Genomic DNA, 57671 nt, shown 5'->3' on the forward strand with positions numbered 1-57671 from the left:
CTGCGCATCACCGCCGAGGCGCGCAACCTGGAAGCGATGCTGCAGTACCACCAGCGCCTGGAAGCCAGTGCCGAGCTCAGCGATGTGTCGTTGCTCAACCACGAGGTACTGGCCGCGCAGCCCGAGCACCCGGTGCGCTTCACCCTTACCGCCACTTGGGAGACCGGCCATGCGCGCCCGTGAGTCGCTGAACAGCCTGATCCTCCAGGAGCGCCTGCGTCGCGTCGGCCCGGTCGGCCTGGCGGCGGTTGCGGTGGGTTTGCTGGCCGTGGGGGTGCTGTGCGCCGGGGTATTGCCGCAATGGCAGAACCTGCGCGAGCTGCGCGCCACTGAAGCGGACGCCAGCGTGCAGCTCGAGCGGGTCAGGCGTGGCGAGCTGAAAATCGCCGTCAAACCCGAGCAGCAGGCCCTCGATAGCCTGCGCCAGCAACTGCCCGGGCAGCCCCAGGCCAGCGCGCTGATCGAGCGCCTGTACCAGCTGGCCAGCGCCGAGCATATCAGCCTGGCGCGTGGCGAATATGCCCTGGGCGTCGATCCCAGGACGCAGCTGGCGCGCTACCAGATCGTGCTGCCGGTACGCGGCAGCTATCCGCAGATTCGCGGCTTCCTCAAGGGCCTGCTCAAGCAGCTGCCGACCCTGGTGCTGGAAGACCTTGAACTGCAACGCAAACGCATTGGCGACAGCGAGCTCAACGCCCGCCTGCGCATGACCCTTTACCTGTCGAGGTCGTGATGAACACACAACGTGCAGCGATCTGGGCAGGCTTTCTCGGCGTGAGTGCAGCGCTGGCCTGGGCGCCTGGGCATTGGTTCGGCCAGGAAGACGGCGTCGTCCCCTTCGCGGGCTCGCCCGCTCCCACAGGACCTGTGGGCGCTGCCGAGCCTGTGGGAGCGGGCGCGTCGGGGCGCCGAACCGCCGCGAAAGGGCCGGAACAGGCCTCAAGAGATCTGTTCCCGACCCAGCAATGGACCAGGCCCCAGGCCCTGGCCACGGTCACCGAACAACCCGTGAACGCTGCCCCGGTCGCACCCGCAGCGCCAACCGCGCCGGACCTGCCATTCCAGTTCATCGGCCGCATGGGCGAGCGCGACGACCTGCAGATCTTCCTGCAGAGCGGCGAAAAACTCTACGTCGTGCGCCAGGGCGACGTGATCGAAGACACCTACCGCCTGGATCGGGTATCGGCTAGCGAGCTGCACCTGGTCTACCTGCCTTTGCATCAGTCGCAGACTTTGTCTGTAGGGAGCGCACCATGAAGTCGTCAAAGCTGTGCAAACCGGCTCCGTTCCTGCTTGTAGCGCTGTGCGTGGCGATTGCCGGCTGCGGCTCCAGCGCGGTACGCAAAGACAGCGAACAGCTGATGAAGGAGGGCCAGTACGAAGCCGGCATCGCCAGCCTGGAAGAAGCCCTGCGCGAGGACCCGCGTGACACCGAGCTGAACATCGCCCTGGCCCACAGCCGGCAGGCCGCGGTCGAGGCGCTGCTGACCCAGGCCGATGCCGACCGCATCCGCCATGACTTCGCCGGCGCCCGCATGGGCTATGGCCGGGTGCTGACCCTGGAGCCGAACAACCGCCGCGCCCAGGAAGGCACCCGCCAGCTGGAGCTGATCCGCACCCTCGACGAGCGCGTGGCGCTCGGCCAGGCGGCGCTGCGCCAGGGTGACCTGTTCGGCGCCGAGCGCTACATGCGCGAAGTGCTGCGCCTGGACCCGCAGAACCAGAAGGGCGTGGCCCTGCGCAGCGACATCGAGAACGTCCAGGCACGCACCGCACAACCGTTCCCGCAGCTGCGCAGCAAGCTGGAGCGGCCGGTGACCCTGGAGTTTCGCGATGCCAACCTGAAGACCATCTTCGAAGTGCTGTCCCAGGTTGCCGGCATCAACTTCATCTTCGACAAGGACATGCGCCCGGACATGAAGGCCACCATCTTCGTGCGCGAGTTGCGCATCGAGGACGCCGTGGCGCTGCTGCTGGAACAGAACCAGCTGCGGCAGAAGATCGTCAATGAAAACACCTTGATGATCTACCCCGATTCGCCGCAGAAGACCAAGGACTACCAGGAACTGGTCATGCGTACCTTCTACCTGACCAGCATCGATGCCAACACCGCGTTGAACATGGTCAAGACCATGCTCAAGACCCGCGACGTGTTCGTCGACGAACGCCTCAACACCCTGACCATGCGCGACACCCCCGATGCCGTGCGCATGGCCGAAAAGCTGCTGCAGTCGCAGGACCAGTCCAACCCCGAAGTGGTACTGGAAGTGGAGGTGATGGAGGTGGCCACCTCGCGCATCCTCGACCTCGGCCTGCAATGGCCCAACACCTTCGGCGTGCTGAGCTCCGACGGCCAGCCGGTGAGCGTGCTCGACCAGCTCAAGGGCATCGACTCCAGCCGCATCAGCATCGCGCCGGCGCCGCAGGCCAAGATCAACGCCCAGGACAAGGACATCAACACCTTGGCCAGCCCGGTGATCCGCGTCAGCAACCGTGAGCAGGCGCGCATCCACATCGGCCAGCGGGTACCGATCATCAGCGCCACCTCGGTGCCCTCGACCCAGGGCCCGGTGATTACCGAAAGCGTCACCTACCTGGACGTGGGTCTTAAGCTTGAAGTGCAGCCCACCGTGCACCTGAACAACGAAGTGGCGATCAAGGTGGCCCTGGAGGTGAGCAACGCCACCCCGCTGGAAGCCACGCGTCAGGGCACCATTCCGGTTCAGGTCGACACCCGCAACGCCCAGACCACCCTGCGCCTGCACGATGGTGAAACCCAGGTGCTGGCCGGCCTGGTGCGCAACGACCACAACGCCAGTGGCAACAAGATCCCCGGCCTTGGCGACATCCCCGGCCTGGGCCGGTTGTTCGGTAGCAACAAGGACGACATGAGCAAGTCGGAGCTGGTGCTGGCGATCACCCCGCGCATCGTGCGCAACCTGCCATACCAGAGCCCGTCAGACATGGAGTTCGCTACCGGCACCGAGTCGGCCATGCAGGTGCGGCAGATGGCGCCGCTGCCGCCAGCAGATGTACCAGGCAATGCCCCGACCAACGATGCACCGGTTCTGGACAGCCAGATGGCGGTCGCCCCGGCCAAAGGGAGCCCGCGGCCATGATCGCGCAGCGCCGCATGCAGGGCTTCAGCCTGATCGAGGTGGTGCTGACCCTGGCACTGCTCGGTCTGCTTGCCAGCATGGCCGCGCCGCTGACCGAAACCGTGGTGCGCCGCGGCAAGGAACAGCAGCTGCGCGAGGCGCTGTACCAGATTCGCGACGCCATCGACGCCTACAAGCGAGCGTTCGATGCCGGCTACATCGAAAAGCGCCTGGACGCCAGTGGCTACCCGCCGAACCTGCAGGTGCTGGTCGATGGCGTGCGTGATGTGCGCAGTGCCAAGGGCGCCAAGTTCTACTTCCTGCGGCGCATCCCACACGACCCGCTGGTGGCGGCCAAAGGGGAGGACGAAGGCGGGTGGGGATTGCGCGCCTACGACAGCAGCCCCGACAACCCGCGTGAAGGCGAAGACGTGTTCGACGTGTATTCCAAGGCCCGCGGCAAAGGCCTCAACAACATCCCCTACGGGCAATGGTGATAGCCATGAAACGCCGCCAAGGCTTCACCCTGATTGAACTGCTGGTGGTGCTGGCGATCATCGCCACGCTGATGACCATCGCCATGCCGCGCTACTTCAACAGCCTGGAGAGCTCCCGCGAAGCCACCCTGCGCCAGAGCCTGGCGGTGTTGCGCGAAGCGCTGGACCACTACTACGGCGACACCGGCCACTACCCGGACTCGCTGGAGCAGCTGGTGGAACAGCGTTACCTGCGCAACACCCCGATCGACCCGATCACCGAACGCAGCGATGCCTGGCAGCTGCTGCCACCACCCGAAGGCGTGGCCGGCGGCGTAGCCGATATCAAGAGTGGTGCCACAGGGAGGGCGCGCGATGGCAGCCTGTACGCGGAATGGTAAGGCCAACGGTGGCTTCACCTACCTCGGTGTGTTGCTGCTGATTGCGGTCAGCAGCGTGGCCCTGGCCGCTACCGGTACGCTCTGGGCCAGTGCTGCCCAGCGTGACCGCGAACGCCAGCTGTTGTGGGTGGGCAGCCAGTATGCCCAGGCCCTGCGCAGCTACTACCGCGCCTCGCCAGGCCTGGCCCAGTATCCGCAGGAGCTGGCCGACCTGTTGCAGGACAACCGCTTCCCGCAGGCCAGGCGGCACATTCGCCGGCTGTACCCCGACCCCATCACCAACAGTGACGAATGGGGCCTGCTGCGTTCGATCGATGGCCGCATCACCGGTGTGCACAGCCGTTCCGACGCCACCCCGTTCAAGCGCAGTGGCTTCAGCGCCGAGTGGAGTGGTTTCGAAGGGCTGGAGCACTACAGCGACTGGCAGTTCGTCGCCGAGCAGGCCTTTACCGAAAGTGCCGGTGGCGTGCAGACCCATGCCGGCCCGGGAGACACGCCATGAGCCGCCTGGCCGTGCACTGCCTGGGCCTGCTGCTGGTGGCAGTGCTGGCCACTTCGGCCAAGGCCGAGGACGAGATGCAGGGCTTCATCGTCGACAACACCATCTCGCACATCGGCCACGACTTTTACTACTACTTCGCCGATCGCCTGCGCGCCACCAGCCGCCTGGACTTCAACCTGGTGGTGCGCGAACGCCCGGATGCCCGCTGGGGCAGCCTGGTCACCGTGGAATTCGAGCGTGAGGTGGTGTACCGCCGCTTCCTGCCACCGAACACCACCGAGCTCAAGGACGAGGCCGTTGCAGCAGCCGACCTGGTCAAGCAGCAAATCATTCAACGCAAGTTGCAACGCCTGCTGCAGGACACCACCGATCTGGAGAGGGACGAGCTATGAAGCACCGCATACCTTGTTGCATCGCCGCTTGCCTGTTGGCCGGCGCATGGGCCGCTCAGGCTACCGAGCTGGTGTACACCCCGATCAACCCGGCCTTTGGCGGCAACCCGCTCAATGGCACCTGGCTGCTGAACAACGCCCAGGCGCAGAACGACTACGACGACCCAGACCTCAAGGACCGTGCCTCGGCCTTTACCGGCACCACGGCCCTTGAGCGCTTCAGTAACCAGCTGGAGTCGCGGATGTTGTCGCAGTTGCTGGACAACATCAGTAACGGCAACACCGGCAGCATGGCGACCGATGCGTTTCTCATCGACGTCATCGACGATTCCGGGGCCTTGAGTATCAAGGTCACCGATCGCGCCACAGGAGAAATTTCGATCATTGAGGTCAGTGGCCTGAACCCCTGAGGGGGGAAGGCTTTTCGTTGGGGAGTGAACACCATGAAACGTCTGCTGAGCACGCTGCTGATCCTCACCGCCCTGGGTTTGCACGGTTGTGGCCTGCGCGAACCGATGCCCGCCGAACAGGATTCGGAAACCCCGACCTTGACCCCCCGGGCCTCGACCTACTACGACCTGATCAACATGCCACGGCCCAAGGGCCGGTTGATGGCGGTGGTGTACGGCTTCCGCGACCAGACCGGGCAGTACAAGCCGACCCCGGCCAGCTCGTTCTCGACCAGCGTCACCCAAGGCGCGGCCAGCATGCTGATGGACGCCCTGAACGCCAGTGGCTGGTTCGTGGTACTGGAGCGTGAAGGCCTGCAGAACCTGCTGACCGAGCGCAAGATCATCCGTGCTTCGCAGAAAAAGCCCGACGTGCCGGAAAACATCATGGGCGAGCTGCCGCCGCTGCAGGCCGCCAACCTGATGCTGGAGGGCGGCATCATCGCCTACGACACCAACGTGCGCAGCGGTGGGGAAGGCGCCCGCTACTTAGGGATAGACATCTCCCGCGAGTACCGGGTCGACCAGGTGACCGTGAACCTGCGCGCGGTGGACGTGCGCACCGGGCAGGTGCTGGCCAACGTGATGACCAGCAAGACCATCTACTCGGTCGGGCGCAGTGCCGGGGTGTTCAAGTTCATCGAGTTCAAGAAACTGCTGGAGGCTGAGGTGGGGTACACCACCAACGAGCCGGCGCAGCTGTGCGTGCTGTCGGCGATCGAGGCGGCGGTGGGGCACTTGCTGGTACAGGGGATCGAGCGGCGGCTGTGGCAGGTGGCGGGAGATGCGGGGGAGGGGCAGGCTACGGTGGACAAGTATTTGAGCCAGAATCAGCGGCCGTAAAAGAGGCTCATGAAGGCAGCCGCCACCTCAGAATTTGCGCTGAGGTGGCGGCTGGCTTGCTAATAAGTAAGCGCCTGTTTTACTGGCCGCGGATATTTTGGTTCACCCAGTAGGAAAATCCCGCTGATATGTTTCTCATGTCTGCATAATTGTATTCGATTGGCATAGAGTTTGTAATCTTTGTTATACCTAGGTTTGTGTATCTGCTATATATCAAGGCCTGTCGAAAAATAGCGATTTTCTTCGCGCTCTCGCTACGGTAAGCGTTGAACTCAGCCGTATTCTTCAAGCTTAGGTCCACGGCCTCATCTAGTGAGAGAGTCAATGTTGAAGAGATTCGGGGCCTAGAAGCCCTGGGCAGGTTTTCAAAGATCTGCTTCGCCAAGACTCTGTCGCCGTTTCCTGGGTTAATAGGGTACTCCGCCAAGCTTGATTGTGGCGGTGCAGGAGAGGCGGAGGACGTTTTTGGCGAGCCCTGCACAGTGATGGGAGATCTAGAACGGCTACGTTCCTGTGTAAACTCAAAAACGCTGCCCCAGTCAGGCGTAGAAACTGGCGACGCAAGGGGGCGGCGAGTAGTTACAGGACTCAAGGGCGGAGTATTCAGTCGGGAGGGAGACCTGCCTCGAACATGGCCAGAGGGGTCTATAAAATTTATGGGGTCGTTGTGGCAGTAGACATAAGCGTTAATGCCGCCTGCCCCGAATGAAGCTGCTTGTCACACCGTGCACGTAGCGCAGTGGGCGTTCGTGCTGCCAGATCGTGAACAGTACCGGCTTGTCCAGCAACTGACCGAAGTCAACTTCATCTTCGTGACTGATCAGCTCCAGCTTCAACTGGAATGGTGTGCTGATGGCTTCGTCGAGTTCGAATGAAATCACCTCGAATTGAAGGTCGCCAGCCAAGGGTTGGAAGCTGAAACGCAGATCAGATTGTCGGTACATGGTGTGTTTTCCTTGTTAAGAACTGCTCCGGTATCAGCCGTAGTCTTGGTGCAGAGAGGGCCTGGGGTAAGGTTGATGGCGAGGGCGGACTTGCAGGGTAGGCGGACTGCGGCGGGATTTAAATAAACAGAGTGTCGGTGTTGTTGGTTGTAATTAGGAACTTTCTGAAACTTGTAACTTAGTGTTTTTTAATTGTTGGGTTGGCTTTTAAGCCGTCTTCGCGACCATGGAGTTAAGAACAAGTTGTGCGCTGTTTCTGCAGAAGCGGCCTGGTGCCCGGTTGATTCGTTTTATGGTGGCCAAGCCAGCGCAGTATCTGTCGAATTTCAAGTGCGACGCCGCCCCTGTGGAAGCGGGTTTACCTACGAATGGGCCGGCGCAGGGTGTCTGGCTGGCGCCTGGGTTTTGTTGAAATCAAGCTGCAGCCGTGATTTAGCTTAAGGGCCCGCTTCGCGGGTAAACCCGCTCCCACAGGTACCGCGTCAATTCGCAGCTAGCGCAGTACCTGTGGGAGCGGGCGTGCCCGCGAAACAGGCGACGCGATGGGTGGCACCGGCTTTGCCGGTGTTCGCGGGCATGCCCGCTCCCACAAAGATGGCGCAAGCTTGCAGATCTTGAGCAAGGCGGTGCTCCTGCGTATCCCTTTACGTAAACGTAACCATATGCCACCTTCTACCGCAGCCTGATGACGGCCAGGGATTTCTCCCGCACACTGCGGAAAATTCCCAAGCCCGTTCCCCGCCACCTTGCGGGGCACAGCCGGAGTAGAAAATGGCGCGACAACTCATAACAAACGCCCACGACCCGCTGCACGATTCCCGCCAGGCCCGTCTGAAACTGGCCAGTGAAGGCGAGCTGCCGCTGGGCATGCTGCGCGAGGAGATCGACGCCTCCTGGCGCCGCAGCCTGGGCCATGGCCTGGACTGCCTGCAAGGCGAGCAAGTCGGCCTGGGCCTGGAACAGGGCCATGACCTGCGCGTGCTGCTGGAGCGCAACCGCCTGCTGGTCGACGCCGTTACTCCCGAACTGGACTACCTGGTGGCGCGCCAGGGCAAGGCCGGCATCGTCATCCTCGGCGATGCCCAGGCCAACGTGCTGGCCATCGAAGGGCAGAAGCACGTGCTGCAACGCGAAGGCCTGCGCGACCTGCACCCGGGCAGCTGCTGGAGCGAATCGTTGCGTGGCACCAACGCCATCGGCACTGCCGTAGTAGAAGGCCGGCCGACCTTGATCAACTGCGGCGAACACTACCTCGACCGCCTCAGCCCGTTCTCCTGCACCTCGGTACCCCTGCGCGACCCGCGTGGCGAGGTGATCGGTGTGCTCGACATCACCCGCGAAGGGGTAATGGCGCAACCACAAGACAGCCTGTCGACGCTCATGCTGGCGGCCGGCAACATCGAAAGCCGGATGTTTGGCTTGTGCCACCCGGAGCAATTGGTGTTGGCCTTCCATAGCCGCCCGCAATACCTCAACAGCGCCTGGCATGGCCTGCTGGCGCTGAGCCTGGACGGCGAAGTGCTGGCGGCCAACGACAGTGCCTGCCAGTTGTTGCAGGTGCCGCGCCATGAGCTGTTGGGCCGGCGCAGCAGCGATTTGCTGGGGGAGCGTTCACCGGCCTTCATCGCACGCCTGTGGCAGGGTGGGGTGAGCAGCGTGCAAACGGCCAAAGGCGAGTTCTACTTCCGCGCCCTGCAGCTGCCGCGCCATGGCCGGGTCAACGGCGGCACGCCGGTCAGCAAGCCGACGCTGAGCAAGCAGTCGCCTGCACTTGATGCTCTGGCTGGTGGCGACCCACGGCTCGCACGCAACCTGCGTATGGCCCGCCAAGGGTTGGGTAATGGCTTACCGGTGTTGTTGCTGGGTGAGACGGGCACCGGTAAAGAAGTGGTTGCCCGGGCCTTGCACCAGGCCAGCCCGCGAGCCGACAAACCGTTCGTGGCAGTCAACTGCGCCGCAATCCCTGAAGGCCTGATCGAATCCGAACTGTTCGGTTACCGCGAGGGCGCCTTTACCGGCTCGCGCCGGGGCGGCATGGTCGGGCGACTGATGCAGGCCCATGGCGGCACGCTGTTCCTCGATGAGATCGGCGACATGCCGCTGGCCCTGCAGGCGCGCCTGCTGCGCGTATTGCAGGAGCGGCGGGTGGCCCCGTTGGGTGCAGGGGAAGAACAGGACATCGACGTGGCGCTGATCTGCGCCACCCACCGCGACCTCAAGCGCCTGGTGCAGGAGCAGCACTTCCGCGAAGACCTGTACTACCGGGTCAACGGCGTATCGCTGCGTCTGCCGGCATTACGCGAGCGCGATGACCTGGCGGCGATCATCCAGGGCCTGCTGGACAAGTCCGAAGCCAGGGGCGTGACCCTTGACCCGGCCCTGACTGCGCTGCTCGAAGGCTTCGACTGGCCGGGCAACATCCGCCAGCTGGAAATGGTCGTACGCACGGCGCTGGCCATGCGCGAAGAAGGCGAACAGGTGCTGACCCTCGACCACCTCACCGACTGCCTGCTGGACGAACTGGCCAACAGCACGGCGCCCTCCGGCAGCCTCAAGGACAACGAACTGGAGCAGATCCGCAGCGCTCTGGCACGCCATCAGGGCAACGTGTCCGCGGCGGCGGAGGCACTGGGCATCAGCCGGGCGACGCTGTACCGCAAGCTCAAACAGTTGCGCGGCTGACATGGGCGGCCTGTTCGCCCGGCTGGTGGAATCCAGCGACCCTGTACTCATGCGCCAGGCGTTGGCCTGGCTGTATGGTTTCGTGCGCCCCCATCGACGTGCCATCGGCCTGTTGCTCGGTTTGTCGCTGGGTGCCTCGTTGCTGGCGCTGGCGCAACCCTGGCTGGTCAAGACCCTGATCGACGAGGGGCTGCTGGCCAAGGATTACCACACCCTCTGGCACATGGCGGCGATCATGATCGGTGCGGGCCTGCTGGGTACCGTGCTGGCCGGGGTCAACCGCTACCTGCATACACGGTTGTCGGGGCGAATCCTGTTTGCCCTGCGCGATGACCTTTACCGCCACCTGCAGCAGTTGTCGCCGACGTTCTACGGACGGCGGCGCATTGGCGACATTCTTTCGCGGCTGGACGGCGATGTGGCGGAGATCCAGCGCTTTGCCGTGGACTCGCTGTTCTCGGCGGTTTCGGCGGTGATCGGCCTGGTTGGCGCGGTGGCGTTGATGCTGATGCTGTCGTGGCAGCTATCGCTGCTGCTGGCGCTGCTGGTGCCGATCGAAGTGCTGTGGCTGCGCTGGATGCGGCGCAAGGTGGAGCGCGAAGTGCGCAACCTGCGCGAACGCTCGGCGGATGTGTCGTCGTTCCTGGTCGAGACCCTGCCAGCGATGAAGTTCATCCAGGCGGCCGGCCAGCAAGGCCGCGAGGCGGGCCGCCTGGACCAGCTGGGCCAGGGCTACATGCGCCAGTTGCTGAAAGTGCAGGTGACCGAATTCTTCACCCAGGCCATCCCTGGCACGCTGACTTCCTGGTGCCGCGCCTGCGCGTTCCTGGTCGGCGGCTGGTGGGTGATCCAGGGCACTTGGCAGTTGGGCGCGCTGATCGCGTTTTCCACCTACATGGGCATGGCGGTGGGCCCGGTACAAAGCCTGCTGGGGTTGTACGTGGCGGTGCAGCGCATGGCCGTGAGCCTGGGGCGGGTGATGGAACTGAAGCAGGAGGTGGTTGCCGTGCATCAGGCGGGCAACCCGCAGCCTATACCCGATGGCCCGGGCGAATTGCGCCTGGAGGCGCTGAGCTTTGCCCATGAGGGGCGCCAGGGCGCAGTGCTGAACAACGTGCAGGTGTGCGTGCCGGGTGGCCTCAAGGTAGCCATCAGCGGTGCCTCGGGGGTGGGCAAGTCGACCCTGATCGACCTGCTGCAGCGCTTTTATGACCCGGACGCCGGGCGCATTTTGCTGGATGGCACAGACCTTCGCGAACTGGACCTGGCCGCGCTGCGTCGGCGCATTGCGGTGGTCAGCCAGGACATCGTGCTGTTCCGCGGCACCCTGGCGCAGAACCTGGCCTACGGCGTGCCTGAGGCCAGCCGTGAGGAGCTGGAGCGGGTGGTGCGCCTGGCGCGCCTGGACAACCTGGTCGACAGCCTGCCGCTGGGACTGGATGGCCTGCTGGGCGAGCGTGGCCAGCAGCTGTCCGGCGGGCAGAAACAACGCATTGCCATCGCCCGTGCGGTGCTGCAGGCCCCGGCGATCCTGGTGCTGGACGAGGCCACATCGGCGGTGGACGAAGCCACCGAGCGCGAAGTGATCGCGGCCATTGACCAGCTGTTCGCCGGCCGCACGCGCATTCTGATCAGCCACCGCGCTTCGACCTTGGCCGATGCCGACCTGCACCTGTACTTGCATGAGGGCCAGTTGCAGGTGCTGCCGCATGAGGCAACCCAGCATGGACACTGACGTGCGCATTGGCGTCATCGACAGTGGCTGCTCGCTAGAGCAGGCCAGCGGCTTGCTCGCCGCCCGCCGTTTCTGGCTGGAAGGTGGCCATTTGCGTGAAGGAGATATGCTGCCTGACCAGCTGGGGCATGGCAGTGCGGTGCTTGCCGGTGTGCAACGTGAGGCCGGGGCGGTGCCGGTACTGATGGCCCAGGTGTTCAGCGCCCAGGCCAGTACCAGCGCCTTGCAGGTGGCAGCTGCCTTGCTGTGGCTGGTGGAGGCGGGCGCTACGCTGGTCAACCTCAGCCTTGGCCTGCAACAGGACCGGCCGGTGCTGCACCAGGCCTGTGCCGAAGCGCTGGCCGCCGGTGTGCTGTTGTGCGCTTCCAGCCCGGCGCAGGGTGGGCCGGTATTCCCGGCCAGCTACCCCGGGATCATCCGGGTTACCGGCGATGCCCGCTGTACACCGGGCCAATGGTCGTGGCTGGGTACTCGGCAAGCGGATTTTGGCGGTTACGTGGGCGAGGGCGGCAGGGCGGGGGCGAGCCTCGGCTGTGCGGCCTTGAGCGGCAGGATTGCAGCCTTGCTGCGTGCTCAACCGTGCATGAACCGCCAGCAGGTACATGACTGGTTGCGTGACCATGCGGCCTTCACTGGCCCCGAGCGACGAGGAGCCGGCCATGCCTGAACCGCGCATTGTGGTGCTGGGCGCCGGCCCTGCCGGTGCAGCTACTGCTGTTGGCCTGCGTCGGCTGGGATACGCCGTAACGGTGGTGTCGGATTGGCGCCGCTTTGCGGCAGTCGAAGGGGTATCCCAGCGGGTGCTGGACGGCTTGCGTCACGCAGGCCTTGGCGGGGCCTTGAGCCAGGCGGCCATGCCGGCCACCAGACAGGTACGCTGGAACGGCCAACACCTGCAAATGAACCAGGAATTTTTGCTGGACCGGCAACGGTTTGACCGGGCGTTGCGGGGCGACCTTCAACGCGCGGGCGTGAGCGTGGTCGAGGGGCGGGTGCGCGAGGTCGCTCACGAGGGTGGTCATCGTGTTCGTCTGGAGGATGGGCAGGTGCTGGAGGCCGACTTCCTGGTCGAGGCCCGAGGCCGCCAGGCTCCATTGGCGGCAGACCGCCTTCGTGGGCCGGAGACGGTCAGCCTGCTCAATGTCTGGCAGGGCAGTCCCGGGGCACCAGCATCAGCGGTGGAAAGCCTTGCGGATGGCTGGGCGTGGATGGCGCGGCTGGAAGATGGTCGCTGCTACTGGCAGGTCACCCTGGACGCTGCTGGGTTGCCGGGCAAGGCCGGGTTGGCGGATTACTGTGCGGCCCGGCGTGGCCGCAGCACGCTGGTGGCCGAGCTGTTCGATCAGCAGGCACTGGCGCCAGCACAGGTGCATGCACGTAGCAGCACCGCGATCCTGGCCGGTGAGTGCGTCGGGCAGGACTGGATACGGGTGGGTGATGCCGCGATGGCGGTTGATCCGCTGTCGGGCAACGGGATTTTCCAGTCGCTGTCTTCGGCGTTGCAGGCGCCGGTGGTGATCAATACGTTGCTGCGCAGGCCTGAGCGGGCAGAGCTGGCGCGGCAGTTTCACCAGCAGCGGGTCGAGCAGCTGTTCTTGCGCTTTGCCCGGATTGGGCGGGATTTCTACGGGCAGGAGCAGAGTCGGGCGGGGCAGCCGTTCTGGGATCAGCGCCAGGGCTGGCCGGATGCGCAGCCAATGCACCTGGCCGCTGACTGGCACGCAGTACGGGTAGAGCGGCGGCCTGTACTGCGTGATGGGCTGGTGGATGAGGCCGAGGTGGTGGTGACGGCGGACCAGCCGTTGGGAGTGTGGCATTTGCAGGGGGTGGAGTTGGCGCCGGTGGTGCGTGAAGTGCGTAGTGGCAGGTCGGTTGAGGCAGTATTGTCAGGCTTGGCGGGTAAACAGCAGATGATGGTGCGGCGTTGGCTGTTGGAGCAGGGGCTGGTTTGAGATCGCCGGGGCCGCTGTGCGGCCCATCGCCGGCAAGCCAGCTCCCACAGGGATAGCGCCAGCCTTTGGAAATCATTCAACACAAAATCTCCCACAGGAAGTGCAAGCTCGCTGACCCGCATCAGCTTCAAGCCTTATGCAATACCTGTGGGAGCTGGCTTGCCGGCGATAGGGCCTTCAGATCAGAAGAAGGTCCCGACGATTAATTGCATATAGGTCCCGGTGTCCGTCCCCCCCAATTGCGTACCACCATTCGCCGCACTGCGCTCCGGCTTGTAGAATCCCACCACCGGGCTGATCAGCAGGTGATCATTGACCATCCACTCCACATAAAGGTCCAGCTCCCGCCCGCCCAGATTACCCCGGTCGGTATCCAGCGTATCGAAGTCGAAGTACAGCGCGCCGACACTCAGGTTATCCCGTGGCTTGCCCTTCAGCGCCACGTGGTGCACCTGGCTGTTTCTGTTGAACGGCCCGGCATAGTTGGCCGCCACTTCACCCTGGAACCAGGTGCCATAACCCCGGCTCAAGCCATAGAACAGCGGGTCGAAGTCTTCGGAAAAGCGGCTGTAACGGTAGGTGGCGGTCGGTGTCCAGGGCAGCGTGGAGAAGGTCCAGTTGCCCTCCAGGTACCAGGCGTTCTCGCGCCCGCCGGTGCGGTCCTGGGTCACGTATTCGGCGGCCAGTTCCAGGTCTTTCACGCCCAGGTTGCCGCGCCCGCGCAGGCTGGCGGTGTCCATGCCGTCGCGGTGCTCCAGGCCCATGATCTGCGCGTAGCGCTGGTCCACGTCGAGGCCGCGGATCCAGCTCAGGCCCACGGTGCCGGCATCGGCGACGTGTTCCACGTTGGCCACTGCCAGCGAAGTGTCGGCCTGGTAGTGGTTGTCGGACTTCAGCCACATCAGGTCGCTGCGCCAGCCCTGTTTGCCGCCCAGGCGCAGCACCGCCGTGCGGTCGAAGGCCTTGCGCGCGGCAAGGTAGTAGGCGCCGCCGCGGTCGAAGTTGGCGCCCAGGTCGACCTTGCCCAGGTTGACCGGGTCGCCCTGGATCAGGAAACCGTCACCCAGGGTCACCACCTGACGCCCACCGGAAATGTCCACGCCGTCTTCGCCCAGGGCCGGGAACAGGTTGGCCGAGCGCCAGCCGAGGTACAGGTCTTCGATGGCGGTGCGGCGCTCATCGCCCAGGGTAAGCCCGGCGGCATCGCCATCGTCCCAGGTGGCGGAGCTGAGCAGGTTGAAGGCGCCGTACAGTGCGCCGCTGTCGGCCAGCGCCTGGCTGCCGCTGAGGCCGTACTTGACGTAGCCCTCCTGCCAGGCGCTGCTGCCGGGCTTGCGGTTGCCGGCCAGGTTGTAGCTCTCGTCGCTGTGGAAGGTGCCGAACAGGGCTTCGAGGTCGGCGTTGAGGGTGGTGTCGTCGTGGTTGTACAGCTCGTAGGCCTGGGTGACCGGGGCGGCGAACAGCAGGGCCAATGTGCAGGCGAGTTTGTGCCTCATGGTGTGCTCCATGGTTATTGTTGTTTTTGGGTTGTCTGTACCGGCCTTTTCGCGGGTGAACCCGCTCCCACAGGGATCCCACGATGTTCAGACCTGTGGTGATCCTGTGGGAGCGGGTTCACCCGCGAAAGGGCCGGTACAGGCTGAAGATCAGAGCTTGATCAACACCGACTTGAGCTCGGTGTAATGCTCGATGGCAGCTGCCCCCATTTCACGGCCGACGCCGGACATCTTGTAGCCGCCAAACGGCAAGGCAGGGTCGAGGGCGCTGTGGCAGTTGACCCACACCGACCCCGACTTGATGCGCGGAATCATCCGGTGCACGGCGGACAGGTCGTTGGACCAGATACTCGCACCCAGGCCGTAGGGGTTGTCGTTGGCCATGCCGATCACTTCGTCGATGTCATCGAACGGCATGGCCACCAGCACCGGCCCGAAGATTTCTTCCTGTACCAGGCGGTGGCGCTGGTCGACATCGACGATCACGGTCGGCTTGACGAAGTAGCCTGGCCCGAAGCCCTCGCCACCACAGGCGATGGTCGCGCCAAGCTCGCGGCCAAGCTCGATGTAGCCGGTGACGCGGTCCTGCTGCTTGGCCGAGATCAGCGGGCCCATCTGCACCGCCGGGTCCAGCCCGCTACCCAGCTTCATGCCATTGGCGATGCCGGCGATGTCGGCCACCACATTGTCGAAATGCTTGCGGTGCACATACAGCCGCGAGCCGGCGCAGCACACCTGGCCCTGGTTGAAGAAGATTGCCGTGGCTGCGCCGGCGGCGGCTTCCTGCAGGTTGGCGTCGGGCATGACGATGGTTGGCGACTTGCCGCCGAGCTCCAGGGTGACGCGGGTCATGTTGTCCATGGCCGCCTTGCCGATCAGCTTGCCGACTTCGGTGGAGCCGGTGAAGGTCAGTTTGTCCACGCCGGGGTGGCGGCTAAGCGCGCCGCCGGCGTTCAGGCCGGTGCCGGTTACGACGTTGAACACGCCAGCAGGGTAGCCGGCTTCGTCGACCAACTCAGCCAGCTTGAGCACGCTCAGCGGTGTTTCGTCGGCGGGCTTGAGCACGACGGTGCAACCGGTAGCCAGGGCCGGGCCGAGCTTCCAGCAGGCGAGCAGCAACGGGAAGTTCCAGGCGACGATGGCGCCGACCACGCCCACTGCCTCGCGCCGTACGAAACCATGGAACTGGTCGTTGGGCATCAACGGCATCGACGCCTCGACGGTGCTACCCTCGATCTTGGTGGCCCAGCCGGCCATGTAGCGCAGGAAGTCGATGGCCAGTTGCACGTCCATTACCTGGGCCACGGCGGCACTCTTGCCATTGTTCAGGCATTCAAGTTCGGCCAGCTGGCGGGCGTCGCGCTCCATCAGGTCGGCCAGGCGCCACAGCAAGTTCTGGCGTTCTCGCGGGCGCAGGCGGCTCCATGGCGAATCATCGAAGGCCTGGCGGGCGGCGCGCACCGCGCGGTCGACATCCTCGGCCTCGGCGGCGGGCACTTCACCCAGCACCTCGCCAGTGGCCGGGTTGCGGAACGACAGGGTGCGACCGCTGGCGGCGTCCTGCCAGTCGGCGCCGATGCGCATCTTCAGCTTGCGTTCGAGAAAGGCGCGGGTGGCGGGCAGGATGGGCAGTTCGGAAAGCATGGGGCGGTGCCTCTTGTCATTGGATGTGACAGGCATAGGCGCAATGGGCGTGCCAAGGTCGGTAGATGGCCGCAAACCTTTGAACGGGTTGGGTTTTGTCCTGGTGCGAGGTTGGGAATGCAGGCCTGCGCTGTTGCACATTGAGACGGTGTGAGACGGTGGTGAAACAGTGGCTGTTCCGGCCTCTTCGCGGGCTTGCCCGCTCCCACAGGTACAACGCTGGGCCTTGGGGCGGCGCAATTCCTGTGGGAGCGGGCAAGCCCGCGGAGGCCTGTGCAGCAGGCCCTGTCTCAGGATGAAACACCCTGTCGCGAAATGGCACGCTGCAATTGGCCATACCGGCTGCTGGCCAAGGCCCGAAAACAGGCTAAAAGGTTGAAAGGAAACGCTTTTACAGCACCTGGCACAGTTCCTGTATCGCAACCGTCACATGCACACCTGCTGTACCAAAGCGTGCGAAAACGATAAGAACAACAACCGTGGAGGTCTGACCTTGAAGACGACTCGACTCCGGCGGCATGCGGGCAAACTGGCGCTGGTCGCCGCCGCGCTGCTGAGCACCCAGGCCATGGCGGCCGAGCAGGGCCCGAGCCTGTTGCAGAACAAGTGCATGGGGTGCCATATCCCTGAAGGCAACGACACCTATAGCCGTATCAGCCACCAGCGTAAAACGCCGGAAGGATGGCTGATGAGCATCGCCCGCATGCAGGTGATGCACGGCCTGCAGATCAGCGATGACGACCGTCGCACGCTGGTCAAGTACCTGGCCGACAAGCAGGGCCTGGCGCCTGGCGAGACCGATGGCGTGCGCTACGCCATGGAGCGCCGGCTCAACACTGTCGAGCACTTCGACACCCAGCTCAGTGAAACCTGTGGCCGGTGCCACTCCGGTGCCCGTGTTGCCTTGCAACGGCGCCCGGCCAAGGAGTGGGAACACCTGGTCAACTTCCACCTCGGCCAATGGCCGTCCCTTGAATACCAGGCCCAGGCGCGTGACCGCGACTGGCTGCCGATTGCGCTCCAGCAAGTAGTACCCGAGCTGGCCAAGCGTTACCCGATGGAAAACGCGGCCTGGGCCGAATGGCAGAATGCCAAGCCCAAGGCTGACGCACTTTCCGGGCAGTGGGCCTTCAGCGGCCACATGCTGGCCAAGGGTGATGTGCGCGGGGTAATGAGCGTTGCCGCCGACGAGGACGATACTTTCAAGGTCGAGGTCAAGGGCGCTTACGCTGACGGCACGCCGTTCAACGGCAGCGGCTCGGCAATCCTCTACAACGGCTATGAATGGCGCGGCAACGTCAAGGTTGGCGACGCCAACCTGCGTCAGGTGTTCGCCGCGCTGGATGGCGAAATGAAAGGCCGCATGTTCGAGGCCGAACACGATGAGCGTGGCCTGGACTTCACCGCTGTGAAGGAGGGCAAGGCGCACTTGCTGGCGGTACAACCGGCGTTCATCAAGGCCGGCGCCGAGAGCGAAATCACCTTGGTCGGCAGCGGCCTGACTGGCAAGCCAGACCTGGGCGCTGGCGTGGAAGTGACCGAAGTGCTGGAGCAGACCCCAACCCTGGTACGGGTCAAGGCCCGGGCTGCGGCAGATGCCAAGCCTGGCCAGCGTGAGGTCGCGGTGGGTGGGCTCAAAGGTGTCAACCTGGCGGTCTACGACAAGGTCGACGAAGTGAAGGTAGTACCGGCGTTCTCCATTGCCCGCATTGGCGAGAACGGCGCTTCGGTGCCGAAGGTGCAGGGCCGTTTCGAGGCCGAGGCCTGGGGTAAAGACGCCAACGGCCAGCCGCTACGCATCGGCTACCTGCCGGCCAGCTGGAAGGTCGAGCCGTTCAACGAGCGGGCGGTCGAGGATGAAGACGTCAAGTTCGCCGGGCAGATGCAGGCCGATGGCGTGTTCGTGCCGGGCGGTGCCGGGCCTAACCCCGAGCGCAAGATGATGACCAACAACGCCGGTAACCTGAAGGTCATCGCCACTCTGGCCGACGGCGGCCAGACCGGCGAAGGACACATGATCGTCACCGTACAGCGCTGGAACAACCCGCCGCTGCCGTAACGGCAGGGCGCAACGGTTTTCCAACGGATCGATTATCGGGAGGTCGCCATGGGCGTACTACTGAACCTGGTCGAACGCAACCTGCATGAAGTGCAGGTCGATGCCGACCGCATGCTGTTCCATATACCCAGCAGTTCGCTGTTTGCCACCGATGCGGTGACCGGCAGCATCATCGACGCCTTGCGCCAGCAAGGCTGCTCGGCCGAGGAGCTGATGCAGCGCCTTGGCCAGCAGTTTGCGGGCGACGATATCCAGGACACCCTGCGCGAGCTGATCGCGCTGGAGCTGGTCAGCGACGGCTCGCCGCTGACCCCGGAAATCGCCCTCAAGCAGGTCGAGCGCACCGCGCTGAACACCGTGGTGCTCAACGTCAACACTGGCTGCAACCTCAGCTGCACCTATTGCTACAAGGAAGACCTGGACAAGCCTTCCGCCGGCAAGAAGATGAGCACTGACACTGCCGAAGCCTCGGTAGAGATGCTGCTCAAGGAATCGCCCAACGAGGAACGCTACAGCGTGGTGTTCTTCGGTGGCGAGCCGCTGTCCAACCGGCCGTTGATCGAGCACATGGTGGCCTACTGCGAGCGGCGTTTCGCCGAGGCGGGCAAGCAGGTGGAGTTCATCATGACCACCAACGCCACCTTGCTTACCGAAGAGATCATCGACTGGCTCAACGCCCACCGCTTCGGCCTGTCGATCAGCATCGACGGCCCCAAGACCGTGCACGACCGCAACCGCATCACCGTGGGCGGGCAGGGCACCTATGACGTGGTGCGGCGCAAGGCGGACCTGCTGCTGTCGCGCTACACCAGCCGCCCGGTGGGCGCGCGGGTCACGCTGACCCGTGGCATCACCGACGTCGAGACCATCTGGAACCACCTGTTCAACGAACTGGGCTTCGCCGAAGTCGGCTTCGCCCCGGTCACCTCGGGTGACATGGCTGACTTCAATCTCACCGGCGAAGAGCTGGTGCAGGTGTTCGCCAACATGAAGGCGCTGGGTCGCAAATACCTGGAGGCGGCGCTGGATCACCGCAACATCGGCTTCTCCAACCTGCACCAGCTGATCACCGACATCCACGAAGGCCACAAGAAGGCCCTGCCGTGCGGTGCCGGCTTGAAGATGCTGGCGGTGGACCACGAGGGCGAGCTGAACCTGTGCCACCGCTTTACCGGCTCCAGCCTGCCGACCTTCGGCAATGTGCATCAGGGCGTGAAGCAGGCACAGCTCAACGACTTCCTGTCGCAGCGCCTGGACCGCAGCAACACCGGCTGCGACAGCTGCCGCATCCGCAACCTGTGCTCCGGCGGCTGCTACCACGAAAGCTACGCCCGCTACGGCGACCCGCAGCACCCGACCTACCACTATTGCGAACTGATGCGCGACTGGGTCGACTTCGGCATCGAAGTCTACAGCCGCATCATGGCCGCCAACCCGGCCTTCATCGATCGCTACATCACCCCGCGGAAGGCGCACTGACATGAAGCACTTGAAGCCCCTGAACAACAAGGCGCGCATCCTCGAACAGGCCGCCGCCGAAGACCGCGTCGAAGAGGTCATGGCCATGAGCGCAGTGGCAGGTTGCACCGCCACCACCGACCCGGGCTGGGAAGTGGACGCCTTTGGTGGCGTGAGCTCGCTGTGCCAGCCGATGGAGGCCGACCTGTATGGCTGCTCCGACCCTTGCTGGTGGCCGGCCCAGGTGCCGGACATGATGAGCACCTACCAGGACTGGAACGCCCAGGCGAGCAACTCCGCCGAAGACTGGCGCAACCTCGGCACCGTGTTCCCGAAAGACAAGTGACCGGCCCAACAAGAATGACAAGGGGAAACCGCATGAAAGCTGGACGCTGCGCGTCACTCGCGCTCACCATCGCCGCCACGGCCTGTGCCGGGCTGGTACAGGCCGCCGACACCGGGCCGGCGTTGAAGGCTGGCCACGAATACATGATCGTGACCAACTACCCGAACAACCTGCACGTGGTCGATGTGGCCAGTGACACGGTGTACAAGAGCTGCGTCATGCCCGACAAGTTCGGCCCCGGCACCGCGATGATGGCGCCGGACAACCGCACCGCCTACGTGCTCAACAACCACTACGGCGACATCTACGGCATCGACCTGGACACCTGTAGCAACACCTTCCACGCCAACCTGTCCAGCGTGCCGGGTGAGGTGGGCCGGTCGATGTACTCGTTCGCCATCAGCCCGGACGGCAAGGAGGTGTACGCCACGGTCAACCCGACCCAGCGCCTGAACGACCACTATGTGGTCAAGCCACCTCGGCTGGAAGTGTTCAACACCGCCGATGGCCTGGAGGCCAAGCCGGTACGTACCTTCCCGATGCCGCGCCAGGTGTACCTGATGCGTGCGGCGGACGATGGCAGCCTGTACGTCGCCGGGCCGGACATCTACAAGATGGACGTGAACACCGGCAAGTACACGGTGGCCTTGCCGCTGCGCAACTGGAACCGCAAAGGCTACAGCGCCCCGGACGTACTGTACTTCTGGCCGCACCAGAGCCCGCGCCACGAGTTCTCGATGCTCTATACCATTGCCAGGTTCAAGGACGACAAGCAGGACCCGGCCACCGCCGAGCTGCTGTATGGCTACCTGAGTGTCGACCTCAAGACCGGCAAGACCCACACCCAGGAATTCGCCGACCTGACCGAGCTGTACTTCACCGGGCTGGTTTCGCCGAAAGACCCGAACCAGATCTACGGCGTGCTCAACCGCCTGGCCAAGTACGACCTCAAGCAGCGCAAGCTGATCAAGGCGGCGAACCTGGACCACACTTACTACTGCGTGGCCTTCGACAAGAAGGGCGACAAGTTGTACCTGGGTGGCACCTTCAACGACCTGGCGGTGTTCAACCCGGATACGCTGGAGAAGGTGAAGAACATCAAGTTGCCGGGTGGCGATATGTCCACCACCACGCCCCAGGTGTTCATCCGTTAAACCGGTGCTGGCTTCTTCGCGGGCTTGCCCGCTCCCACAGGGAATTCACAGACCTTGAAACCTGTGTGGTACCTGTGGGAGCGGGCGAGCCCGCGAAGAGGCCGGCACAGACAACACAAGAACAACAAGAGACCGCTCATGCCCCAGCCAAGCTACTCCCAGGGCAATCAGGACAAACCCCTGCTTACCCAGTGCATTGGCGACGCCTTCGACACTACCGTCGCCCGCTTCCCCGACCGCGAAGCCCTGATAGTCCGCCACCAGGCCCAGCGCTACACCTGGCGGCAACTGGCCGAAGCCGTCGACCAGCATGCCCGTGCGCTGATGGCCCTGGGCGTGCAGCCCGGTGACCGCCTCGGCATCTGGGCCCCTAACTGTGCAGAGTGGTGCATCACCCAGTTCGCCAGCGCCAAGGTCGGCGCGATCCTGGTCAACATCAACCCGGCCTACCGTTCCAGCGAACTGGACTACGCCCTCGGCCAGTCCGGCTGCCGTTGGGTGATCTGCGCCGACGCGTTCAAGACCTCCGACTACCACGCCATGCTGCTGGGCCTGGTCCCGGGCCTGGCAGCCGGGCAGCCGGGTGCGCTGATCTGCGAACGCTTCCCCGAACTGCGCGGTGTGGTCAGCCTGGCCGCCGCGCCACCGCCGGGCTTTCTAGCCTGGCACGACCTGCAGGCCCGTGCCGCGGCCGTCAGCCGCGAAGCCCTGGCCGAGCGCCAGGCACAACTGCGTTGCGACGACCCGATCAATATCCAGTACACCTCGGGCACCACCGGTTTTCCGAAAGGCGCCACCCTCAGCCACAGCAACATCCTCAACAACGGCTACATGGTCGGTGAAAGCCTGGGCCTGACCGAGCATGACCGGTTGGTGGTACCGGTGCCGCTGTACCACTGCTTTGGCATGGTCATGGCCAACCTTGGCTGCATGACTCACGGCAGCGCCCTGATTTACCCCAACGACGCCTTCGACCCACTGGCCACCCTGCGCGCGGTCGCGGAAGAGCGGGCCACTGCGTTGTATGGTGTGCCGACCATGTTCATCGCCGAACTGGACCACCCCCAGCGTGGCGAGTTCGACCTGTCGAGCCTGCGCACCGGGATCATGGCCGGCGCTACCTGCCCGATCGAAGTGATGCGCCGGGTGATCGGCGAAATGCACATGGCCGAGGTGCAGATTGCCTACGGCATGACCGAAACCAGCCCGGTGTCGCTGCAGACCGGCGCCAGCGACGACCTGGAGCGCCGCGTGACCAGCGTCGGGCGTACCCAGCCGCGGTTGGAAAGCAAGGTTATCGATGCTGACGGCAACACTGTGCCGCGAGGCGAGATCGGCGAGCTGTGCACGCGCGGTTACAGCGTGATGCTGGGCTACTGGAACAACCCCAAGGCCACGGCTGAAAGCATCGATGAAGAAGGCTGGATGCACACCGGCGACCTGGCGGTGATGGACGAGCAGGGCTATGTGCGTATTGTCGGGCGCAGCAAGGACATGATCATTCGTGGCGGCGAGAACATCTACCCGCGTGAGCTTGAGGAGTTTTTCTTCACCCACCCGGCGGTGGCCGATGTGCAGGTGATTGGCGTGCCGTGCAGCAAGTACGGCGAAGAGATCGTGGCCTGGGTGCGGCTGCACCCGGGGCATACGGCCAGCGAAGAGGAACTGCGCGAGTGGGCGAAGGCGCGGATCGCGCACTTCAAGGTGCCAAGGTACTTCCGCTTTGTCGATGAGTTCCCGATGACAGTGACCGGCAAGGTGCAGAAGTTCCGCATGCGCGAGATCAGTGTCGAAGAACTGTCTGCCGGATGATGTGTTGCCTGTGCCGGCCTCTTCGCGGGCACGCCCGCTCCTACAGGACATTCACTGCCCGTCAGACTTGTGATGTACCTGTGGGAGCGGGCATGCCCGCGAAGAGGCCAGTACAGGCACTAGATGATCTCAGCCTTGCAACAGCTCCGGGCTGTTGAAGTTGCTCAACCTGCGGTCATCGTTGGCACATTCCAGCCCCTGCACCGCTTCACGCAGCAGGGCCTTCTGCAAACTCCGCTCACCCGCCGCCCAGGCCTGCTCCAGCACCGGCAACACCCGGGCTGGCAGCACGCTGAACATCGGTTGCCAGTACCCACCCTGGCGCACCATGGCCGCACTGTCACTGGTCACTGCCAGCCTTAGCAGGCCCTCGATCAACCCTCGGTCAACCAGCGGTGCATCACAGGCCAGCAGCACCACCCATTCATGCCGCGCCACCTTGAGCCCGGCAATCACCCCCGCCAATGGCCCGGGGAAGTCAGCCTCGGCATCGCCCACCAACTGGTCGGCATACGCACGGTAGGCTTGCTGGTTACGGTTGCAGGAAATCACCAGGTCGTCAGTCAGCGGGCGCACTACCCGATGCACATGGGCAACCAGCGGTTCGCCCTGCCAGTCGATCAGGCCCTTGTCCCGGCCACCCATGCGCTGGCCACGGCCACCGGCGAGAATCAGGGCTGAGCTGGCGGGCAAGGGGCTGATCATGTGTGCAGTTCCAGGCAGGGGAAGAACGCAACCCTCCCACGGCCTGCAACCATTGTCCAGCAAGCCAGCGTCGGAGTTGAACCGACCTGACATTTTTGCCAGTTGTGCCGATCGCGCGTACTCCCCTTCAATACAGTTGCAGCCTCGGCATTGCGACGGTGTCAGGGGCCATGACAAGGAGAAGAAACTTGAACAAATCGCAACTGGTAGCGGACGTGGCGCAACGCGCTGACTTGAGCAAGGTAATGGCACAAAAGGTGGTCGATGCCTTTATCGACGCCGTCAAGGCATCGCTGGTAGCGCGCGAGGATGTGACTCTGGTGGGTTTTGGCACCTTTAAAACTGCAGAAAGGACAGCGCGGGTCGGGAGAAACCCGCAAACTGGCAAAGAGCTGAAGATTGCTGCGGCAATCAACGCCAAGTTCAGCGCCGGCAAAAATTTGAAGGACGCCGTCAAACTCAGCGGGCAAGCCGACCAGAGAGCCAAATCGCGCAAGTGACAGAAAAGTGGCCGGAGACTAATGCCAGTCAGTCAAGCCTACTGGGGCTGCTTCGCAGCCCATCGCCGGCAAGCCAGCTCCCACTCCGACGGCATCGAACTTAAGCCATGCGCCGTACTTGTGGGAGCCTGGCTTGCCAGCGATGGGCCGCAACGCGGCCCCGGATTGCTTGATTGACTGGCATCAGGCTGGAGTCCTCTCGCCAGTGGTTTCGGCTTTGCCATTGCCCGCCAACCGCATCACCACCACGAAGAACACCGGCACGAACACCACCGCCAGGGTGGCGCTGAGCATGCCGCCGATTACCCCGGTGCCGATCGCCTGCTGGCTGGCCGAGCTGGCGCCGCTGGCGATGGCCAGTGGCACCACACCGAGGATGAACGCCAGCGAGGTCATCACGATTGGCCGCAGGCGCAGGCGCGCGGCCTGCACGGCGGCGTCGGCAGCATCCACGCCCTGGTCGACCAGGCTCTTGGCGAACTCGATGATCAGGATGGCGTTCTTCGCCGACAGGCCGATCAGGGTGATCAGGCCGACCTTGAAGAACACGTCGTTGGGCATGCCGCGCAGGGTCACCGCCAGCACCGCACCGAGCACGCCCAGCGGTACTACCAGCAGTACTGCAGTGGGGATCGACCAGCTTTCGTACAGCGCTGCCAGGCACAGGAACACCACCAGCAACGACAGCGCCATCAGCATCGGTGCCTGGCTGCCGGAGAGCCTTTCCTGCAGCGACAGGCCGGTCCACTCCAGGCCAGTGCCGGCCGGCAGCCGAGCTACCAGTCGTTCGATTTCGGCCATGGCTTCGCCCGAACTGTAGCCGGCTGCCGGCTCGCCGGAAATGGACACCGCCGGGTAACCGTTGTAGCGGGTCAGCTGCACCGGGCCGCTGACCCACCTGGCCTGGACGAAGGCGCCCAGTGGCACCATCTTGCCGCTGTCGTTGCGCACGTGGATCTTCAGCAGGTCTTCGACCTGGCTGCGCTGGTCGCCTTCGGCCTGCACCACCACCCGCTGCATACGGCCCTGGTTGGGGAAGTCGTTGACGTAGCTCGAGCCTACGGCCACGTCCAGCACCGTACCGATATCGGCAAACGACACACCAAGGGCGTTAGCCTGGCGGCGGTCGATTTCCAGCTGCACCTGCGGGCTTTCCGCCAGCGAGGCTTCGCGCACGTTGGTCAGCACTTTGCTCTTGCCGGCATTGGCCAGCAGTTCGTCGCGGGCGGCCATCAGTTCGGCGTGGCCCATGCCGCCGCGGTCCTGCAGGCGGAACTCAAAGCCGGTCGACTCGCCAAGGCCATCGATCGGCGGCGGCAGCACGGCGTAAGCCACGGCGTCCTTGAGCCGGGTGAAGGCCATGGTCGCGCGGTCGGCGATCGACTGGGCGCTGTCGTCGGCGCCGCGTTCGGACCAGTCCTTGAGCGTGGTGAAGGCCAGCGCCGCGTTCTGCCCGCTGCCGGAGAAGCTGAAGCCCAGGATCAAGGTGGTGTTGCCCACGCCCGGTTCTTCGGCGTTGTGCCCCTCGATCTGTGCCGCCACCTGTTCGGTACGCATGCGGCTGGCGCCTGGCGGCAGCTGAATGTCGGTGATGGTGTAGCCCTGGTCTTCGGTAGGCAGGAACGCCGTGGGCAGTTGGCTGAAGCCATAGCCCAGCACCGCCAGCAGCACCGCATATACCAGCAGGTAACGGCCGCTGCGCTTGAGCGCCTGCACCACCCAGCGCTGGTAGCCATTGCTCATGCCCTCGAAGCGGCGGTTGAACCAGCCGAAGAAGCCCTTGCGTTCGTGGTGCTCGCCCTTGGCCACCGGCTTGAGCAGGGTGGCACACAGCGCCGGGGTCAGGCTGAGGGCCAGGAACGCCGAGAACAGGATCGACACGGCCATCGACAGCGAGAACTGCTGGTAGATCACCCCCACCGAGCCTTGCATGAAGGCCATCGGCAGGAACACCGCCACCAGCACCAGGGTGATGCCGACGATTGCGCCGCTGATCTGGCCCATGGCCTTGCGCGTGGCCTCCTTGGGCGGCAGGCCTTCCTCGGCCATGATCCGCTCGACGTTTTCCACCACCACGATGGCATCGTCGACCAGGATGCCGATGGCCAGCACCATGCCGAACAGGGTCAGTACGTTGACCGAAAAGCCCATGGCCAGCATCACGGCGAAGGTGCCCATCAGCGCCACCGGCACCACCAGCGTCGGGATCAGGGTATAGCGCAGGTTCTGCAGGAACAGGAACATCACCGCGAACACCAGCAGCATGGCTTCGAACAGGGTGTTGATGACCTGCTGGATCGACACCTTGACGAATGGCGAGGTGTCGTAGGGGATGTCGTACTTGACGCCTTCCGGGAAGTAGCGCGCCAGGTCCTGCATCTTCGCCCGCACCAGGGTGGCGGTTTCCATGGCGTTGGCGCCTGGCGACAGCTGCACGCTGAAGGCGGTGGCCGGCTTGCCGTTCAGGCGCGTGCCGTACTGGTATTCCTGGGCACCGATCTCGACCCGGGCGACATCGCCGATGGTGACCGTGGAGCCGTCCGGGTTGGCGCGCAGGACGATGGCGGCGAACTCCTCGGGGCTGCTCAGCTGGCCCTTGACCACCACGTTGGCGGTGATCTCCTGGCTACCGCGGCCGGGCAGGTCACCGATGCTGCCGGGGGCGACCTGTACGTTCTGCACGGCGATGGCCTGGGCCACATCGTTGGGCGTGAGGTTGAAGCCGATCAGCTTGCGCGGATCGATCCAGATGCGCATGGCACGCTCCGAACCGTACAGCTGGGCCTTGCCGACGCCCTTGAGGCGGCGGATTTCGTCCATCACGTTGCGCGCGAGGATATCCGACAAGGCGGTTTCGTCGAGCTTGCCATCTTCGGAGGTGAGGGTGGCCAGCAGCAGGAAACCGGTGGAGACCTTTTCCACCTGCAGGCCCTGCTGGGTCACCGGGCGTGGCAGGCGCGACTCGACCACCTTCAGGCGGTTCTGCACGTCGACCTGGGCCAGGTCCGGGTTGGTGCCCGGGGCGAAGGTGGCGGTGATGGTGGCGCTCCCCAGGCTGCTCTGCGACTCGAAGTACAGCAGGTTGTCGGCGCCGTTGAGCTCCTGTTCGATCAGGCTGACCACGCTCTCGTCCATGGTCGCCGCCGAAGCGCCCGGGTACACGGCGTAGATTTCCACCTGCGGCGGGGCCACGTTGGGGTACTGGGCCACTGGCAGCTGCGGGATGGCCAGGGCACCGGCCAGCAGGATGAACAGGGCGACCACCCAGGCGAATACCGGGCGGTCGATGAAGAATTGCGGCATGGATCAGGCCCTCACTGGCCAGTGTGCTGTGCGATGGGCGATGCCCCTGGTGCGTTGTCGACCTGCACCTGGTCACCGGCCTTGACGTGTTGCAGGCCCTCGACCACCACCTGCTCACCGGGGGTCAGCCCTTCGCTGACGATCCAGCGGTCGCCCTGGGCGCTGCCCAGGACCACCTGGCGGTCGCTGACCCGGGCCTGCGCATCGACCACCAGCACCTTGGGTACGCCGGCGCTGTCGCGCAGGATGGCGCGCTGCGGCACACTCAGCCCCTTGGGTTGCACGGCCTGTTCCAGGCGTACGCGCACGTAGCTGCCGGGCAGCAGGTCGAGGTCCGGGTTGGGGAACTCGCTGCGCAGGGTGATCTGGTTGGTGCTGGGGTCGACGCTGATATCGGAGAACAGCAGTTTGCCCGGCAGCGGGTAGGTGCTGCCATCGTCCTGGATCAGCGTGGCCCGTGCCTGGCCATCGCCGACCTGCTGCAGCTCGCCGGCACGCAGGGCGCGGCGCAGGGCGTTGAGCTCACGGGTGGACTGGGTGACATCGGCGTGGATCGGGTCCAGCTGCTGGATGGTCGCCAGTGGCGTGCTCTCGTTCTGCCCGACCAGCGCACCTTCGGTGACCTGGGCGCGGCCGATACGGCCGGAAATCGGCGCGGTCACGGTGGCGTAGCCGAGGTTCAGGCGGGCGCGCTCCAGCGCGGCCCTGGCCTCGGCCACTGCGGCATCGGCCTGCAGGTAGCTGGCCTTGGCGTTGTCATACTCCTGGCGGCTGACGGCCTTGTCGTCGACCAGCTCGCGGTAGCGTTGCTCCTGCAGGCGCGCCTGGTACAGGGTGGCCTCGGCCTTGGCCAGGGTGGCGCGGGCGCTGTCGTGGTCGGCCTTGAACGGCGCCGGGTCGATCAGGAACAGCACATCGCCCTGCCTGACGTCGGTGCCTTCGCGGTACACCCGCTTGAGTACCACACCGGCAACCCGCGCGCGCACCTCGGCGGTGCGCGGTGCGAGGATGCGGCCGCTGAGTTCGCTGCTGATGGCCAGTGGCTGCAGTTGCAGGGTTTCCACCCGCACTTGTGGGACGGGGGCTTGCTCTTCCTGTTCGGCGCTGTCGTCGCAGCCGGCCAGAGACAGGCTCAGAAACGCCAGAAGCGCCAATGGGCGCAGGCGTGGGGGGAGGGTAGTAGGCATACGGATCTTCCGATGATGACCCCCGATATGCTACGGCAGGCGTTCCATGGGTGGCTGTTAATACCTGTAGGACGAGTGTGAAAAAGTGTGAAGAACAATCCTCTCGACCTGTAGGGTTCTATATTCTGCGTGTACCTGTACCGGCCTCTTCGCGGGCTTGCCCGCTCCCACAGGGACTGCACAGCTTTCAAGTGCTGTTGGGTTCCTGTGGGAGCGGGCAAGCCCGCGAAGAGGCCGGTGAGGTCTTACCCCAACCCAGATTCCCAAGCGCCTATGCCGAATATTTTCCTGGTCGAAGACGACAGCGCCCTGTCCGAACTGATCGCCAGCTACCTGCAACGCAACGACTTCCATGTCCAGGTGATCGCCCGTGGCGACCATGTGCTGGACGAGTACCGCCGGCAAAAGCCTGACCTGGTCATCCTCGACCTGATGCTGCCGGGCATCGATGGCCTGCAGCTGTGCCGCCTGCTGCGCCAGGAGTCGCAGGGCCTGCCGATCCTGATGCTGACCGCCCGCGACGACAGCCACGACCAGGTTCTGGGCCTGGAAATGGGCGCCGACGACTATGTGACCAAACCCTGCGAGCCGCGTGTGCTGCTGGCCCGCGTGCGCACTTTGCTGCGCCGCAGCAGCGTCAACGAGCCGCGCCTGGACAACGACCTGATCCTGATTGGTGGCCTGCGCATCGACCTGGCCGAGCGCACCGTGAGCTGGCGCGGCGAAGAGGTGGAACTGTCCAGCGGCGAGTACAACCTGCTGGTGGTATTGGCGCGCAATGCCGGCGAAGTGCTGAACCGCGACCGCATCCTGCAGCAACTGCGTGGTATCGAGTTCAACGGCACCGACCGCTCGGTGGATGTGGCCATTTCCAAGCTGCGGCGCAAGTTCGACGATAACGCCGGCGAAGCGCGCAAGATCAAGACCGTATGGGGCAAGGGCTACCTGTTCAGCCGCGTCGAGTGGGAGTGCTGACCGCCCATGCTGAAGATACTGGTGCGGCTGTACCTGGTGATCATCGTCGCCTATGCCGGTGCGCTGCTGTTCATCCCTGACACCATCGTCGGCCTGTTCCAGGACCGCTTCATGGCCTACAACCTGGACCAGGCCAAGGGCGTGCAGTCGCTGATCGTGCGCCAGTTCCGCCAGGCCCCCCGCGAGCAGTGGCCAGCGGTCGAGCAAGAGCTGGCCAGTGATTTCGCACCGCTGGAGCTGCAGCTGCTGCGCATGGACCAGGCCGACCTGAGCGAGGACGAGCAGGCACGCCTGGAGCATGGCCTGTACGCCGTGCGCATTGCCGAATGGGGCTACTACGAGACCGTGCTGGCGCCGCTGGACAAGGAATGGCTGGTGCGCCTGCACTCACCGCCAGACCCGCTGGACATCAATGTGCTGTCCTGGGGGGTGACGGTACTGATCGGTGCAGCCATGCTCGGTTGCCTGCTGCTGTGGGTATGGCCGCACTGGCGTGACCTGGAGCGCTTGAAGGAAACCGCCCGGCGTCTTGGCCAGGGGCAGATGGCCGAGCGTACGCACATATCGCCGCACTCCAACATCGGCGAGCTTGCCGGGGTGTTCGACACCATGGCCAGTGACCTGGAGCGCCACGTGAACCAGCAGCGCGAGCTGCTCAATGCCGTGTCGCACGAATTACGCACGCCGTTGACCCGGCTGGACTTCGGCCTGGTGCTGCTGTTCGACGAAGTGCCGCCAGCCTGCCGCAAACGCCTGCTGGAGCTGGTGGGGCATGTGCGTGAGCTGGATGAGCTGGTGCTGGAGCTGTTGTCCTACAGCCGGCTATACAACGCCGACCAGGCCCGCGAGCGTGTCGAGGTGTCGTTGCTGGAGCTGGTCGACAGCGTGCTTGGCGCCTTTGCCGAAGAACTCGATGGCCGGGGAATCCAGTGGGAGGTACGGGCTGAGGGCGATTTGCCGCGTTTTGTGCTGGACCCGCGGCTGACGGCACGGGCGGTGCAGAACCTGGTGCGCAATGCCATGCGTTACTGCGACGAAAGCCTGTTGCTGCGCTTGCGCCTGGAGGACGATGGCGCTTGTCTGGTGACGGTGGAGGATGACGGGATTGGTATCCCGGTGGAGGAGCGCGAGCGGATTTTCCAGCCGTTCTACCGCCTGGACCGTAGCCGCGACCGCAATACCGGCGGGTTTGGCCTGGGCCTGGCGATCAGCCGGCGGGCGATCGAGGGGCAAGGTGGCACCTTGACCGTGGCGCAGTCGGCGCTGGGTGGGGCGCAGTTCCGGATTCGTTTGCCTGCCGGGTGATGTATTGCCTGTGCCGGCCCTTTCGCGGGCTTGCCCGCTCCCACAGGGCATTCACAGGGTTCGAAGCCGGTGCGGTCCCTGTGGGAGCGGGCGAGCCCGCGAAGAGGCCGGGCCTGCTAACCACTTTCTGCCAGCCGGGCGGACCACAGCACAAACCGGTCCTTGCCACTGTGCTTGGCCGCGTACAACGCCTGGTCGGCACGTACCAGCGCCGTGGTCAGGCTGTCGCCCCGGTCCACCCGGGCCAGGCCGATGCTGATGGTTACCGGGTGCTCCCCCACGTCCTCGCGCACCCGTTGGCACAGCGCCGCCACCTGTTGCTCGGCGGCTTGCTGGTCCAGCCCCTGGAAAAAAATCGCAAATTCCTCGCCGCCCAGCCGGGCAAACGCGTAACCGGCCATGCTCGCCTTGATATGCAGCGCCACGCGCTTGAGCACTTCATCGCCCACATCATGGCCGAAACGGTCATTCACCCGCTTGAAGTTGTCGATGTCGATCATCGCCAGGTACTGCTCGGCGGTGGCCAGGCGCAGCAGACGGCCGGCCTGGGCCATGAACGAGCGGCGGTTGGGGATTTCGGTCAGGGCATCGACATAGGCCTGGTCCAGCAGCACCTTGGACAGATAGAAGTTGTGCAGCTTGGCCTTGCGCATTTGCAGGTAGCTGTAGATAACCAGGCCGCTGAGGAACACTGCGTAGCTGATGAGCATGGCGCCTTCGAGTTCGTCCGGGCCGATTCGGGTGTGGTAGAACGGGTTGAGCACCAGCCAGGTGATGGCCATGGCGCAGAAGAACGACCAGCGCCGCACCGGCAGCACCGACACCGCATACAGCACGGTGGAGACCCCGAGCACCAGCCACACCGGGCGCAGGGCCACCGGGATACCTTCGATCACCAGGCGCATGCCCAGGGTGATGCTGGCAATGAACAACAGGTTGAGCACATCGAAGTGATGGCTGCGACGGGTGAACCGCAGCACCACGGTGAGGCCGCAGAGCACGGTGATGAAGAGACAGGACAGCCAGGTGAAACCCTGGCCGCCGAGGAAACTGACGATCAGGTCGAAGACCAGCCAGATCAGGATGCTGACGCAGAACACCAGCAGGCAGAACGGGCGCATGGCCTCGAATTCGTGCTGGCGGAACTCGGCGCGCAGGGCGGCGGGGGCGACCTGTTTGCGCACGTGGGCTTCGATGGTCTTGAACATCGGTGGGCTCCTGAGAGTACTGCATGACCAGGCCCGGCCTCTTCGCGGGCACGCCCGCTCCCACAGGTCCCCACTGCACCGGAACCCTGTGCGGTCCCTGTGGGAGCGGGCGTGCCCGCGAAGAGGCCGGTACTGGAGACTCAATTGCTGGGCAGAACACCCCGGGCCCATGGCCGGTAACGCAGGTCAAAAACCGCTTCGGCATGGCACCCGGCGCCCTGCCTGGGCTCGGCAGGCTCAGCCCGAAACACCTGCCCTGGCTTGCTTACCTGGCGAAACGCCTCGCGCACCACGCCCACCCGGCACGGCAAGGCCTGTTCGTAACCCTGGCGCACCAACGCGGGCAAGCGCCCGGTCCCGGCGCCATCCTGCCACCACACAGTCAAGCCCAGCCCGGCCAGTTGATCCAGCCATGCGGCATTGACCCGCGGTGAGAGCTTGCCGGCGCTGAAGGCACTGATGTGCAAAGGCTTGTCAAGTTGCCGATTGAAGGCCTGCAGTTGGCTGTGCAGCGCATCACGGCGGGCGGCCTCGCGAAAATGATGGTCGTCCAGCTCCAGGGGCAGGTACCAGCCGTCCACCGGCAACTGCCACGTCTTGCGCAGTTGCCGGTACTGGCCGAGCGAGCGCCCCAGCTGCGCCTTCCAATAACTGTTCAGGCCTTCACCGTCCAGTTCGTCGAGGCGCTGGTAATAGGCCGGGTCCATGTACAGCCCCAGCACCAGTTGCAGGCCCTGGGCACGTGCGCTGCGCAGGCTGGCGGCCAGCCAGCCCTGGGCGCCGCCGAAATCGCTGTCACCATAGGCGCTCCACTGCACGATCAGGGTCTTGCCGCCCTGGGCCACGGTGGCGTGCCACAGTTGCTGCCACTGCGCGGGGGTGACATTGGCGTCGCGGTTCAGGGGTTGATAGAACAGGCGCTGGTCGGCGCTGGCCGGCAGGCACAGGGCAAGCAGGCAGAGGGCCAGGAACGTACGCATCAGAAGGTCATCTCCGCACCGACCAGCACGCCGTTGGCGCGCTCGTATAGATTGCCTCCCAGCGATTGCTGGTACTCGGCACGCACTTTCAGCGAACCGCGGTAGGCGTTGTAGCGGTCGTCATCGAACCACCATTGCCAGCGCACGCCAACCCCGGCCCGGGCATCCTGGCGCCAGTCGTTGCTCGGGTCCTGGCTGGAAAACTCGACAAAGCCGTAAGGCATGATGGTTTGCGGCGAGCTGCCCGGCAGCTTCCAGGCGTGGCCCTGCTGGTAGCGCGACAGCCAGGCGTGGTCGCCGGCACGTGTCCACCAGGCGGCGTCAAGGTAGAGGAAGCGCTCGTTCCAGTCGTCTTCATCGACGCGCCAGTCGTTGCGCCAGTCGCCCTGGTCGAGGAACGAGGCAGTGGCACGCAACAGCAGGTCGTTACTCGATTCGGCGTGGTGACGCAGGTCGCCCCAGTTGCCGCCGACCTTGGCCGGGCTCAACAGCTGGCCCAGGCTCAGCCCGCGGTAGTGCTCTTCGTCGATCTGCCGCTGGTGGTACAGCTCGGCATACAGGTTGAGGTTGGCCTGGCCGAGTGGCTTGTAGCGCAGGCCGACGCCGGTACCCATGCTTTGCGCGTAGTCGGTGCGGCTTTGCCCACCGAACAGCACGCGGCCATACACCGACAGGGTGCTGCCGTTGCGGCTGGGCTCTTCGCCCAGGGCGTGGTCCCACATGGCCAGTTGCACGTTCTGCGATTGTGCGCGGCGCGCAGTGCCGCTGCGCTGGCCATCGTCGAGGAACTTGTCGTTGGTCGAGGTGCCGGCTGGCGACCAGGTGCTGGCCAAGGTGATGGTGTCGCGCCGCGACAGGCTTTCGTGGGCGCGGCGCTGGCGGTATTTGCGGGCTTCCAGGCTGCCGTATTCGTCGTCGCCGTCGACCAGGTCCTGCTCCACATCGAGGATGCGGCGCAGTTCGCGGCGTGCCGCAGCGCTGTCTTCGGCTTCGTCGTAGCGCAAGGCCAGGGTTTCGCCAAGGCGGTAGTCCTCGGGGAAGTCGTGGGTGGCGCGTTCAAGGTAAGGGATCGACTGGCGGCGCTGGGCCTTTTCCGTCGACCCGGCCAGGCGCATGCCGTAGTCGGCGCGGTAGCGCGGCTGGTCGGGTGCCAGGCGCACGGCTTCAGCCAGCCAGGCGCTGCTCTGGGCGCTGTCCCCGGCCATTAGTGCGGTGCTGGAGGCGGCGTAGTAGTGGTCGGCCCGCGGGTCATGTGCCAGGGCCTGGCGTTGGAAGCCAAGCGCGGCCTGGTAATCGCCTTGGCGCTGGGCGATGGCAGCACCCAGGGCCCAGTCGTCGGCACTATCGTGTGCGGCGGCGTCCCAATAGCGACGGGCTGCTTGCGCGTCGCCAGCGTTCAGCGCGCCACGGGCGGCGGTGAGGCGGGCGTTGTCGGTCCAGGCACTGTCGGGCAAGTTGCGCCAGATGGGCAGGGCAGCCTCGGAATCCCCGGCTGCCTCGAGGGCGTAAGCCAGGGGCAGGCGGTTGCCGCTGTCGCCCAGGCGCTCGGCGGCCTGGTAGTAGACCACCGCTTCGCCTGGCTGGTCGGGCATGGCGCAACGGCCCAGGGCGCGGTACTGGCCAGGCTCGCTCGGGGGGGCCGGTACGGCCTGGCGCACGGCATCGCACTGGTCAGCCTCGGCCAGGCGGCCGAGCAGCTGGGCCCGGGTATTGGTGTCGACCCGAGGGATCAGGCTGAGCATGCGGCGGTTGTCCAGCGGCCTGTCATTACGCGCATACAGGTTGCCCAGGCGCTGCAGCAGCGACGGTGCAAGGCGGCCTTGGTGGCGGTCGTAGGCCTGCTCCAGCAGTTGCCGGGCGTGTTCGCCATGGCCCTGCTGCATCAGCAGGAAGGTGGCTTGCTCCAGTGCGGCCTGGTCGCCGCTCTGCCGGTAGCGTTGCTCCCACTCGGCGGCGGTACGTGGCTGCGGGGGCTGCGGTGGGTCGCCGTACAGGCGTTGCCTGAGCACGGCGTAGGCCTTGGGGTCGGTGCTGGCGGCGCAGCCCTTGAACTGTTTGCGCGCCAGCTGCGGGTCGCGGCGTGACAGCCAGTCGACGGTTTCCAGGCAGGGGCGTTGCAACTCGTTGCTCAGGCGCTGTACCAGCGGCGCGTCGTCGCCTTCGCGGGCCAGCTCCCACAGTTGCTGGCGCTGCTCGGGCTGGTTCAATTGCTCATCCGGCAGTGCTTGCAGCCATCGCTGGGCCTGTTGGTTGTGGCCGACGGCGATGGCGCGATTGGCCATGGCCAGGCGGGCCTGGTTGGCTGCTTCGGGAGAAGGGGCGCTAGGCAGCAGCGCGTTCAACCCTTGTTCATCCACCTGCTGGATATAAGCATTGGCCAGACGCTGCCAATCTTGGGCAGGCAACCGGCCTTGGTTGGCCAGCGGCTGCAGCTGGTCGATGGTTTCCTTCCAGTCGCGCAGCTGTTCGGCGAAATTGGCCCGGGCCAGGCGCAGGACCTGGCCATCCCCCTGTAGCGGTAGCTGGTTGAGCCAGTCCAGCGCCTTTGCGGCGCCGCCGAACTTGGCCAGGCTCAGGCTGTAGGCCTGCCACAGGCGCACCCGGTGGGTACCGTCGCTGCTGGCCAGCCACTGTTCCACCTGGCTTGCCGGTGGCGGGTCCTGTTCGATCCAGGTCAGGCGCAGTTCAAGCAGGGCGTCGGCGTACTCGGTGCTGCCGCCCAGTTGTTCGGCCAGTGCTTCTGCTTCCTTGTAGCGGCGCTGGTGGGCCAGGGCCTCCACCAGCAGCGCACGGGCTTCGTCGTTGTTCGGTACCCGGCCCAGTACGTGGCGGGTCAGCCGTTCGACCTCGGCCCAGTTGTCTTTCTTCGCCTCGCGGTAGCTGCGTTCCATGAACGGGTAGCTGGTGAACCGCTGGAACTCGGTCATCGGTGCCGCCGCGGCGGCGGGCAGGGCGGCGGAGCACAGCAACAGACCAGTGAAGGTGAGGGAAAAGCGCGGCTTCATGCCACCTCCCGGATCAGGTCAAAGGCGGCCTGCTGTTCGCTGGCCTGTTCGATGAGAGCCTGCTGCAGCACCTGCTCGGTAATGATGCCGCGGGCGATCAGGTGCTCCCCGAGGCTCTGGTGTTCCGGGTCGAAGTCGATCAGCGCCTGGTTGAACAGGGTGACCGGGACCATGCCGCGCACCTGCAGCAGGGCGCCGAGCATCACCTGGTGGTGGCTGACCCTTTCCAGCAGCGCTTCGTCGTCCTGGTGGCGTTCGAGGATGGCCAGCATGTCGCGGGTTTCCGGCTTCTGCCAAGGGCTTGGGTAGTGGTAGCGCAGGCCCAGAGTCACCCGGCCCTGGGGTGCCAGGCGGGCGCTGACCGGGCGCTTCAGGTGGCGACTGATGACCCCGAGCGACACCTGGCTGACCGGGCTTTCGCTGGCCAGCACCAGCGTGTCGCCATCTTCGGCCACCGGCAGTACGCCGTAGTGCGTCGCCAGCTTGCGCGGCAGTTTGGCGATCAGTTGCGGGTCGAGCTTGAACGGGTTCAATGGTGCCCATGGCAGGTCCAGTTGCTCGGCCAGGGTGGCGACCAGCTGTTCGCTGTTCAGCCAGCCGCGCAGCAGCAGCTCGCGGCCAAGGCGCCGGCGTACCGGGCTGGTGATCGCCTGTTGCAGTTGCTCGTCGCTGATAAGGCCCTTGGCCACCAGGCGCTGGCCCAGCGGTGTGCGAGCGGGGGCGGCGATGGCGGGGAATTCGTGAGTGGTCTTGTCCCAGGCCACGCGCCGCGAGTCACCCATTTCCATCACCTGGCGCAGGGCACGCAAGTTGGCGAAGAAGTTGACGAAGTTGCTCCACATCATCCGCGGTGCCGACAGCAGCCCTTCGCCGATGCCATAGAAGCGGGTGACGAACCAGGCGCGCTGGAACAGGCGATTGAACAGCAACAGCCCGTTCAGCCACAGCAAGGTGGCCAGCAACCAGCTGTCGCTGAGGATCGACATGAAGCGCCACGACTCTGGGGCAATGACCGTGACCAGCCACATGGCCAGCAACACCAGCAGCAACAGGTTGACCAGGAAACTCAGCAGGTAGGCGAACAGACCGCGGCGGTCACGCCAGAGGAAGTAGTTGAGCGCGCCCTTGCGGCTCCAGCCGAGGTTGCTGGTGCCCTGGAACACGATGCCCACGATCCATCGCGACTTCTGCCGGATGGCATGCTGCCAGTCGCGCGGGAAATGCTCGCGTACGCAGATCACCTGGGAGAATTCGCGGCTCATGCCCGGGCGCCATTCCTGCTTCAGGGTCAACGCCGGGTCGGTGATGGAGTAGCGAGCGAAAATGCACTTCATGCCCTTCTGTTTCAGGCGGAAACCGATATCGTAGTCTTCGGTGAGGCTCTGTACGTCGAAGGCGATGCCGTCGCCGTCCTCGAGCAGCGCGCTGATGGCGCGGCGGCTGAAGCAGGTGCCGACCCCGGCGCTGGGCACCTGACCGGTCAGGGCCTCGCGCACGATCACGTCCTTGCCGTGATTCTCGGCGAACTCGTCGACATAGTGGCCGGCAGTGAAGCCTTTCCATTCCGGTGCATAGGGGTACACCGGGATCTGGATCATGTCCTTGTTCGGCAGCAGGAAGTTGAACAGGCGCAGCTCCATGGGCGAGATCACGTCTTCGGCGTCGTGCAGGATGAAGCCGGCGAACTGGATGCCGGCGTCCTGCTGGAAGCGCAGCAGCGCGTCGATGATGTTGTTCAGGCAGTCGGCCTTGCTGGTGGGGCCGGGGCGGGCGCAGACCACCTTGTGCACGTTGGGGTAATGCAGGCATACCGCGTCGACGTCGGCCTGGGTTTGTGGGTCGTTGGGGTAGGTGCCGACGAAGATCTGGTAGTTTTCGTAGTCGATGGTCGAGGCTGCCAGGCGCGCCATCTCGCCGACCACGCCCACTTCGTTCCAGGCCGGGACCATGATGGCCAGGGGTTTCTCCGGTACCTCGAACAGGCGTTTCTCGTCGGCTTTTTCGTACTTGTCGTAGATGCGAAAGCGCCGGATCAGCTTGCGGCCCCAGTAGCACAGGTCGATGAACAGGTCATCCAGGCCCAGCAGGAACATCAGCGAGGCCAGGACGATCGCCAGGATTTTCAGGCCGAACAGCACATAGGTGAGAAAATCGATGAATGCCAGGCTCATGTGGCGATCACCGCCAGGAAGGGGTAAGCCATCGTCTATATCCTCGTTCGATTCCCTGGACGAAGTTGTACGACTTGTCGCCGTTTGTACTGGATAGATACAAGCAGCCGAACGCGGGGTTGTCCAAATTTGAGCTTTTTCTTGTGACCCACTTCTTGTAGTTTTACAGGTCGTTTACCCAGGGAGCTGAACATGCAAGGCAAGGCACGCAAGATCGTCCAGGCCATTCTTTACGAAGCCATCGCCGTCGCCTGCGTGGCACCGGCGCTGGAGCTGGCGTTCGGTGCCGGCATGGCCCAGTCGACCGCGCTGTCGGTGCTGATGTCGGGTATCGCGATGAGCTGGAACATGGCCTACAACTGGGTGTTCGAGCGCTGGGAAGCGCGCCAGCACAGGCGTGAGCGCACTTTCCTGCGGCGCCTGCTGCACGCGCTGGGCTTCGAGGGGGGGCTGGTGCTGATCCTGCTGCCGCTGGTGGCGTACTGGCTGGATGTCAGTCTGTGGGCGGCGTTGCTGACCAATCTCGCGTTGTTCGTGTTCTTTTTCGTTTATGCGTTTGTGTTCCAGTGGGGCTTCGACAAGGTGTTCGATGTACCGCTTTCGGCGCAGCAGGCGAAGTGTTGACTTTGTGCCGCACTACCGGCTAAGTTGCTACCCCATGAATACCTTCCCGTACGTCAACGCCATTATTATTACCGCCATTATCAGCTTGGCGGGCTAGCGCGTACGTGCACCGAACCCGCCCTGGAGGCGGGTTTCTTCTCTCTGACTCCTGGGCAACGTGAACACAGCCAAGGAGTCATCGATGACCAGCTTCGTCAGCCCTCGTTCTACCGTCACCCCCCAGCAACTGCTGTCGGAGCAGGTGCGGCGCATTCTTGCCGCCCCGGTATACGACCTGGCCATCGAAACGCCTTTGCAAGCTGCGCCTGCGTTGTCTGCCAGCCTGGGCAACCAGGTGCTGCTCAAGCGGGAAGACCTGCAACCTACCTTCTCGTTCAAGATCCGCGGTGCCTACACCCGGCTGTCCCGCCTGAGTACCGTGCAGCGTGAGCGCGGGGTGATCACCGCCTCTGCGGGCAACCATGCTCAGGGCGTGGCCCTGGCAGCATCGCACCTTGGCATCAGGGCCACCATCGTCATGCCTACCACCACGCCGTCGCTGAAAGTGGAAGGAGTACGTTCGCGCGGTGGCCATGTAGTGCTGCACGGCGAGAGTTTCCCCCATGCCTTGGCCCACGCGCTGAAACTGGCCGAAAGCGAAGGTGCTACCTTCGTGCCACCGTTCGACGACCCGGATGTGATTGCCGGGCAGGGCACCGTGGCCATGGAGATCCTGCGCCAGCGCCCGGGTGCGCTGGACGCCATCTTCGTGCCGGTGGGTGGCGGTGGGCTGATTGCTGGCATTGCCGCCTATGTGAAGTACCTGCGCCCTGAAGTGAAGGTGATCGGTGTCGAGCCAGAGGACTCCAACTGCCTGCAGGCTGCCATGGTGGCCGGTGAGCGGGTGATCCTGCCGCAGGTTGGCACTTTCGCCGATGGTGTGGCGGTGGCGCAGGTCGGCGCCCATTGCTTCGAGCTGTGCCGACACTTCGTTGACGAGGTGCTGACCGTGAGCAGCGACGAGCTGTGCGCGGCGATCAAGGACATCTATGACGACACCCGCTCGATCACCGAGCCGTCCGGCGCCCTGGCCGTGGCCGGGATCAAGAAGTACGTGGCGCGCGACGGCGTGCAGGGGCAGACCCTGGTGGCCATCGACTCCGGGGCCAACGTCAATTTCGACCGTTTGCGCCATGTGGCCGAACGTGCCGAACTGGGTGAGCAGCGCGAGGCGATCATCGCGGTCACCATCCCGGAGCAACCGGGCAGCTTCCGCGCCTTCTGCCAGGCCCTGGGCAAGCGGCAGATCACCGAATTCAATTACCGCTATTACCCTGGCAAGGAGGCGCGGCTGTTTGTTGGGGTGCAGACACACCCGCTGCACGACCCACGCGAGCAGTTGTTGGCCAGCTTGCGCGACCAGGGCTACAGCGTGCTGGACCTGACCGACAACGAACTTGCCAAGCTGCATGTGCGCCATACCGTGGGTGGCCATGCTGCGCCTGGGGCAGACGAACGGGTGCTGCGCTTCGAATTCCCCGAGCGCCCCGGCGCCTTGCTGGGTTTTCTGGAGCGGCTTGGCAAACGTTGGAATATCAGCTTGTTCCATTACCGCAACCATGGTGCGGCAGAGGCCCGAGTATTCGCGGCGCTGGAGGTGCCGGCGGATGAGCTGGCGGGGTTGCCGTTGGCGCTGGACGAGATGGGGTATCGGTACTGGGATGAGACCGACAACCCGGCGTACAAGCTGTTCCTGGGTTGATACGCAAACTTCATGATCAGGCCGCTCTCGTAGAACTGCACAAACTCATTGAATTGGCAGGGACCCTGTGGGAGCGGCTTTAGCCGCGAACACCGGCGCAGCCGGTGCCATGCACCGCGTTGGCTTCTTCGCGGCTAAAGCCGCTCCCACAAGGTTTTGTGTGTGCCGGTAAATGGTGCTCAGCGCTCACGCATGAAAAAGCCGGCAACGAATTTGCGGAAGGTTTCCAGGCTCTTGAAGTCGGCGTAGCGCTTGAAATTCTCGGTATCCGGCTCGGGCCCGATTGGCTGTTCCAGCAACGACACCGACAACACCCGGTCCTGGTCCGAGGTCATTACCAGTTCATCCATCACCTGGCCGCCAATCACCGGGCGGCGCATCTGCACTTTCACGCCTTTGCCGGCCATCCAGTCGACCAGCGATACCAGGGCCTTGAGCGGTTCGCGTTCTTCGTCGCGATACACCGGGAACAGGTGGGCGCGGGACAGCACCGGAACGCTGGCCACATGGATCAGCTCGTAGAAATGGCTGCCGGCGCTGGTCGGCGAGTACAGTGCCAAGGCCAGCAATGGCCCGGCGGTGCGGTTGCCGCCCCAGTACAGGTGGTGCCCCTGGAAGTCGAAGCCGTCTTCACTGCGGTTGCTGAACAGCTTGCGCCCTTTGATCTGGTCCACGCAGTCCAGCAGCAGGCCGTGGCGGCGATGGCTGCCGAACACCGTGGCTTCGCGCAGGCGGGACTTGAGCATCATCATGTGCTTCATGTCCAGGCGGGTTTCCAGGTAGTTGCTGGCGGGCACCCGTTCCAGCAGCGGATAGCGGCTGGCCACGCTGCGCAACTCGGCAAACTGCCCGGTCAGGTCCTTTTTCAAGTGCGTGGCATACAGGTTCAGGCCGCTGGTCTCGATCCAGGTCAGCAACAGTGACAGCAGGCGCTGTTGGTCGCGCCGCTCGCTGCCATCGCCGCCGCCACTGGCGGTGCCGCTGCGGAAGTCGCCGATCAGGCGCAACGGTGTGTCGGGCGGTAGCCACGCAGCGGGTGGCGCGGGGTCGTTCTCGCGCTCGGCCGCTTCCCGCTCGTCCTTGATGAACGGGCAGGCGGGCGCATGTTCGGCGGTGCCCGGATTGTTCTTGAGAAACAGCGTACCGGTGCTGCCGTTGAGGGTGACATTGAGCACCGGCAAGGCATCGTTGCGGCAGTCGCAGGCCAGCCACTGGTTGGCGTTGCGCACCTTCATCAGCAACTGGTTGGCCTGCAGCAGGCGCGGGCCGACGAGGCTGCCGGTGGCGAAGCCAACCAGCAGCTCCTCTTCTGCAGGTGTCAGGCTACGGACCTGTGCGGCGGTTTTGTCGATGATTCGCATGAAGCAGCTCCCGGCTACGAGCCCCAAGCTTCAAGCAAAGTCGCGCCGCTTTCAACTTACTGCGCAGTGCCACCGAACATCTTTGCCGCGCGTGCGCGAATTTCGTCCGGGGTCAGGTCCTCCTTGTGGGTGGAAACGAACCAGATGTTGCCGAACGGGTCTTTCAGGGTGCCGCTGCGGTCGCCATAGAACTGGTCCGTCACCGCACGCAGCTGGGTGGCGCCGGCCGCCAGGGCCTGGGCATAGACCTTGTCGCAGTCCTCGACGTACAGATGCAACCCTACGCCTGCGCCGCTGAGCTTCTGGCTGGCGGTGAGGCCGCCCTCCATATCGCAAGGGTCGCCAAGCATCAGCGAGGAGTCGCCGATTTTCAGCTCGGCATGGCCGACGCGGCCGCCCGGGGCGTCGAGGCGGAACATCTCGACGGCAGAGAAGGCCTTCTTGTAGAACTCGATGGCCTTGGCTGCGTCGTTGATGGCCAGGTAGGGCGTGATGCTGTGCTGGCCTTCGGGAATGGGTTTGGCTGCCATGTTCGACTCTCCTTGGAAGTGGGCGCCGGTTGGCGCCCTGTTGCTTAGAGTCGTTTGCGCGGACGGAAAATCGACAAGGGTGCTAGATCGATTCTCTATAAGCGCGGTGGTCAGAAGATGTAGTCGGTGGTCAGGAAGCTCGACTGCCGGTTGCGAATGATCTCGCTGATCAGTTCCTTGTTGGTCTCCTGGAAGCGCGTGGCGACCAGGGTGCGGATCGAGAACACACGCAGGGCGTCGTGTACCGACAGGGTGCCTTCGGCGCTGTTCTTGCGGCCGTTGAACGGGTAGGTGTCGGGGCCGCGCTGGCATTGTGCGTTGATGTTGATGCGCCCGACCTGGTTGGCAAAGATGTCGACCAGGCTGCCGATCGTTGCCGGGTCATTACCGAACAGGCTCAGTTGCTGGCCGTAGTCGGAGTCCAGTACATAGTCGATCACCGTCTGCAGATCGCGGTAGGGCACCACCGGCACCAGCGGGCCGAACTGCTCCTCGTGGTAGACGCGCATGTCGCTCTTCACCGGGTACAGCACGGCCGGATAGAAGAACGAGCCACGGCTGTGCCCACCGCCTTCGTTGAGCACGCGTGCGCCCTTGGCGGTGGCATCGGCGACCAGGCCGTCGAGGTAGTCGACCTTGCCATGTTCGGGCAACGGTGTCAGCGCCACGCCTGGCTCCCAGGGCATGCCAGGCTTGAGCGCGGCCAGCTTGCGCTGGAACTTGTCGAGAAAGGCATCGACCACGTCCTCGTGGACGAACAGGATTTTCAGTGCCGTGCAGCGCTGGCCATTGAACGACAGCGCCCCGGTGACTGCCTCTTCGACGGCGTTGTCCAGGTCCACCTGAGGCAGCACGATGCCCGGGTTCTTTGCATCCAGCCCCAGTGCCGCGCGCAACCGGTGCGGGCGCGGGTGCAATTTCTTCAGGTCGCTGGCGGCCTTGTGCGTGCCGATGAAGGCGAACACATCGATCTTGCCGCTGGCCATCAGCGCGCTCACCGTTTCCCGGCCGCGGCCATAGATGACGTTGATCACCCCGGGCGGGAAGCTGTCACGGAAGGCTTCGAGCAACGGCCGAATCAGCAGCACGCCGAACTTGGCCGGCTTGAACACCACGGTGTTGCCCATGATCAGCGCCGGGATCAGCGTGGTGAAGGTTTCGTTCAGCGGGTAGTTGTAGGGCCCCATGCACAGGGCTACACCCAACGGTGCACGGCGGATCTGGCCGAGCGTGCCTTGTTCCAGCTCGAAGCGGCTGGAGCGGCGGTCGAGGTCTTTGAGGGCATTGATGGTGTCGACGATATAGTCGCAGGTGCGGTCGAATTCCTTTTCCGAATCCTTGAGGTTCTTGCCGATCTCCCACATCAGCAGCTTGACCACGGCCTGGCGCTGCTCACGCATGCGCGCCAGGAAAGCCTCGACGTGCTGGATGCGCTCGGCCACGCGCATGTTCGGCCAGGCACCGCGGCCTTTGTCGTAGGCCTGCACGGCGGCATCGAGGGCAGTGAGCGCGGTGTCGGCATCGAGCAGCGGGGCGCTGCCCAGTACCACCTGGTGCTCATCGTTGCCTTGCTTGAGCCAGACCGGGCTGCGTACCGTGGCCAGGGGGCCGTCCCAGCGCCTGAGCTCGCCGTTCACCAGATAGTCGCGTTGTTCCAGGGGGGCTTCCAGGCGCCATGTTTCCGGGATGTTCTCGGCGCTGGGGAAGAGTGAATCGAGCAGACGGTCCATGGGTACTGCACCTCACATTGCTGGGCGGGTTTCGAGCCAGGTGAATCGCTTCAGCTGCGAGCATGCACCGGCTGCCGGAAAAATACCAGTCTGGCTTAACATGGCCGCAAATGCCTGCCTGTTGCGCAGGCAGGCACCCGGGGGCTGTCAAAGCGGGAGGTTGAACAGGTCGTAAGGTGGGTGGGTCAGCCATTGCTGGCGCAGGGCGGGGTCTGCATCGATCAGGGCCAGGCGCCGCCAGAACTCTGCGCGGGCATACCGCGGGCGGGACAGGAACGGTTCCAGATCGAGCAATGCCCTGAGGTCGCGTCGATACTGCAGTGGTAATCGCTGCCACAGGGCCATTTCGGCCGGGCCGGTCTGGTCGAAGAATTCCAGATAGTCGCCTTCGCATACCAGCAGGTCCACCTGGTGCACGGCGTTGTAGGCCTCGATCTGCTCAAGCACAGGTGCGCCCAGCCATTCGCTTTCCAGTCGCAGGGCGTTTGCGACTGGCAGTGGCAGGTTGAAACCGTCTGGCAACCGCAGCAGCTGGTTCTCGCCAATGTCGAGGATGATGGGCTCGACCACCCGCTCAAGGCCTTGCGGCAGTTCGCTGAGCGCACAGTCGGTCAGGAACAGCGTCTTCAGGTAGCCCAGTCCGTGCAGGTCGGGGGCCTGCAGCAGCGGGTTGCCCGAAAGGTCCAGCACGACAAGCCCGGAGCAGCGATCCAGGGCCTGCTGGGCCTGGGGGCTCCAGGTGATGCGGTTGCCTTCCAGATCCAGCCAGGCGAGCTGCTCGGGGCTACTCAGGCGTGGCACGGTGTCGAACCGACAGTTGGCCAGCAGCAGGCGATTGAGGTTGGGGAAGCGCCTGCAGAACTCGGCCGGCAACTGGCTGAGTGAACGGTTGTAGCTGAGTGACAGGTGCTGCACATGGCTGAAGTCGTCTGGCAAGGCCAGGCTGGCCAGGGCCTGGTTGTCCAGTTCCAGGCCGGACAGATCCAGGCTGTGGAAGCGGCCACCCCCTTCGAGCGCTATGGTCGACAGCCGGCGCCAGGCGTTGAGAATAGGGCGGATGGCCAGGTGTCGCTGGTGAGGGCGTTGCGGATCAGGCCTGGCCCATTCCTGCAGGTCGCGGCGCAGCGTATCCAGACGCTGCCGCAGGTCGTGCAGCCGCTGCGTGGGTGAGCGGATGTCGTCCACGTACGGGTTGTCCTCATCGTGGCCGAGCCAGTTTTCAAACTCCTGATCGGTAGCGTCGGGGAACAAGCGGCGATAGGCTCCGGCCAATGAGCCTGCCAGGCGTGGCTGAGGCGGTTCGGCGGCCAACGGCCGGCCGCCGCGCAAGCCCGCCATGGGCTTGCGCCGCAGCGTTTGGTGCCCCCAGAGCCGCTGGGCCACTGTCTGCCTGTGCTTGTCGACCCAATCCAGTACGCCCTGGCGTAGCAAACCGCCATCGGCCGTCGCGATGCCCAGCCTATCGCGGTGCGAGCGTGACAGAGCCTGCTCTATCGCCCGGCAGAGATCAGGATTGCGCAGCGCAGGTACAGGGCGCTCGCCCAGGTCGACCTCATAGCCTTCGAGCGATTTGATCACCCGCCGCAGGCTGGTGGCCTGGTCGCTGCCGACCTGCTCCAGCCGCGGGCCTTCGGGGCTGGCGCTGCGCAGCTCCAGGCGCAAGTCCCCAGGCCAGTCGGGCATGGCATCCAGTGCGCTGAACAGCAAGCGTTCGCTGTCGCTGCTGGCCCGGGCAGGCTGAAGCACGCCTTCCAGCGCACGCACCAGGGGCAGCTCGCTGTGTACCTGCTCCAGCGACTGGCGAACCCGTGCAGGCAACTGACCGTGCTGTTGCCAGGCGTACGATTCGGCCTCGCCCAGCGGTGCCAGCAAACGCCTGGCCAGGGCCGGCGAAAGCCGCGGGTAGGCATCGAGCAGCTTCTGCGTTGACGCAGTGGTGGGTGCACTGCCGTTGTAGAGCCGCTCGAACAGACCGGGTGGGGCCTGGTCGGCCAACGCCTCTACCTCGGCCTGTGCTGCCATGCGCTGCAGGGTATCGAGCAACAGCGGCGGCGTTGGCTGGCCTTCCAGGTGCACCCGGCGCAAGCGCGCGGCGTCGATGCCACAGAGGCGGCCGGCCTGCGTCAGCTGTGTTGGCGTGAACGCGGCATATGCCTCGCCGAGGCGTTGCACCAGCTTGGCGAACGGCCACTGGCCTGGCTGTTCATGCTGGCCACGCCAGGCACCCTCGGCATTGTGCGCCAGCGGTGGTTGCCAGGCATCGGGCTTCTCGGGGTGAATGAGCCGCCATTGCTGCAGTTCATGGTCGAAGCGTTGTTCGAACAAATGACCGTCCATGCGGATGAAATGCCGTCCCTGGTACAGGTACTGGCCAAGTGCATTAGGCTGTAGCGTTGGCGGCAGTGCCACGGCACTGCGGTAAGGGGTGAGGTCTTCATTCCAGAGCCGGTAGCGCCCGTCGTTGCCGCATACTTGCTGCAGGTTTTCCATCAACGGGCTGTTGAACAGCTTGGGTATCACCTTGCCCGCTGCCGCGAGCCCACCGATCATGGCCAGGTTCAGGCCGACCGCTTCCAGGTGGCGCAGCGCCAGGTGACGATCGCCTTCCTGCCAGGCCTCGTAGCCCTCGAAGGCTTCGCCGAGCAATTGGCAGGCAGTGACGGCCAGCATCAGGGGGCCTGCACCCGGAATGAAGAACGCGGCGATATTGAGTGCATCCAGGCCAAGGCTTTCCCATTCCTCCAGGCGCCTGGCCCGCGCATTGGCATCGGCCATTGCTGTCGGGACCGCCAGCAGGCTGGCTTCGTGCTTGAGGCGGACCAGGTGCAGATCCTGGTAGTGGGCGAAAGGCTCGGCCGTGATGGCCTCGCGCGAGGGGCGCAGGTCCGCTTGTGCTGCACGCTGCCAAGGGCGGTCATAGGCTGTGTTGCCTGCGGCGTCGAGGTTCTGCTGCAGCAGATCGAGAAAGTGCGTGCGCTCGTCCTGCCTGATATAGGCCGTGAAGGCCTGACGGGCCTCGGGTTCCAGCAGCAAGGTCGCCAGCGTATCGTGTACTGCATCCAGGTTGTTGCATTGGCGCAGGGCTGGGTCATGGCCGGGCAAGTACAGCGCCAGCCCAGCGCTGCCAGCATCGATCAGCATGACCTCGTGCAACACGGTGCCGAACAGCGCCAGTTGCCAGCACCTCACCGCGCCATCCTGCAACAGCTGTTCGACCTGATCGCGCGTGCTGCCGTCAAGCAGGTGCCGCAGGTAGGCAAGGTCGGCCGCCAGGCGTAGGCGGTCCTTTTGCACCCTGATGGCCAAGGCCCGGGTAGCGGGGCGGGCGAAGTGGTGTTCCAGATGTGCCTGGTAAGCGTTACCCAGGTCCAGGTCACGGCACAATGTGGCGAAAGCGGCAGGCGCGAGGGGCAGCCGTTCCACCTGATAACGCTCGGACTTAAGCGCAACACGCGCCACGGGTACCTGCATGCCGAGAGGGAAGGAGCCGTGTACCAGCACCGGCGTGACCTGAATGTTGGCGCTCAGGGCAATGGCACTTTCGGGGGTGAATGCCTCATCGTCGGCAAAATTCTGCAGGGCGGCCTGTAGCAAGTTGTCGCGGCGATGGCGGTAGAGATAGCGCAGGACGGTCCAGTGCCAGGTGCGTTCGACCCGCAGTAGCTGGGTATTGCACAGCGATGCGTGAAAGCCGTGTTGAGCGAGGCGTCCCTGCAGCAAGGGTTCGGCGAACTCCGTGATCTGTTTCACGCCTTTGAGTGAACATGCCAAGGCTGCTTGCGCGTGCGTCAGCCGCGCCTGACTGGCGTGGACTGCCTGGCGCAGGTCGGGGGCTGCGTTGTCAAACCAGGCCTGCCCCTGCCATGGAGCGACCTGGGTCTGCTTCAACGTGGCCCACTGGTTGGGCGTTGCCTGGCGTGCCCAGTGCGGCAGTTGCGCCTCGAGCAACGATTGATGAGGATTTTCGAATGGCATCGCGATGCTCCTTTTATGCAAAGAAGGCATCAAACGATATTTCTCTATAGCCAAGTGGTAGCAGGATAGTGCGAACAGGTTATTGCGTTAGCGAATGCGTATCGGGCGAGGCGTTCATGCAGGAAATTTGGCGCCATGAAACTTTACAAAGCGTCCTGGTGTATTCATGAAATGCAATCAAAATGCCACTTGCTAAAGTGTTTGTGCGCACCTTAAATTATTAACTGACAGGGGGCTTTCCGGTTATTTCCTGAATATCAACAAGATACATTTTTTTTGCTGAATGGTTGTCATTTTGCGATAGACCCTGGTGCACATCCAAGGACCTCGAAGAAGAAATGAACGCGACCTTGACGGCAGTGGCGCGAAAACTCATCTCGCCCTCAATACGCTATGAAATGAGACACTTGGCCAGCAAGGTACTTGAAGCAATGGCGCGTGCCTGTTTCTGGCGCTGGGAAGTTGCCAGGTTTCGGTTGCAGCAGGAAAGCCCGTACGAATTCGTTTATATCGGCCGAAAGCAGCAACGGGAGATGGCCAAGCTGCTGATTGGCGGCAAGGGCCAGGGAAACGCTGCAGTCATTGACAGCGCAAGCGCGACGATGGCGCCTGACCACGTGGTGGTGGTCAGCGAAATACCGACGTCGGGGGCGTTGTCGGTGCCGCATTACCTGAGCGCCGTGGTTCCGCTCGGGCGCTCGCTGGAGGACATCACTGCACGCTACGACAGCGAGTTGCGGCGCAGCATCCGCAAGAATCGCCCGCTGTACCAGATGCGCCAGGCCAGCTCGGACGACGAGATCGCCATGGCCGACCGCGACCTGCTGCGTCCCTATGCCAGCGCCAGGCAGGGTATCCATGCCGCGCAGTTTCCCACTGCAGAAGTGTTTCGCATTGCCAAGGGCGTCGGCAGGCTCGACTTGATCACCTTGGGCGATGAAGTGATCGGCTGCCACCTGGGCTGTGAAGTGGTGCGCGCTGGCAAGCGTTATTGGAGCACGTTGCGTTTCGGCTATTGCGAGGCGGTGTTTACCGATGCGCGCAAGTTGCGCGAGGTGAACTCGATCACCACTTTCATGGCAATGGAGTGGGCGCTACAGCAGGGCTTCGATTATTACGACATCGGTCTTTGCCTGGCGCGCCCCGATGATGGTTTGTTGAAATGGAAGCGCCGCCGCGGTGGCGATATCGATTCGCTGGGTAACCATGCCTGTCTGTTTGTCCGCTTACCCAGCACCGGCACGGCAAAGTTCCTGTGGGACACGCCGATGTTCGCGATCGAAGGCGGCAAACTCACCCTGCATCTGGGGTTGCCCGAGGGCCCGAGTGACGAGGAAGTTGCCAGTCGCTACCAGGAGATGGTGTTTGGTGGCCTGCACAAGATTTACTTCTATGGTGGCAATGGTACGGGCGAACCGTTCGTGGAAAGCTTGCGGCGCCGTTACGCCAATCTCCAGTCACCGCCAACCATGGAAAGAGTCATGTGTCGCTGAGTTGATGCCAGAAAGACGTTGATCTGGCGCGTTGCGCCAGGCTTTTGCGCTTGCCACCAAGGGAGGACGCGTCATGGGAAGCGACATCTCGCAGTTCAGTGCATCGCTTGTCGCCAGGCAGCACACCTGGACTCTGGCCGCCTACCGCTATATGGCCCGCAAACGGCTGTGCGGGAACAGCACCATCGACCTCAAGAGTATCGCGACCAAGAGCTGGGACATTGCCCCCGGTGAAGTCACGGTTTCGCCCCCGGCCATTTACCTGCCAGGCCAACTGGAGCGGGTGACGGGTTGGGAAGGCAAGCGTTTCTATCCCTATGTGCACCCTGGGCGCACCATGGAGGGCGGCATCAGTACGCTGCAAGGGCCGACCCGCGGCTACCTGATCAAGGATGTGTGGCTGGTAGACGGTGCATTGTACAAGGGCAAGGCCAGCCATTGGCTGTCGCAGAAGCCAAGCCCTTTTCCGGGCATCATCGTGGATCACGAAATCGACCGCGCGGCGATCTATTGCACGCAAAACGGCAATTCGTGGTTCGGCACCTGGCTGATGGAGGATTGTCCGACCTATGCGCTGGCCTGTAACGAAGGCATACCGGTAACCACCGCGCCCTCGGCCAGGTTCCCGCTGTTTACCCAGGCACCGGCCTACGAAGACTGGCTTGAAATGAACCCGCTGCGCTTGCGCAGTGCGTATTTCCGAGAACTGGTGCTGTTCGATGACCAGGCCAACAACCGCAGCCGGCATGCCCGCTACCGGGCCATGGGCGACAAGTTGCTGTCGCACGTGCTGCAGGCCCCACACCCAGGGGTGTTCCTGCTGCGTGGTGGCGCCGGTGAACTGCGCCTGTTGCGCAACGAACTGGCGCTGGCCGAGCACCTGCGCGCCACCCGCGGCTTTCGCATCGTCGACCCGATGAAGACCGATGTGCCGAGTATCGTCGCGGCCTGTGCCGGGGCGAGGGTGGTGATCGGAGTGGAGGGTAGCCAGCTGGTTCATGGGGTCAATGTGCTGCAGGCCGGTGGTTGCCTGCTGACCTTGCAGCCGCCCGATCGGTTTGTCAGCTACTACAAGTACCTGACGGATCGTGACCACCAGCATTTCGGCTTTGTGGTCGGGGTACCGGACGGCGACGGCTTCACGATCGATGTCGGCGAAGTGGAGAGGACGCTGGACCTGTTTCCGTGATAAGCGTGTAATATCCAGGCGCAGGGTAGTGAAGAACGGGGTGAGGGATGATCGAGGTATCACGGTTCTGGCGCGACCCGGCGTTACCTTTTGTCGAAGCCCGGCGGGTAGGGGATGGGCGCCAGGTGTGCTACGCGGCGCATTCCCACGAGAGCTTTTCCATCGGGGTGATCACGGGTGGGCGCAGTACCTACCTGTACGGTGACCAGTGCCTCGAGGTGGCGGCCGGCACCACCGTGCTGATGAACCCAGGCGTTGTGCACGCCTGCAACCCCATCGCCGGGGAACCATGGTCCTACCTGATGTTGTTCGTCGATATGCCCTGGTTGCAGGCGCAGGGCTTCAGCTTGCCGGCCCAGGCCTGGAGTCGCTCGCCAGCGTTGTACCGGTGCCTGTTGCAGGCCTTTGCGGATCTGTTCGATGCCAGTCTGCCAGACCGGGAAGGCCGCCTGGCGGCGCTGTTTGATGCACTCCCTGGGTTGCTTGGCGGTAACGCCAGCGTGAACGACGAAGGCAACCCGCGACTGGAGGCGGCGGCAGCATTCATACGCGCCCATCGTGGCGACCCGCTGAGCCTGGACGACATTTGCACGGCCTGCGGCCTGTCGCGTTCCTACCTGATCCGCGCATTCCGCCAACGCTTCGGCCTGACGCCGCACGGCTACCTGCTCGACCAACGCGTGCAACTGGCCAGGGCGCAACTGCGCATGGGCCGGGCAATTGCGGAGGTTGCGCAGGAGGCCGGGTTTGCCGACCAGGCGCACCTGCAGCGGGCCTTCAAACAGCACCTTGCGGCGACGCCGGGGCATTACCGCAATGCATTCGGCTGAGTTGCCCTATTGGCTGTGATGGCCCTGTCGCTGGCAAGCCAGCTCCCACCTCGACCGTATTGACCCCAAGCCATGTGCAGTACCTGTGGGAGCTGGCTTGCCAGCGATAGGGCCCTGACAGGCAACACAAGACAGTGGCTCCCACAGGGCCGGTGCAGCTAGCCTTGTATGACCAGATAAACCGCACTGCCCACGAGCAATACTGCCAGGCCCCGATTCAGCAGGCGCATGTGTCGTGGGTTGCCCAGATACTGGCGAACCACGCTCCCGGCCCACGCCCAGCTGGCTACCGAAATGAAACAGATCGGCCCGTAGATCCAGGCGAACAGCCACAGCAGCTGCTGCTCACCGCCGGTGTAGGCACCCACCCCGGCCACTGCTGCCAGCCATGCCTTGGGGTTGAGCCATTGCATCGCCGCGCCGTGCCAGGCCGAAGGGGCCTGGGTGGGATGAGCGCTGCCCAGTTGCCCGTCGTCGCTGGCCAGCTTCCATGCCATGTACAGCAGGAACGCCACGCCGCCTCCGTGCAACAGGAGGCCCAGCAAAGGCCAGCGCAGCAGCAGTTGATGCAGGCCAAGCCCGACCAGCACCAGCAGCAGGCAGAAGCCCAGTGTTGCGCCGGTCACATGCGCCAGGCTGGCGCGCAGCCCATGGCGGGCACCGCTGCCCAGTGCGACGATGTTGACCGGGCCGGGAGAGATCGAGGCCGCCAGTGCGAAAGCGGCCATGGATAGAGACAGGCTCATGAAAGTGATCCGTTTGTTTGAGGATGGCCTTCCATGCTCGGGCATCGACAGCCTGCGGTATTGAAGAAAAGTACCTCACGTCAGGCCAGCGCATTCTGGTGCAGGAGCGGCCTTGTGTCGCGAACGGGCCGTTCCAGGGTGTTACAGGTTTTGTAATAGTTTTGCACTGTTACCGAAAGCTGCTGTCCTTGTAGGATCATTTCCCCAATTTGCAATCAAGGTCTATATGAGCACCTTCGCGGAGCCCCCCAGTCCCCGGCCTTCAAGGCCTTTTCCCTTCCGTCCTCGTGACGCTGCCCTCGTGAGTACCCGCTAATGGAATGGCTAGCCGACCCCACGGCCTGGCTGGGCCTGCTGACGCTTATCGTCCTCGAGCTGGTGCTGGGCATCGACAACCTGGTGTTCATTGCCATCCTCGCCGACAAGCTGCCACCGCACCAGCGCGACCGCGCGCGTGTTATCGGCCTGAGCCTGGCGTTGATCATGCGCCTGGGCCTGTTGGCCAGTATCTCGTGGATGGTCACCCTGACCGCGCCGTTGTTCGAGGTGTTCGACAAGAGCTTCTCGGGCCGTGACCTGATCATGCTGTTCGGTGGTGTTTTCCTGCTGTTCAAGGCGACCATGGAGTTGCATGAACGCCTGGAAGGCCATGTGACCCAGGCCAGTGGCACGGTGCGCCACGCTGCCTTCTGGCCGATCGTCGCGCAGATCGTGGTGCTCGATGCGGTGTTCTCGCTGGACGCGGTGATCACTGCGGTAGGCATGGTCGAGCAGTTGTCGGTGATGATGATCGCGGTAATCTTCTCGATCGGCATCATGATCGTTGCCAGCAAGCCGCTGACCCGCTTCGTCAACGCCCACCCCACGGTGATCATGCTGTGCCTGGGCTTCCTGATGATGATCGGCTTCAGCCTCACCGCCGAAGGCCTGGGCTTCCATATTCCCAAAGGCTACCTGTACGCGGCTATCGGCTTCTCGATCCTGATCGAGCTGTTCAACCAGTTGGCCCGTGCCCGTCGCAAGCGCAGCCTGCAGCAGCACCGGCCGCTGCGTGAGCGTACTGCGCATGCTGTGCTGCGCCTGCTGGGTGGCCGCCGGGTAGAGGCTGACGAGGTGGGTGAGGAAATCGCCGACCTGGTCGAAGGCGGTGAGGAGCAGGTGCTGTTCGACCGCCGCGAGCGGGTGATGATCAGTGGGGTGTTGAACCTGGCCGAGCGGCCCATCCGCACGGTGATGACCGCCCGCGCCGAGGTCGATCTTGTCGACCTGGCGCAGCCGGCCGACACCATTGCACAGACCCTGGCCAATTCACCGTACTCGCGCCTGCCATTGATCCGCGACGGCCGCGTGGACGAACCCATGGGCTTCGTGCACAAGAAGGAATTGCTCAAGGAGTTGCTGTCGGGCAGCCAACCTGACCTGGAAGGCATGGCCCGGGTACCGCTTAACCTGCTGGAGAGCTTCAGTATCCTCAATGCGCTGGAGCAGATGCGAGCCCAGTCGACGCACATTGCCTTCGTGGTCAACGAGTTCGGTGACTTCACCGGCCTGCTGACCATGACCGACATCCTCGAGTCGATTGCCGGCGAGTTGCCGGATGCCAGTGAGGTGGAAGGCCCGGGCATTGTCCAGGAAGGTGAAGGTTTTGTGGTCAGCGGTGCGTTGAACCTGAGCCATGTGCAGGCGCGTACCGGCTTCAGCGCCCGCGCCACCGAGGACTACCAGACCCTCGCGGGCCTGGTGATGAGCCTGCTCGACCGCCTGCCGATGGTCGGTGACCGCCTGGCCTGGAACGGCTGGACGCTGACCGTGGAGGCGGTCGAGGAGCGGAGGGTGCGTCAGGTTCGGCTTACACCGAACGGCGACGTTGACGCAGCAGGTGCTTGAAACCCTCGATCACAAGCACCAGCACCGCGGCCCAGATCGGCAGGTAGGTCAGCCACTGATCCGGGCCGATGGTTTCGCCCAGCAGCAGCGCCACCCCCACCAGCAGCACCGGTTCAACGTAGCTGAGAAGGCCGAACAGGCTGAACGGCAGCAAGCGACTGGCCAGCACGTAGGCGATCAGGGCCGAGGCGCTGATCGCCCCGAGGATCGGGATCAGCGCATACAGTGCGGGGTGTGCCTGCAGGTCGGCCGGGGAGAGCGGGCCCTGGATCACGAAGTACAACGCCCAAGGCAACAGCAGGCACATGTCGCACCACAGGCCACCCAGGTGGTCGGTGCGGCAGCGCTTGCGCAACACGAAGTAGATCGGGTAACCAATCGTCACCACCAGGGTTTCCCAGGCAAAACTGCCATGCTGATACAGCTCGTGGCCCACGCCCAGCGCGGCGCAGGCCACGGCCACCTTCTGCAGGCGTGACAGGCGCTCGCCATACACCAGTCGGCCGGTCAGGACCATGGCCAGCGGCAGCAGGAAGTAGCCCATCGACACCTCCAGGCTGCGCCCGTGCAGGGGCGCCCAGAGAAACAGCCACAGTTGCACGCCCATTAGCCACGAGGTGCCGACCATGCCCAGCAACAACAGCGGCGTGCGTTTTACCCGGGCGAGCAGTTCGCCCACCCGTTTCCAGTCTTTCGAGACAAGCATGAACAGGGTCAGGCAGGGCAGCGTCAACAGGGTGCGCCAGCCAAAGATCTCTTCGCCATCCAGCGGCTTGAGCAGAGAGGTATAGAAGTACATCACGGCGAACAGACAGGACGCCATGACCGACGAAAGAATGCCTTTTGACACGAATGCCTCGAATAGGGAATTGAGCGGTTGGATCAGCCACGCATGATCTCAGGGGGCGCGGCTTGCGGCAACCGCGAAGGAGCCGGACGTGCCGCCAGTGCCTCGAGGAACCGGGCAGCCGGCATGGGCCTGGCGAACAGGTATCCCTGCTGGAAGTCCACCTCGTGTCGGGCCAGGTAGTCGCGCTGGGCTTCGGTTTCCACACCTTCGGCAACAATGCCCAGGCCCAGCTTGGCCGACAGCTCGATGATGGTTTCGAGGATGTGCACCGACAGTGCGTCAGCACCGATCATGGCGACGAAGCTCTGGTCGATCTTCAGGTAGTCGACCTTGAACTGGCGCAGGTAATTGAGGCTTGACTGGCCGGTGCCGAAGTCGTCGAGGGCGATTTTCACACCCATGGCGTCGAGCTTCTCGAACAGTTCCAGGGCCACCGGCGTGGCCTCGATCAGCTTGCGCTCGGTCAGCTCCAGGGTCAGCACCACCCGGCCAGGCGGGAAGTGCTGGAGGAACGTGCGGCAGTCGTCCAGCAGGTTGAAGTCGCGGCAGTGGTCGGCAGTGATGTTGATGCCGATATGGAAGCCGTCCTCCAGCAGCCCGGCATAGGGCGCCAGGTTCTGCGCGGTGTGCATCATCAGCGCGCGGGTCATGGCGACGATCTGCCCGCTGTGTTCGGCGTAGGGAATGAACAGGTCGGGCCGCACCAGGCCCTCGCGCGGGTGGTTCCAGCGCATCAGCACTTCGGCGCCGGCCCAGCGGTAATCGCCTTTGCGCACCACCGGCTGGAAATACGGCAGGAATTCGTCGGCCTCCAAGGCCCGTTGCAGTTCGGCGCGTGGTGAGGTGGCGCGCCGAATTTGCCAGCGGCACACCAGGCCGGCGACCGCGCCCAGTAACAGCAGCAAGCCGAACAGCGCAGGGTAGTGGCTGCGCCACAGCTGGCCCTGCTTGTCGGCGCCATAACCGCCATGCACGCTGAACGGGTAGCGCGTCGAGCCCAGCAGCACATTAGCGCTGGCCGCGGCAGGTGGCACACCCTTGTGCACGATGCCTTCCTTGCCCAGCCAGGCATTGCCCACGCGAATTTGCAGGTCTTCATCGGGGCCGATCAGACGCAGCGCCGTCAGCAGGTGATCACCATCCACCGTGCTGATCGCACCACGGTCGCCGTCGCTGGACCGGTACACCAGCAGCGGGTGGCTCGGGGTGACCGAGTTGCCGTCCATCAGCCACAGCTTGCCGTCGGTGTAGTCGCCGGGTTCGACCGGCTCGTCGAAGGCGCCGAACAACGAAGAACAATAAAGGTTGTTGTGCGCGAACAGGTTGGTCGAACGCACGAAGGCGTTGCGCGTGACCTGGGCGCGCAGCGTGAGCTGGGCCTGGTCGCAGGGGCTGCCGGCAAGCGGCAGCAGGTCATTGGCAGCGCTGGAGAGGTTGTCGAGAATGCGCTCGACGTGCTCCACCACCTGGCGCGCAGTGGCCTGGCTGCTGGCTTGCATTTCGCGTTCGATCTGCCAGTTCATCACGACCAGGCCACACGCTACCGGCAGCACGCCGACAACCCAGGGCAACAGGGTGCGCCAGCCCAGGCCGGCGCGGCGTTTGACGGTAAGGGGCATGCTGACCTGTCCATGGAAGGATTACGAGAGGATAGCCGCTGGCCGGGACCTGCGAGTAACTAAAACGCGACAAACCATTTTACGCACTGTAGAATCGATTTACGAATACAACAATAAGGTCCTTCGATGCCGAAGGATCAAGCCCGCCGAGAATGGGTCCATATGACATACCACGGGTTCAAGCTAATCATAGGTGACTTCCTCGCCCGCAGCGTGCGGGGTATCCCGTGCTCACCGCCGTTTCCGTCCCACATCCCACGCAATCAATAATTTTCGCTGCAGATGAGGACACGAACATGGCTGATATTTTCGAC

At 64.2% G+C, this 57671-nt stretch carries 45 protein-coding genes and 1 pseudogene (2 of these 46 only partly in view); 29 read left to right on the forward strand and 17 right to left on the reverse strand.

Features of this window, described 5'->3' with window-relative positions:
* The 10 genes in view from CAF70_RS07055 to CAF70_RS07100 are tightly spaced (at most 33 nt apart) and all read left to right on the forward strand, a layout consistent with a single transcriptional unit that may run on beyond the window.
* Positions 1–183: the final stretch of a PilN domain-containing protein gene (locus CAF70_RS07055; RefSeq protein ID WP_085623218.1), read on the forward strand. 360 nt of this gene lie to the left of the window's left edge; only the last 183 of its 543 coding nucleotides appear in the window; its start codon lies beyond the left edge, outside the window; its stop codon occupies positions 181–183.
* Positions 170–733 (forward strand): type 4a pilus biogenesis protein PilO, encoded by a 564-nt coding sequence (gene pilO, locus CAF70_RS07060; protein WP_085623216.1) that lies wholly within the window; start codon positions 170–172, stop codon positions 731–733. Before CAF70_RS07055 ends, pilO begins: the two co-directional genes overlap by 14 nt.
* Positions 733–1257, forward strand: coding sequence for a hypothetical protein (locus CAF70_RS07065; RefSeq protein WP_085623215.1), 525 nt, complete (start codon positions 733–735; stop codon positions 1255–1257). The genes pilO and CAF70_RS07065 overlap by 1 nt, the downstream gene beginning before the upstream one ends.
* On the forward strand, positions 1254–3119 hold the full coding sequence (locus tag CAF70_RS07070; protein ID WP_085623213.1) for a secretin N-terminal domain-containing protein: 1866 nt from the start codon (positions 1254–1256) through the stop codon (positions 3117–3119). The genes CAF70_RS07065 and CAF70_RS07070 overlap by 4 nt, the downstream gene beginning before the upstream one ends.
* Positions 3116–3595, forward strand: a complete 480-nt coding sequence (locus CAF70_RS07075) for a type II secretion system protein (protein WP_015270589.1) — start codon at positions 3116–3118, stop codon at positions 3593–3595. The genes CAF70_RS07070 and CAF70_RS07075 overlap by 4 nt, the downstream gene beginning before the upstream one ends.
* A gap of 5 nt (positions 3596–3600) precedes the next feature.
* Positions 3601–3975: a type II secretion system protein gene (locus CAF70_RS07080; protein WP_085623211.1), complete on the forward strand. Its 375-nt coding sequence runs from the start codon at positions 3601–3603 to the stop codon at positions 3973–3975.
* A complete protein-coding gene (locus CAF70_RS07085) occupies positions 3950–4477 on the forward strand; it encodes a type II secretion system protein (protein WP_085623210.1) in 528 nt (175 codons plus the stop codon). The genes CAF70_RS07080 and CAF70_RS07085 overlap by 26 nt, the downstream gene beginning before the upstream one ends.
* Positions 4474–4869, forward strand: coding sequence for a curli production assembly/transport protein CsgE (csgE, locus tag CAF70_RS07090; RefSeq protein WP_085623209.1), 396 nt, complete (start codon positions 4474–4476; stop codon positions 4867–4869). Before CAF70_RS07085 ends, csgE begins: the two co-directional genes overlap by 4 nt.
* Positions 4866–5279 carry a curli assembly protein CsgF gene (locus tag CAF70_RS07095; RefSeq protein ID WP_085623208.1) on the forward strand — a complete coding sequence of 138 codons (414 nt, stop codon included), beginning with the start codon at positions 4866–4868 and terminating at the stop codon, positions 5277–5279. The genes csgE and CAF70_RS07095 overlap by 4 nt, the downstream gene beginning before the upstream one ends.
* 33 nt (positions 5280–5312) lie before the next feature.
* Complete coding sequence (locus CAF70_RS07100; RefSeq protein ID WP_085623207.1) at positions 5313–6161, forward strand: CsgG/HfaB family protein; 849 nt, start codon at positions 5313–5315, stop codon at positions 6159–6161.
* A gap of 698 nt (positions 6162–6859) precedes the next feature.
* On the opposite strand, the pseudogene CAF70_RS07110 reads toward CAF70_RS07100, so the two are convergent.
* A pseudogene (locus CAF70_RS07110) lies at positions 6860–7105 on the reverse strand (contractile injection system protein, VgrG/Pvc8 family); the annotation flags it as partial.
* A gap of 771 nt (positions 7106–7876) precedes the next feature.
* On the opposite strand from CAF70_RS07110, the gene CAF70_RS07115 reads away from it, so the two are divergent.
* The 4 genes from CAF70_RS07115 to CAF70_RS07130 are packed head-to-tail and all read left to right on the forward strand — an operon-like array spanning position 7877 to position 13474.
* Positions 7877–9787, forward strand: a complete 1911-nt coding sequence (locus CAF70_RS07115) for a sigma-54-dependent Fis family transcriptional regulator (protein ID WP_085623205.1) — start codon at positions 7877–7879, stop codon at positions 9785–9787.
* Between the two features lies 1 nt (position 9788).
* Positions 9789–11522 (forward strand): ABC transporter ATP-binding protein, encoded by a 1734-nt coding sequence (locus CAF70_RS07120; protein WP_085623204.1) that lies wholly within the window; start codon positions 9789–9791, stop codon positions 11520–11522.
* Positions 11512–12189, forward strand: a complete 678-nt coding sequence (locus CAF70_RS07125) for a peptidase S8 and S53 subtilisin kexin sedolisin (RefSeq protein ID WP_085623203.1) — start codon at positions 11512–11514, stop codon at positions 12187–12189. The genes CAF70_RS07120 and CAF70_RS07125 overlap by 11 nt, the downstream gene beginning before the upstream one ends.
* The gene (locus CAF70_RS07130; protein WP_085623202.1) at positions 12182–13474 is read left to right on the forward strand and encodes an NAD(P)/FAD-dependent oxidoreductase; all 1293 of its coding nucleotides are present in this window, start codon (positions 12182–12184) and stop codon (positions 13472–13474) included. The genes CAF70_RS07125 and CAF70_RS07130 overlap by 8 nt, the downstream gene beginning before the upstream one ends.
* A gap of 182 nt (positions 13475–13656) precedes the next feature.
* Here the strand turns inward: CAF70_RS07130 and CAF70_RS07135 are convergent, their stop codons facing one another.
* Entirely contained in the window at positions 13657–14970 is a 1314-nt protein-coding gene (locus tag CAF70_RS07135) for a hypothetical protein (protein ID WP_085623201.1), read from the reverse strand.
* A 150-nt stretch (positions 14971–15120) separates the two neighbouring features.
* On the reverse strand, positions 15121–16614 hold the full coding sequence (locus tag CAF70_RS07140; RefSeq protein WP_085623200.1) for an aldehyde dehydrogenase: 1494 nt from the start codon (positions 16612–16614) through the stop codon (positions 15121–15123).
* A gap of 493 nt (positions 16615–17107) precedes the next feature.
* On the opposite strand from CAF70_RS07140, the gene peaA reads away from it, so the two are divergent.
* The 5 genes from peaA (at position 17108) to CAF70_RS07165 (ending at position 23443) form a co-directional block, all read left to right on the forward strand.
* On the forward strand, positions 17108–18673 hold the full coding sequence (gene peaA, locus CAF70_RS07145) for a quinohemoprotein amine dehydrogenase subunit alpha (RefSeq protein WP_085623199.1): 1566 nt from the start codon (positions 17108–17110) through the stop codon (positions 18671–18673).
* A 48-nt stretch (positions 18674–18721) separates the two neighbouring features.
* Positions 18722–20152 carry a quinohemoprotein amine dehydrogenase maturation protein gene (gene peaB / locus CAF70_RS07150; protein WP_085623198.1) on the forward strand — a complete coding sequence of 477 codons (1431 nt, stop codon included), beginning with the start codon at positions 18722–18724 and terminating at the stop codon, positions 20150–20152.
* Position 20153: 1 nt separating this feature from the next.
* Positions 20154–20477, forward strand: coding sequence for a quinohemoprotein amine dehydrogenase subunit gamma (qhpC, locus tag CAF70_RS07155; protein WP_004375838.1), 324 nt, complete (start codon positions 20154–20156; stop codon positions 20475–20477).
* 32 nt (positions 20478–20509) lie between these two features.
* The gene (gene peaD / locus CAF70_RS07160; RefSeq protein WP_085623197.1) at positions 20510–21631 is read left to right on the forward strand and encodes a quinohemoprotein amine dehydrogenase subunit beta; all 1122 of its coding nucleotides are present in this window, start codon (positions 20510–20512) and stop codon (positions 21629–21631) included.
* A gap of 138 nt (positions 21632–21769) precedes the next feature.
* The gene (locus CAF70_RS07165) at positions 21770–23443 is read left to right on the forward strand and encodes a fatty acid CoA ligase family protein (RefSeq protein WP_085623196.1); all 1674 of its coding nucleotides are present in this window, start codon (positions 21770–21772) and stop codon (positions 23441–23443) included.
* A 129-nt stretch (positions 23444–23572) separates the two neighbouring features.
* Here CAF70_RS07165 and mobA read toward each other — a convergent pair whose 3' ends face one another.
* A complete protein-coding gene (gene mobA / locus CAF70_RS07170) occupies positions 23573–24148 on the reverse strand; it encodes a molybdenum cofactor guanylyltransferase MobA (RefSeq protein WP_085623195.1) in 576 nt (191 codons plus the stop codon).
* A gap of 188 nt (positions 24149–24336) precedes the next feature.
* Here mobA and CAF70_RS07175 point away from each other — a divergent pair, with 188 nt between their 5' ends.
* Entirely contained in the window at positions 24337–24648 is a 312-nt protein-coding gene (locus CAF70_RS07175; RefSeq protein ID WP_085623194.1) for an HU family DNA-binding protein, read from the forward strand.
* A 183-nt stretch (positions 24649–24831) separates the two neighbouring features.
* On the opposite strand, the gene CAF70_RS07180 is transcribed toward CAF70_RS07175, so the two are convergent.
* Together CAF70_RS07180 and CAF70_RS07185 are read right to left on the reverse strand one after the other, a co-directional pair.
* On the reverse strand, positions 24832–27951 hold the full coding sequence (locus CAF70_RS07180; RefSeq protein WP_085623193.1) for an efflux RND transporter permease subunit: 3120 nt from the start codon (positions 27949–27951) through the stop codon (positions 24832–24834).
* An 11-nt stretch (positions 27952–27962) separates the two neighbouring features.
* Complete coding sequence (locus tag CAF70_RS07185; protein ID WP_085623192.1) at positions 27963–29138, reverse strand: efflux RND transporter periplasmic adaptor subunit; 1176 nt, start codon at positions 29136–29138, stop codon at positions 27963–27965.
* A gap of 273 nt (positions 29139–29411) precedes the next feature.
* Here CAF70_RS07185 and CAF70_RS07190 point away from each other — a divergent pair, with 273 nt between their 5' ends.
* A complete protein-coding gene (locus CAF70_RS07190; RefSeq protein ID WP_003259958.1) occupies positions 29412–30113 on the forward strand; it encodes a response regulator transcription factor in 702 nt (233 codons plus the stop codon).
* A gap of 6 nt (positions 30114–30119) precedes the next feature.
* On the forward strand, positions 30120–31418 hold the full coding sequence (locus CAF70_RS07195) for an ATP-binding protein (RefSeq protein WP_085623191.1): 1299 nt from the start codon (positions 30120–30122) through the stop codon (positions 31416–31418).
* Positions 31419–31534: 116 nt separating this feature from the next.
* Here CAF70_RS07195 and CAF70_RS07205 read toward each other — a convergent pair whose 3' ends face one another.
* From CAF70_RS07205 to nrfB, 4 genes are all read right to left on the reverse strand, one after another.
* Positions 31535–32626: a diguanylate cyclase gene (locus tag CAF70_RS07205; RefSeq protein WP_085623190.1), complete on the reverse strand. Its 1092-nt coding sequence runs from the start codon at positions 32624–32626 to the stop codon at positions 31535–31537.
* Positions 32627–32766: 140 nt separating this feature from the next.
* On the reverse strand, positions 32767–33606 hold the full coding sequence (locus tag CAF70_RS07210; RefSeq protein ID WP_085623189.1) for a DUF4434 family protein: 840 nt from the start codon (positions 33604–33606) through the stop codon (positions 32767–32769).
* A complete protein-coding gene (locus CAF70_RS07215; RefSeq protein WP_085623188.1) occupies positions 33606–36611 on the reverse strand; it encodes a phage receptor in 3006 nt (1001 codons plus the stop codon). Before CAF70_RS07215 ends, CAF70_RS07210 begins: the two co-directional genes overlap by 1 nt.
* Positions 36608–38782: a cyclic di-3',5'-guanylate-activated glycosyltransferase NrfB gene (gene nrfB / locus CAF70_RS07220; protein WP_085623187.1), complete on the reverse strand. Its 2175-nt coding sequence runs from the start codon at positions 38780–38782 to the stop codon at positions 36608–36610. Before nrfB ends, CAF70_RS07215 begins: the two co-directional genes overlap by 4 nt.
* 192 nt (positions 38783–38974) lie before the next feature.
* Between nrfB and CAF70_RS07225 the strand changes: the two genes are divergently transcribed.
* Positions 38975–39406, forward strand: coding sequence for a PACE efflux transporter (locus CAF70_RS07225; RefSeq protein WP_085623186.1), 432 nt, complete (start codon positions 38975–38977; stop codon positions 39404–39406).
* Between the two features lie 181 nt (positions 39407–39587).
* Positions 39588–41147: a threonine ammonia-lyase, biosynthetic gene (gene ilvA / locus CAF70_RS07230; RefSeq protein WP_085623185.1), complete on the forward strand. Its 1560-nt coding sequence runs from the start codon at positions 39588–39590 to the stop codon at positions 41145–41147.
* A 179-nt stretch (positions 41148–41326) separates the two neighbouring features.
* Here ilvA and CAF70_RS07235 read toward each other — a convergent pair whose 3' ends face one another.
* The 4 genes from CAF70_RS07235 to CAF70_RS07250 form a co-directional block, all read right to left on the reverse strand.
* Entirely contained in the window at positions 41327–42508 is a 1182-nt protein-coding gene (locus tag CAF70_RS07235) for a hypothetical protein (protein ID WP_085623184.1), read from the reverse strand.
* Between the two features lie 56 nt (positions 42509–42564).
* The gene (locus CAF70_RS07240; RefSeq protein WP_085623183.1) at positions 42565–43038 is read right to left on the reverse strand and encodes a VOC family protein; all 474 of its coding nucleotides are present in this window, start codon (positions 43036–43038) and stop codon (positions 42565–42567) included.
* Positions 43039–43148: 110 nt separating this feature from the next.
* The gene (locus CAF70_RS07245) at positions 43149–44768 is read right to left on the reverse strand and encodes an NADP-dependent glyceraldehyde-3-phosphate dehydrogenase (RefSeq protein ID WP_085623182.1); all 1620 of its coding nucleotides are present in this window, start codon (positions 44766–44768) and stop codon (positions 43149–43151) included.
* A gap of 147 nt (positions 44769–44915) precedes the next feature.
* Positions 44916–48743, reverse strand: a complete 3828-nt coding sequence (locus CAF70_RS07250) for a leucine-rich repeat domain-containing protein (protein WP_085623181.1) — start codon at positions 48741–48743, stop codon at positions 44916–44918.
* A 338-nt stretch (positions 48744–49081) separates the two neighbouring features.
* On the opposite strand from CAF70_RS07250, the gene CAF70_RS07255 reads away from it, so the two are divergent.
* The 3 genes from CAF70_RS07255 to CAF70_RS07265 all read left to right on the forward strand — a co-directional run bounded on the left by CAF70_RS07255 (position 49082) and on the right by CAF70_RS07265 (position 52255).
* Positions 49082–50236, forward strand: a complete 1155-nt coding sequence (locus tag CAF70_RS07255) for a hypothetical protein (RefSeq protein WP_085623180.1) — start codon at positions 49082–49084, stop codon at positions 50234–50236.
* A 73-nt stretch (positions 50237–50309) separates the two neighbouring features.
* Positions 50310–51425: a glycosyltransferase 61 family protein gene (locus tag CAF70_RS07260; RefSeq protein ID WP_085623179.1), complete on the forward strand. Its 1116-nt coding sequence runs from the start codon at positions 50310–50312 to the stop codon at positions 51423–51425.
* 47 nt (positions 51426–51472) lie between these two features.
* Positions 51473–52255, forward strand: a complete 783-nt coding sequence (locus CAF70_RS07265; protein ID WP_085623178.1) for an AraC family transcriptional regulator — start codon at positions 51473–51475, stop codon at positions 52253–52255.
* 158 nt (positions 52256–52413) lie between these two features.
* Here the strand turns inward: CAF70_RS07265 and CAF70_RS07270 are convergent, their stop codons facing one another.
* Positions 52414–53001, reverse strand: a complete 588-nt coding sequence (locus CAF70_RS07270; RefSeq protein WP_085623177.1) for a LysE family translocator — start codon at positions 52999–53001, stop codon at positions 52414–52416.
* A gap of 315 nt (positions 53002–53316) precedes the next feature.
* Between CAF70_RS07270 and CAF70_RS07275 the strand changes: the two genes are divergently transcribed.
* Positions 53317–54888 carry a TerC family protein gene (locus tag CAF70_RS07275; protein WP_085623176.1) on the forward strand — a complete coding sequence of 524 codons (1572 nt, stop codon included), beginning with the start codon at positions 53317–53319 and terminating at the stop codon, positions 54886–54888.
* On the opposite strand, the gene rarD is transcribed toward CAF70_RS07275, so the two are convergent.
* Both rarD and CAF70_RS07285 read right to left on the reverse strand, forming a co-directional pair.
* Complete coding sequence (rarD, locus tag CAF70_RS07280) at positions 54851–55738, reverse strand: EamA family transporter RarD (RefSeq protein WP_085623175.1); 888 nt, start codon at positions 55736–55738, stop codon at positions 54851–54853. The two genes, CAF70_RS07275 and rarD, sit on opposite strands and share 38 nt — an antisense overlap.
* A gap of 32 nt (positions 55739–55770) precedes the next feature.
* On the reverse strand, positions 55771–57357 hold the full coding sequence (locus tag CAF70_RS07285; RefSeq protein WP_085623174.1) for a cyclic diguanylate phosphodiesterase: 1587 nt from the start codon (positions 57355–57357) through the stop codon (positions 55771–55773).
* A gap of 296 nt (positions 57358–57653) precedes the next feature.
* On the opposite strand from CAF70_RS07285, the gene hppD reads away from it, so the two are divergent.
* On the forward strand, positions 57654–57671 hold the start of the coding sequence (hppD, locus tag CAF70_RS07290; RefSeq protein WP_085623173.1) for a 4-hydroxyphenylpyruvate dioxygenase. The gene runs 1059 nt beyond the window's last position; only the first 18 of its 1077 coding nucleotides appear in the window; its start codon is at positions 57654–57656; the stop codon falls past the right edge of the window.

Origin of the sequence: Pseudomonas sp. B19(2017), from assembly GCF_002113165.1 — a bacterium.
Lineage (GTDB): Bacteria > Pseudomonadota > Gammaproteobacteria > Pseudomonadales > Pseudomonadaceae > Aquipseudomonas.

What these genes read in the sequence shown, in the direction of transcription:
- pilO (WP_085623216.1), top strand. Translation starts at nt 170, where the DNA reads ATGCGCGCCCGTGAGTCGCTGAACAGCCTGATCCTCCAGGAGCGCCTG.
- CAF70_RS07065 (WP_085623215.1), top strand. Translation starts at nt 733, where the DNA reads ATGAACACACAACGTGCAGCGATCTGGGCAGGCTTTCTCGGCGTGAGT.
- CAF70_RS07070 (WP_085623213.1), top strand. Translation starts at nt 1,254, where the DNA reads ATGAAGTCGTCAAAGCTGTGCAAACCGGCTCCGTTCCTGCTTGTAGCG.
- CAF70_RS07075 (WP_015270589.1), top strand. Translation starts at nt 3,116, where the DNA reads ATGATCGCGCAGCGCCGCATGCAGGGCTTCAGCCTGATCGAGGTGGTG.
- CAF70_RS07080 (WP_085623211.1), top strand. Translation starts at nt 3,601, where the DNA reads ATGAAACGCCGCCAAGGCTTCACCCTGATTGAACTGCTGGTGGTGCTG.
- CAF70_RS07085 (WP_085623210.1), top strand. Translation starts at nt 3,950, where the DNA reads ATGGCAGCCTGTACGCGGAATGGTAAGGCCAACGGTGGCTTCACCTAC.
- csgE (WP_085623209.1), top strand. Translation starts at nt 4,474, where the DNA reads ATGAGCCGCCTGGCCGTGCACTGCCTGGGCCTGCTGCTGGTGGCAGTG.
- CAF70_RS07095 (WP_085623208.1), top strand. Translation starts at nt 4,866, where the DNA reads ATGAAGCACCGCATACCTTGTTGCATCGCCGCTTGCCTGTTGGCCGGC.
- CAF70_RS07100 (WP_085623207.1), top strand. Translation starts at nt 5,313, where the DNA reads ATGAAACGTCTGCTGAGCACGCTGCTGATCCTCACCGCCCTGGGTTTG.
- CAF70_RS07115 (WP_085623205.1), top strand. Translation starts at nt 7,877, where the DNA reads ATGGCGCGACAACTCATAACAAACGCCCACGACCCGCTGCACGATTCC.
- CAF70_RS07120 (WP_085623204.1), top strand. Translation starts at nt 9,789, where the DNA reads ATGGGCGGCCTGTTCGCCCGGCTGGTGGAATCCAGCGACCCTGTACTC.
- CAF70_RS07125 (WP_085623203.1), top strand. Translation starts at nt 11,512, where the DNA reads ATGGACACTGACGTGCGCATTGGCGTCATCGACAGTGGCTGCTCGCTA.
- CAF70_RS07130 (WP_085623202.1), top strand. Translation starts at nt 12,182, where the DNA reads ATGCCTGAACCGCGCATTGTGGTGCTGGGCGCCGGCCCTGCCGGTGCA.
- CAF70_RS07135 (WP_085623201.1), bottom strand. Translation starts at nt 14,970, where the DNA reads ATGAGGCACAAACTCGCCTGCACATTGGCCCTGCTGTTCGCCGCCCCG.
- CAF70_RS07140 (WP_085623200.1), bottom strand. Translation starts at nt 16,614, where the DNA reads ATGCTTTCCGAACTGCCCATCCTGCCCGCCACCCGCGCCTTTCTCGAA.
- peaB (WP_085623198.1), top strand. Translation starts at nt 18,722, where the DNA reads ATGGGCGTACTACTGAACCTGGTCGAACGCAACCTGCATGAAGTGCAG.
- qhpC (WP_004375838.1), top strand. Translation starts at nt 20,154, where the DNA reads ATGAAGCACTTGAAGCCCCTGAACAACAAGGCGCGCATCCTCGAACAG.
- peaD (WP_085623197.1), top strand. Translation starts at nt 20,510, where the DNA reads ATGAAAGCTGGACGCTGCGCGTCACTCGCGCTCACCATCGCCGCCACG.
- CAF70_RS07165 (WP_085623196.1), top strand. Translation starts at nt 21,770, where the DNA reads ATGCCCCAGCCAAGCTACTCCCAGGGCAATCAGGACAAACCCCTGCTT.
- mobA (WP_085623195.1), bottom strand. Translation starts at nt 24,148, where the DNA reads ATGATCAGCCCCTTGCCCGCCAGCTCAGCCCTGATTCTCGCCGGTGGC.
- CAF70_RS07180 (WP_085623193.1), bottom strand. Translation starts at nt 27,951, where the DNA reads ATGCCGCAATTCTTCATCGACCGCCCGGTATTCGCCTGGGTGGTCGCC.
- CAF70_RS07185 (WP_085623192.1), bottom strand. Translation starts at nt 29,138, where the DNA reads ATGCCTACTACCCTCCCCCCACGCCTGCGCCCATTGGCGCTTCTGGCG.
- CAF70_RS07190 (WP_003259958.1), top strand. Translation starts at nt 29,412, where the DNA reads ATGCCGAATATTTTCCTGGTCGAAGACGACAGCGCCCTGTCCGAACTG.
- CAF70_RS07195 (WP_085623191.1), top strand. Translation starts at nt 30,120, where the DNA reads ATGCTGAAGATACTGGTGCGGCTGTACCTGGTGATCATCGTCGCCTAT.
- CAF70_RS07205 (WP_085623190.1), bottom strand. Translation starts at nt 32,626, where the DNA reads ATGTTCAAGACCATCGAAGCCCACGTGCGCAAACAGGTCGCCCCCGCC.
- CAF70_RS07210 (WP_085623189.1), bottom strand. Translation starts at nt 33,606, where the DNA reads ATGCGTACGTTCCTGGCCCTCTGCCTGCTTGCCCTGTGCCTGCCGGCC.
- CAF70_RS07215 (WP_085623188.1), bottom strand. Translation starts at nt 36,611, where the DNA reads ATGAAGCCGCGCTTTTCCCTCACCTTCACTGGTCTGTTGCTGTGCTCC.
- nrfB (WP_085623187.1), bottom strand. Translation starts at nt 38,782, where the DNA reads ATGAGCCTGGCATTCATCGATTTTCTCACCTATGTGCTGTTCGGCCTG.
- CAF70_RS07225 (WP_085623186.1), top strand. Translation starts at nt 38,975, where the DNA reads ATGCAAGGCAAGGCACGCAAGATCGTCCAGGCCATTCTTTACGAAGCC.
- ilvA (WP_085623185.1), top strand. Translation starts at nt 39,588, where the DNA reads ATGACCAGCTTCGTCAGCCCTCGTTCTACCGTCACCCCCCAGCAACTG.
- CAF70_RS07235 (WP_085623184.1), bottom strand. Translation starts at nt 42,508, where the DNA reads ATGCGAATCATCGACAAAACCGCCGCACAGGTCCGTAGCCTGACACCT.
- CAF70_RS07240 (WP_085623183.1), bottom strand. Translation starts at nt 43,038, where the DNA reads ATGGCAGCCAAACCCATTCCCGAAGGCCAGCACAGCATCACGCCCTAC.
- CAF70_RS07245 (WP_085623182.1), bottom strand. Translation starts at nt 44,768, where the DNA reads ATGGACCGTCTGCTCGATTCACTCTTCCCCAGCGCCGAGAACATCCCG.
- CAF70_RS07250 (WP_085623181.1), bottom strand. Translation starts at nt 48,743, where the DNA reads ATGCCATTCGAAAATCCTCATCAATCGTTGCTCGAGGCGCAACTGCCG.
- CAF70_RS07255 (WP_085623180.1), top strand. Translation starts at nt 49,082, where the DNA reads ATGAACGCGACCTTGACGGCAGTGGCGCGAAAACTCATCTCGCCCTCA.
- CAF70_RS07260 (WP_085623179.1), top strand. Translation starts at nt 50,310, where the DNA reads ATGGGAAGCGACATCTCGCAGTTCAGTGCATCGCTTGTCGCCAGGCAG.
- CAF70_RS07265 (WP_085623178.1), top strand. Translation starts at nt 51,473, where the DNA reads ATGATCGAGGTATCACGGTTCTGGCGCGACCCGGCGTTACCTTTTGTC.
- CAF70_RS07270 (WP_085623177.1), bottom strand. Translation starts at nt 53,001, where the DNA reads ATGAGCCTGTCTCTATCCATGGCCGCTTTCGCACTGGCGGCCTCGATC.
- CAF70_RS07275 (WP_085623176.1), top strand. Translation starts at nt 53,317, where the DNA reads ATGGAATGGCTAGCCGACCCCACGGCCTGGCTGGGCCTGCTGACGCTT.
- CAF70_RS07285 (WP_085623174.1), bottom strand. Translation starts at nt 57,357, where the DNA reads ATGCCCCTTACCGTCAAACGCCGCGCCGGCCTGGGCTGGCGCACCCTG.